General features: G+C 64.1%; 47 protein-coding genes. 28 read left to right on the forward strand and 19 right to left on the reverse strand.

All coding sequences use genetic code 11. The features are described from left to right. Window positions 1-260: 260 nt before the first annotated feature. From FJ979_RS27240 to FJ979_RS27255, 4 genes are all read left to right on the forward strand, one after another. Window positions 261-1007: a cytochrome c biogenesis CcdA family protein gene (locus FJ979_RS27240; protein ID WP_140498969.1), complete on the forward strand. Its 747-nt coding sequence runs from the start codon at window positions 261-263 to the stop codon at window positions 1005-1007. A gap of 157 nt (window positions 1008-1164) precedes the next feature. Then, a complete protein-coding gene (glmU, locus tag FJ979_RS27245; protein WP_140584332.1) occupies window positions 1165-2523 on the forward strand; it encodes a bifunctional UDP-N-acetylglucosamine diphosphorylase/glucosamine-1-phosphate N-acetyltransferase GlmU in 1359 nt (452 codons plus the stop codon). Window positions 2524-2697: 174 nt separating this feature from the next. Next, the gene (glmS, locus tag FJ979_RS27250) at window positions 2698-4521 is read left to right on the forward strand and encodes a glutamine--fructose-6-phosphate transaminase (isomerizing) (protein WP_140560900.1); all 1824 of its coding nucleotides are present in this window, start codon (window positions 2698-2700) and stop codon (window positions 4519-4521) included. A 93-nt stretch (window positions 4522-4614) separates the two neighbouring features. Further along, window positions 4615-5367: a DUF502 domain-containing protein gene (locus FJ979_RS27255; protein WP_140498963.1), complete on the forward strand. Its 753-nt coding sequence runs from the start codon at window positions 4615-4617 to the stop codon at window positions 5365-5367. Here the strand turns inward: FJ979_RS27255 and recG are convergent. After that, a complete protein-coding gene (gene recG, locus FJ979_RS27260; protein WP_140498961.1) occupies window positions 5319-7427 on the reverse strand; it encodes an ATP-dependent DNA helicase RecG in 2109 nt (702 codons plus the stop codon). The genes FJ979_RS27255 and recG overlap by 49 nt on opposite strands. A 92-nt stretch (window positions 7428-7519) precedes the next feature. Here recG and FJ979_RS27265 point away from each other — a divergent pair, with 92 nt between their 5' ends. From FJ979_RS27265 to FJ979_RS27275, 3 genes are all read left to right on the forward strand, one after another. Beyond that, window positions 7520-7807, forward strand: coding sequence for a succinate dehydrogenase assembly factor 2 (locus FJ979_RS27265; protein ID WP_140560962.1), 288 nt, complete (start codon window positions 7520-7522; stop codon window positions 7805-7807). An 11-nt stretch (window positions 7808-7818) separates the two neighbouring features. Beyond that, window positions 7819-11316, forward strand: a complete 3498-nt coding sequence (mfd, locus tag FJ979_RS27270) for a transcription-repair coupling factor (RefSeq protein ID WP_140560902.1) — start codon at window positions 7819-7821, stop codon at window positions 11314-11316. Between the two features lie 137 nt (window positions 11317-11453). Then, window positions 11454-12827 (forward strand): 3-deoxy-7-phosphoheptulonate synthase class II, encoded by a 1374-nt coding sequence (locus tag FJ979_RS27275; RefSeq protein ID WP_140515265.1) that lies wholly within the window; start codon window positions 11454-11456, stop codon window positions 12825-12827. Between the two features lie 44 nt (window positions 12828-12871). Here the strand turns inward: FJ979_RS27275 and FJ979_RS27280 are convergent, their stop codons facing one another. After that, window positions 12872-13942 carry a diguanylate cyclase gene (locus tag FJ979_RS27280; RefSeq protein ID WP_140584333.1) on the reverse strand — a complete coding sequence of 357 codons (1071 nt, stop codon included), beginning with the start codon at window positions 13940-13942 and terminating at the stop codon, window positions 12872-12874. Between the two features lie 323 nt (window positions 13943-14265). On the opposite strand from FJ979_RS27280, the gene FJ979_RS27285 reads away from it, so the two are divergent. Both FJ979_RS27285 and FJ979_RS27290 read left to right on the forward strand, forming a co-directional pair. Continuing rightward, window positions 14266-14685 (forward strand): GFA family protein, encoded by a 420-nt coding sequence (locus FJ979_RS27285; protein ID WP_140548150.1) that lies wholly within the window; start codon window positions 14266-14268, stop codon window positions 14683-14685. A gap of 77 nt (window positions 14686-14762) precedes the next feature. Then, a complete protein-coding gene (locus FJ979_RS27290) occupies window positions 14763-15122 on the forward strand; it encodes a diacylglycerol kinase (RefSeq protein ID WP_140557810.1) in 360 nt (119 codons plus the stop codon). Between the two features lie 22 nt (window positions 15123-15144). On the opposite strand, the gene FJ979_RS27295 is transcribed toward FJ979_RS27290, so the two are convergent. After that, complete coding sequence (locus FJ979_RS27295) at window positions 15145-15732, reverse strand: DedA family protein (RefSeq protein WP_140584334.1); 588 nt, start codon at window positions 15730-15732, stop codon at window positions 15145-15147. After that, window positions 15729-16289, reverse strand: a complete 561-nt coding sequence (locus FJ979_RS27300) for a DUF1003 domain-containing protein (RefSeq protein WP_140498947.1) — start codon at window positions 16287-16289, stop codon at window positions 15729-15731. The genes FJ979_RS27295 and FJ979_RS27300 overlap by 4 nt, the downstream gene beginning before the upstream one ends. Before the next feature lie 89 nt (window positions 16290-16378). On the opposite strand from FJ979_RS27300, the gene FJ979_RS27305 reads away from it, so the two are divergent. The 5 genes from FJ979_RS27305 (at window position 16379) to gltX (ending at window position 23050) form a co-directional block, all read left to right on the forward strand. Further along, the gene (locus tag FJ979_RS27305) at window positions 16379-17095 is read left to right on the forward strand and encodes a DNA-3-methyladenine glycosylase I (protein WP_140584335.1); all 717 of its coding nucleotides are present in this window, start codon (window positions 16379-16381) and stop codon (window positions 17093-17095) included. 62 nt (window positions 17096-17157) lie between these two features. Next, window positions 17158-18834, forward strand: a complete 1677-nt coding sequence (locus FJ979_RS27310) for an NAD+ synthase (protein ID WP_140584336.1) — start codon at window positions 17158-17160, stop codon at window positions 18832-18834. Between the two features lie 48 nt (window positions 18835-18882). Continuing rightward, on the forward strand, window positions 18883-19296 hold the full coding sequence (locus FJ979_RS27315; protein WP_140498941.1) for a GNAT family N-acetyltransferase: 414 nt from the start codon (window positions 18883-18885) through the stop codon (window positions 19294-19296). 375 nt (window positions 19297-19671) lie between these two features. After that, a complete protein-coding gene (locus FJ979_RS27320) occupies window positions 19672-21477 on the forward strand; it encodes an ABC transporter ATP-binding protein (RefSeq protein WP_140584337.1) in 1806 nt (601 codons plus the stop codon). A 199-nt stretch (window positions 21478-21676) separates the two neighbouring features. After that, on the forward strand, window positions 21677-23050 hold the full coding sequence (gene gltX / locus FJ979_RS27325; RefSeq protein ID WP_140584338.1) for a glutamate--tRNA ligase: 1374 nt from the start codon (window positions 21677-21679) through the stop codon (window positions 23048-23050). Here gltX and FJ979_RS27330 read toward each other — a convergent pair. The 3 genes from FJ979_RS27330 to FJ979_RS27340 all read right to left on the reverse strand — a co-directional run bounded on the left by FJ979_RS27330 (window position 22968) and on the right by FJ979_RS27340 (window position 27507). Then, window positions 22968-24164, reverse strand: coding sequence for a DUF2865 domain-containing protein (locus FJ979_RS27330; RefSeq protein ID WP_140560906.1), 1197 nt, complete (start codon window positions 24162-24164; stop codon window positions 22968-22970). The genes gltX and FJ979_RS27330 overlap by 83 nt on opposite strands. 77 nt (window positions 24165-24241) lie before the next feature. Next, window positions 24242-26566, reverse strand: a complete 2325-nt coding sequence (locus tag FJ979_RS27335; RefSeq protein ID WP_140498933.1) for an NADP-dependent malic enzyme — start codon at window positions 26564-26566, stop codon at window positions 24242-24244. 161 nt (window positions 26567-26727) lie between these two features. Beyond that, entirely contained in the window at window positions 26728-27507 is a 780-nt protein-coding gene (locus FJ979_RS27340; RefSeq protein ID WP_140584339.1) for an SDR family oxidoreductase, read from the reverse strand. A gap of 117 nt (window positions 27508-27624) precedes the next feature. On the opposite strand from FJ979_RS27340, the gene FJ979_RS27345 reads away from it, so the two are divergent. After that, window positions 27625-28440, forward strand: a complete 816-nt coding sequence (locus tag FJ979_RS27345; RefSeq protein WP_140584340.1) for a UDP-2,3-diacylglucosamine diphosphatase — start codon at window positions 27625-27627, stop codon at window positions 28438-28440. Window positions 28441-28569: 129 nt separating this feature from the next. Beyond that, window positions 28570-29784 carry an MFS transporter gene (locus FJ979_RS27350; protein WP_140498927.1) on the forward strand — a complete coding sequence of 405 codons (1215 nt, stop codon included), beginning with the start codon at window positions 28570-28572 and terminating at the stop codon, window positions 29782-29784. Here FJ979_RS27350 and dgcA read toward each other — a convergent pair. Next, the gene (dgcA, locus tag FJ979_RS27355) at window positions 29755-30738 is read right to left on the reverse strand and encodes an N-acetyl-D-Glu racemase DgcA (RefSeq protein WP_140498926.1); all 984 of its coding nucleotides are present in this window, start codon (window positions 30736-30738) and stop codon (window positions 29755-29757) included. The genes FJ979_RS27350 and dgcA overlap by 30 nt on opposite strands. A gap of 77 nt (window positions 30739-30815) precedes the next feature. On the opposite strand from dgcA, the gene FJ979_RS27360 reads away from it, so the two are divergent. From FJ979_RS27360 to FJ979_RS27375, 4 genes are all read left to right on the forward strand, one after another. Then, the gene (locus FJ979_RS27360) at window positions 30816-32003 is read left to right on the forward strand and encodes an ABC transporter permease (protein WP_140498924.1); all 1188 of its coding nucleotides are present in this window, start codon (window positions 30816-30818) and stop codon (window positions 32001-32003) included. 1 nt (window position 32004) lies between these two features. Then, the gene (locus FJ979_RS27365; RefSeq protein WP_140498922.1) at window positions 32005-32823 is read left to right on the forward strand and encodes an ABC transporter ATP-binding protein; all 819 of its coding nucleotides are present in this window, start codon (window positions 32005-32007) and stop codon (window positions 32821-32823) included. A gap of 14 nt (window positions 32824-32837) precedes the next feature. Then, a complete protein-coding gene (locus FJ979_RS27370) occupies window positions 32838-34211 on the forward strand; it encodes an MlaD family protein (RefSeq protein ID WP_140564477.1) in 1374 nt (457 codons plus the stop codon). 94 nt (window positions 34212-34305) lie between these two features. Further along, window positions 34306-34905 carry an ABC-type transport auxiliary lipoprotein family protein gene (locus FJ979_RS27375; RefSeq protein WP_224618578.1) on the forward strand — a complete coding sequence of 200 codons (600 nt, stop codon included), beginning with the start codon at window positions 34306-34308 and terminating at the stop codon, window positions 34903-34905. 32 nt (window positions 34906-34937) lie between these two features. On the opposite strand, the gene FJ979_RS27380 is transcribed toward FJ979_RS27375, so the two are convergent. Together FJ979_RS27380 and FJ979_RS27385 are read right to left on the reverse strand one after the other, a co-directional pair. Further along, window positions 34938-35552: a 3'-5' exonuclease gene (locus tag FJ979_RS27380; protein WP_140515280.1), complete on the reverse strand. Its 615-nt coding sequence runs from the start codon at window positions 35550-35552 to the stop codon at window positions 34938-34940. A gap of 97 nt (window positions 35553-35649) precedes the next feature. Then, window positions 35650-41802 carry a kinesin gene (locus tag FJ979_RS27385; protein WP_140584341.1) on the reverse strand — a complete coding sequence of 2051 codons (6153 nt, stop codon included), beginning with the start codon at window positions 41800-41802 and terminating at the stop codon, window positions 35650-35652. A 272-nt stretch (window positions 41803-42074) separates the two neighbouring features. On the opposite strand from FJ979_RS27385, the gene FJ979_RS27390 reads away from it, so the two are divergent. From FJ979_RS27390 to FJ979_RS27400, 3 genes are all read left to right on the forward strand, one after another. Next, on the forward strand, window positions 42075-42443 hold the full coding sequence (locus FJ979_RS27390) for an Hpt domain-containing protein (protein ID WP_140525377.1): 369 nt from the start codon (window positions 42075-42077) through the stop codon (window positions 42441-42443). 98 nt (window positions 42444-42541) lie between these two features. Next, a complete protein-coding gene (locus FJ979_RS27395; RefSeq protein ID WP_137931040.1) occupies window positions 42542-42862 on the forward strand; it encodes a 2Fe-2S iron-sulfur cluster-binding protein in 321 nt (106 codons plus the stop codon). A 331-nt stretch (window positions 42863-43193) separates the two neighbouring features. Continuing rightward, on the forward strand, window positions 43194-44228 hold the full coding sequence (locus FJ979_RS27400) for an NAD(P)/FAD-dependent oxidoreductase (protein ID WP_140584342.1): 1035 nt from the start codon (window positions 43194-43196) through the stop codon (window positions 44226-44228). Between the two features lie 11 nt (window positions 44229-44239). Here the strand turns inward: FJ979_RS27400 and FJ979_RS27405 are convergent, their stop codons facing one another. Both FJ979_RS27405 and FJ979_RS27410 read right to left on the reverse strand, forming a co-directional pair. After that, complete coding sequence (locus tag FJ979_RS27405) at window positions 44240-45715, reverse strand: MDR family MFS transporter (RefSeq protein WP_140584343.1); 1476 nt, start codon at window positions 45713-45715, stop codon at window positions 44240-44242. A gap of 240 nt (window positions 45716-45955) precedes the next feature. After that, entirely contained in the window at window positions 45956-46573 is a 618-nt protein-coding gene (locus tag FJ979_RS27410) for a DUF922 domain-containing protein (protein WP_181165355.1), read from the reverse strand. 135 nt (window positions 46574-46708) lie between these two features. Between FJ979_RS27410 and folP the strand changes: the two genes are divergently transcribed. The 3 genes from folP to folK are packed head-to-tail and all read left to right on the forward strand — an operon-like array spanning window position 46709 to window position 48434. Further along, window positions 46709-47560: a dihydropteroate synthase gene (folP, locus tag FJ979_RS27415; RefSeq protein WP_140560911.1), complete on the forward strand. Its 852-nt coding sequence runs from the start codon at window positions 46709-46711 to the stop codon at window positions 47558-47560. 3 nt (window positions 47561-47563) lie between these two features. Next, window positions 47564-47923 carry a dihydroneopterin aldolase gene (gene folB / locus FJ979_RS27420; RefSeq protein WP_140584345.1) on the forward strand — a complete coding sequence of 120 codons (360 nt, stop codon included), beginning with the start codon at window positions 47564-47566 and terminating at the stop codon, window positions 47921-47923. Continuing rightward, window positions 47907-48434, forward strand: coding sequence for a 2-amino-4-hydroxy-6-hydroxymethyldihydropteridine diphosphokinase (folK, locus tag FJ979_RS27425; RefSeq protein WP_140584346.1), 528 nt, complete (start codon window positions 47907-47909; stop codon window positions 48432-48434). The genes folB and folK overlap by 17 nt, the downstream gene beginning before the upstream one ends. Here the strand turns inward: folK and FJ979_RS27430 are convergent. Then, on the reverse strand, window positions 48426-48971 hold the full coding sequence (locus FJ979_RS27430) for a DUF924 family protein (RefSeq protein WP_140584347.1): 546 nt from the start codon (window positions 48969-48971) through the stop codon (window positions 48426-48428). The genes folK and FJ979_RS27430 overlap by 9 nt on opposite strands. 11 nt (window positions 48972-48982) lie before the next feature. Beyond that, window positions 48983-50818, reverse strand: coding sequence for a monovalent cation:proton antiporter-2 (CPA2) family protein (locus FJ979_RS27435; RefSeq protein WP_140584348.1), 1836 nt, complete (start codon window positions 50816-50818; stop codon window positions 48983-48985). A gap of 263 nt (window positions 50819-51081) precedes the next feature. Between FJ979_RS27435 and FJ979_RS27440 the strand changes: the two genes are divergently transcribed. Further along, window positions 51082-51348 (forward strand): hypothetical protein, encoded by a 267-nt coding sequence (locus FJ979_RS27440; RefSeq protein WP_140547541.1) that lies wholly within the window; start codon window positions 51082-51084, stop codon window positions 51346-51348. Between the two features lie 85 nt (window positions 51349-51433). Here the strand turns inward: FJ979_RS27440 and FJ979_RS27445 are convergent, their stop codons facing one another. The 4 genes from FJ979_RS27445 to FJ979_RS27460 form a co-directional block, all read right to left on the reverse strand. Further along, window positions 51434-51985, reverse strand: a complete 552-nt coding sequence (locus FJ979_RS27445) for a hypothetical protein (protein ID WP_140498896.1) — start codon at window positions 51983-51985, stop codon at window positions 51434-51436. A 90-nt stretch (window positions 51986-52075) separates the two neighbouring features. Beyond that, complete coding sequence (locus tag FJ979_RS27450; protein WP_140498894.1) at window positions 52076-53197, reverse strand: YcjF family protein; 1122 nt, start codon at window positions 53195-53197, stop codon at window positions 52076-52078. Continuing rightward, window positions 53194-54672, reverse strand: a complete 1479-nt coding sequence (locus FJ979_RS27455; RefSeq protein WP_140584349.1) for a YcjX family protein — start codon at window positions 54670-54672, stop codon at window positions 53194-53196. Before FJ979_RS27455 ends, FJ979_RS27450 begins: the two co-directional genes overlap by 4 nt. Before the next feature lie 62 nt (window positions 54673-54734). After that, the gene (locus FJ979_RS27460; RefSeq protein ID WP_140498890.1) at window positions 54735-55238 is read right to left on the reverse strand and encodes a histidine phosphatase family protein; all 504 of its coding nucleotides are present in this window, start codon (window positions 55236-55238) and stop codon (window positions 54735-54737) included. Between the two features lie 271 nt (window positions 55239-55509). Here FJ979_RS27460 and dksA point away from each other — a divergent pair, with 271 nt between their 5' ends. Beyond that, a complete protein-coding gene (gene dksA / locus FJ979_RS27465) occupies window positions 55510-55926 on the forward strand; it encodes an RNA polymerase-binding protein DksA (RefSeq protein ID WP_140498888.1) in 417 nt (138 codons plus the stop codon). Between the two features lie 133 nt (window positions 55927-56059). On the opposite strand, the gene FJ979_RS27470 is transcribed toward dksA, so the two are convergent. After that, window positions 56060-56794 (reverse strand): flagellar biosynthetic protein FliO, encoded by a 735-nt coding sequence (locus FJ979_RS27470; RefSeq protein ID WP_181168436.1) that lies wholly within the window; start codon window positions 56792-56794, stop codon window positions 56060-56062. Between the last annotated feature and the right edge of the window lie 154 nt (window positions 56795-56948).

Below are 56948 nucleotides of genomic sequence, written 5' to 3' on the forward strand. Positions count from 1 at the left end.
AGATCTTGGTGCCGCCGACCTCGGCCTCCTTCCAGGCCTCTGCTGCGAAAGACGCGGCGGTGCTGAGCAAAAGCGCGGCCAACCCTAGTGTCACGGTTTTCATCGAAATCTCCCTGCTGATCCGAGGATGCGCGGCAATCGCGGCCTCGCTCGATCAACGCGCAGGTACCGACGTTTATTCCCGGGCATGCCAACACAATGGTGATTGGCAGAGGGGCCCGGGCGTCGCTATATCGGCGCCGTAAAGTCGGAGTTCTGGAATGGCACTCGATATAGGCTATGTCAGCGCGGTCGGGGCAGGGGCGATCTCGTTCCTGTCGCCTTGCGTGCTGCCGCTGGTGCCGCCCTATCTCTGCTACATGGCCGGCGTGTCGGTCGACGATTTTCGCGGCAATGCCGGGGCAGCCGCCAAAGCCGGCGCCCGTACCGCGCTGCTTTATTCCTCGATTGCCTTCGTGCTCGGCTTCTCGACCGTGTTCGTCGCGCTGGGCGCCGGCGCCTCGAGCATCGGCCGCCTCCTGCGCGTCTGGCAGGAGCCGCTGGCAATGGGCGCCGGCGTGCTGATCATCCTGATGGGGCTGAATTTCCTCGGCATCCTGCGCATTCCGCTTTTGTCGCGCGAGGCGCGTTTCCAGTCGCAGGGCAAACCGGCAAGCGCGGTCGCGGCCTATGTCATGGGACTGGCCTTCGCCTTCGGCTGGACGCCGTGCATCGGCCCGGTGCTGGGGCCGATCCTGACGCTGGCCGGCGGCCGCGAGACAGTGGGCGAAGGCGCATTGCTGCTCGCCGCCTATTCGCTCGGCCTCGGTATCCCATTCCTGATCGCGGCACTGTTTTCCGGCGCCTTCATGCGTTTCCTCGGCAAATTCCGCGTCCATCTCGGCCGCGTCGAGAAGGCGATCGGCGCATTGCTGGTCGTCGCCGGCGTGTTTTTCCTCACCGGCGGGGTGCAGGCCGTGTCGTATTGGCTGCTGGAGAATTTTCCGCTGCTGGGCCGGCTGGGATAAGGCTGTCGGTATCGGGTGCGCACAAGATTGAACCTGTGACCCGCTGATTAAGAGTCGGCTGCTCACCATCTCACCGGAATTTAACCGCATTGGTGCAGCATGGCGCCCACTGCTAGCATGATTTGATCCCCAACGCTTTTCCTATGGTTGTCCTTCCATGAACCAGAGAACATGCCTATCCGTCATCCTCGCCGCCGGCGAAGGCACGCGCATGAAGAGCGCGCTGCCCAAGGTGCTGCACCAGATCGCCGGGCTGCCGATGGTCGCGCATGTGGTCAAGGCGGCCGAGGCAGCGGGCGCCGGCGACCTTGCGCTGGTGATCGGCCACGGCGCCGAGGAGATGCGCAAGGCGGCGCAGAAATTCGCGCCGGAGGTAGAGGCTTTCGTGCAGGAAAAACGCCTCGGCACTGCGCATGCGGTGCTTGCCGCGCGCGCTGCTATATCAAAAGGTTACGACGATGTGCTGGTGATGTTCGGCGACACGCCGCTGATCGATGCGGATGCTCTGACCGTGGCGCGGTTGAGATTGGCGGAAGGAGCCGCCGTCGTGGTGATCGGTTTTCGGCCGCCCAATCCGACCGGTTATGGCAGGCTGATCGAAAAGAGCGGCAAGCTGATTGCCATCCGCGAGGAAAAGGACTGCTCCGAGGAGGAGAAAAAGATCGGTTTCTGCAATGCCGGCATGATGGCGGTGGCCGGCGCTCAGGCCCTGAAACTGCTCGATGCGGTTGGCAACAGGAACGCCAAGGGCGAATACTATCTCACCGATATCGTCGAGCTTGCCAGCAACCAGGGCCTCGATGTCGTCGCCACCGAAGCCAGCTTCGAGAATGCGCTCGGCATCAACAACCGCGCCGAGCTGGCGCAGGCCGAAGGCATCTGGCAGGCACGCCGCCGGCAGGAAGCGATGCTTTCGGGCGTGACGCTGATCGCACCAGAAACGGTGTATTTCTCGCACGACACCGAGATCGGCGCCGATACTATTGTCGAGCCGAACGTCTGGTTCGGGCCCGGTGTGAAGATTGCAGGCGGCGCCAGGATTCACGCCTTCAGCCATATCGAAGGCGCCATCGTCGCCGCTCATTGCGATGTCGGCCCCTTCGCGCGGCTGCGGCCGGGCGCCGATCTCAAACAGAAAGCCAAGGTCGGCAATTTCTGCGAGGTCAAGCAGGCCGTCATCGAGGAGGGCGCCAAGGTCAACCATTTGACCTATATCGGCGACGCGCGGGTGGGCGCCGGGGCCAACATCGGCGCCGGCACGATCACCTGCAATTATGACGGCTATCTGAAGCACTTCACCGATATCGGCGAGGGCGCCTTTGTCGGATCGAATTCCTCGCTTGTCGCGCCGGTCACCATTGGCAAGGGCGGCTATATCGCCTCGGGCAGCGTCATCACCGAAAGCGTGCCCGACGATGCGCTGGCCTTCGGGCGTGCCCGCCAGAAGACGATCCCCGGCAAAGGCAAGGAATTGCGCGAGCGCTTCGCGTCGGCCGCGGTTGCCAAAAAGAGGTAAAACCGGTCTTCAAAAACTGAACGATTGCAGTAACTGGATTGCAAGTGCGCTGTGTCATGATGCATGCGTACGAGACTGTTCCCATTACACGGAACGAAACGCAAAGTAACTTTCGCGAGAGCCCGGCAATCCGTAGATAGCGCCGGGTTCTCCCGGGGATTGGGGACTGTCTGCATGTGCGGTATCGTTGGAATTGTCGGCCATTCGCAGGTTGCGCCGCTCATCGTCGATGCGCTGAAGCGGCTTGAATATCGAGGCTACGATTCGGCCGGCGTCGCCACCATAGAGAAGGGGGCGCTTGGCCGCCGCCGCGCCGAAGGCAAGCTGGTCAATCTCGAGCGCAGGCTGAAGGACGAGCCGCTCGACGGCACGATCGGCATCGGTCACACCCGCTGGGCCACGCATGGCGTGCCGAACGAGACCAACGCGCACCCGCATTTCTCCAATGGCGTCGCCATCGTCCACAACGGCATCATCGAGAATTTCGCCGAGCTGCGCGACGAACTGATCCGCGACGGCTATTCCTTCTCGTCGCAGACCGACACCGAGGTCGTCGCGCATCTGGTGGCGCGGGAAGTCGCCAAAGGCTTGAAGCCGGTCGATGCCGCGCACAAGGCGCTCAAGCGGCTGGAAGGCGCCTTTGCGCTGGCGATCATGTTCACGGGCGACGAGGACCTCATCGTCGGCGCCCGCAACGGCCCGCCGCTGGCGGTCGGCCATGGCGACGGCGAGATGTTCCTGGGCTCCGACGCCATCGCGCTTGCCCCGTTCACCAATTCGATCACCTATCTGGAAGACGGCGACTGGGCGGTGGTGCGCCGCAGCGGTGTCGCCATCTTCGACATCGACGGCGAAAAGGTCGACCGCAAGCGCCAGCAGTCGCTCTCGACCAGCTTCATGGTCGACAAGGGCAATCGCCGCCACTTCATGGAGAAGGAAATCCATGAGCAGCCGGAGGTGATCTCGCACACGCTGGCGCATTATGTCGATTTTGTTTCCGGCGTCTCCAAGCCGCTCGACCTGCCGTTCGACTTTGCTACGATTAACCGGCTGGCGATTTCGGCCTGCGGTACCGCCTATCTCGCCGGACTGATCAGCAAATACTGGTTCGAGCGCTACGCTCGGCTGCCGGTCGACATCGATGTCGCCTCCGAATTTCGCTACCGCGAAATGCCGCTGTCGAAGAACGACGCCGCCTTCTTCATCTCGCAATCGGGCGAGACCGCCGACACGCTGGCCTCGCTGCGCTATTGCCGCAAGGCCGGCATGAAGATCGGCGCCGTCGTCAACGTGCGGGAATCGACCATGGCGCGCGAATCCGACGTCATCTTGCCGACGCTGGCCGGGCCGGAGATCGGTGTCGCCTCGACCAAGGCCTTCACCTGCCAGTTGTCGGTGCTGGCCTCGCTCGCCGTCCGGGCGGGCGTGGCGCGCGGTACGATTTCGCGGGACGAGGAAAAGTCGCTGGTGCGGGCGCTTTCCGAGGCGCCGCGCTATGCCAACCAGGTGCTCAAACTCGAAGAGCAGATCGAACGGATCGCGCGGGACCTGTCGCGCTACAAGGACGTGCTCTATCTCGGACGCGACACCAATTTCCCGCTCGCCATGGAAGGCGCGCTGAAGCTCAAGGAGATCTCCTACATCCACGCCGAGGGCTATGCCGCGGGCGAGTTGAAGCACGGGCCGATCGCGCTTATCGACGAGAACATGCCGGTCATCGTCATCGCGCCGCATGACCGCATCTTCGAGAAGACTGTGTCCAACATGCAGGAGGTGGCGGCGCGCGGCGGCAAGATCATCCTGATCACCGACGCCAAGGGCGCCGCGCAGGCGAGCGTGAAGACGATGGAGACGATCATCCTTCCGGACGTGCCGGAAATCATCTCGCCGATCATCTACGCGCTGCCGATCCAGATGCTGGCCTATTTCGCCGCCGTTTTCATGGGCACCGACGTCGACCAGCCGCGCAATCTGGCGAAATCGGTGACGGTGGAGTAGGCGTTTTTTAAACAGGTGCTTTAAAAACTTCGCAGTTCCAAAGCGCCTTCCGGTTCACTAATGTTTGCGCTGCAACTCGCGCCCCGGTGAACCATGTCAGATGCTCTCAAGACCTCCGGCATGACCCGGCTGAGGAACTATTTCCTCACAGGCTTCGTCGTCTGCGCGCCGCTGGCGATCACCGCCTATATCGCGTGGTCCTTCATCGGTTGGGTGGATTCCTGGGTCAAACCCTATATTCCGGCACGCTACAGTCCCGATACCTATCTGCCGTTCCAGGTTCCGGGGTTCGGGCTGATCGTGGCGCTCGTCCTGATCACGCTGATCGGGTTCATGACCGCCAATATCGTCGGCCGTGCCATCGTCAATTTCGGCGAGCGCCTGCTTGGCCGCATGCCGCTGGTGCGGGGCATCTATCGCTCGCTGAAGCAGATTTTCGAAACCGTGCTGTCGAACAAAGGTGACATGTTCCGCCAGGTCGGCTTGGTCGAATATCCGCGCAAGGGGGTCTGGTCGCTGGTGTTCGTGGCCAGCGAAAAGGAAACCGAGATCAACCAGAAGCTTGACCAGGAAGGCGATCCGCTGACCGCTGTCTTCATGCCTTGCACGCCCAATCCGACGACGGGCTTCCTGATGTATGTGCCGAAATCGGACATCGTGCTGCTCGACATGACGATCGAGGATGGCGCCAAGCTGATCGTCTCGGCCGGGCTGGTGGCGCCGGAGGTGAAAACGAAGCTGGTGATGCTGAATGGCGAGCCGATCACGGGCACCCTGGCCAATCCGCCGCTCGGGCCTTATCCCGCCCGCAGGAGCCGCACCGCCTCGTCGCGGCCGAACAAGTAGAGCAGCAGGCGCAGCGCTTCGCCGCGCTCGGTCTGCAGGTCCGGATCCTGTGACAGGATCAGCCTTGCGTCATCGCGGGCCGCTTCGAGCAGGTCCGCATGCGCCTCGATGCGCGCGACCTGGAAGCCCGGCGTGCCGGACTGACGGGTGCCAAGCAATTCGCCTTCGCCGCGCAGCTTCAGGTCCTCCTCGGCGATCACGAAACCATCCTCGGTCTCGCGCATCACCGACAGGCGCCGCTTGGCCGTTTCGCCTAGCGGATCCTTGTAGAGCAACACGCAGGACGAAGGCTTGTCGCCGCGCCCGACGCGGCCGCGCAACTGGTGCAGCTGGGCGAGGCCGAAACGTTCGGCGTGTTCGATGACCATGATGGTCGCGTCCGGCACGTCGACGCCGACCTCGATGACGGTTGTGGCAATCAGGATACGTGTCTCGCCCTGCTTGAAGGCGCGCATCGCTTCGTCCTTCTCGGCGCCCTTCATGCGGCCGTGGACAAGGCCGATCCGGTCGCCGAACAGCGGCTTCAGGGAAGCAAAGCGGTCCTCGGCCGACATCAGCTTTATCTCTTCGGATTCTTCCACAAGCGGGCATATCCAGTAGATTTTCTGGCCGCCGGCCACCGCTTCCACCATGCGATCGACGAGTTCGTCCAGCCGCTCAAGCGGCAGCGTAACGGTGCGGATCGGCTGCCGGCCGGCCGGCTTTTCCGTCAGCTTGGAGACGTCCATGTCGCCGAAGGCGGTCAGCACCAGCGTGCGCGGAATGGGGGTTGCCGTCATCACCAGCATGTCTGGCGCGTCGCCCTTGGCGGTGATGGCAAGCCGCTGGTGAACGCCGAAGCGATGCTGCTCGTCAACGACGGCAAGGACCAGGTCGTGGAACGCCACCGTTTCCTGGAACAGCGCGTGCGTGCCGATGACGATGTCGATCTCGCCGCCGGCCAGCCCCGCCAGCGTTTCGGCGCGTTCGCGGCCCTTTTCGCGACCGGTGAGGATGGCCGTGCGCATGCCTGCCCGTTCCGCCAAGGGAGCGATCGTCGCCAGATGCTGGCGCGCCAGGATCTCTGTCGGCGCCATCAGGGCAGCCTGGCCGCCAGCCTCGACGGCACGCGCCATGGCCAGCAGCGCAACGACCGTCTTGCCGGAGCCGACGTCGCCTTGCAGGAGGCGCAGCATGCGCTCGGGGTCGGCGAGGTCGGCATTGATTTCGGCGAGCGCGAATTCCTGGGACGCGGTCAACGAATAGGGCAAGGCCGCGCGCAGCTTCTCGACGACCTGGCCGTCGCCGGTGAGTGGCCGGCCGGACAGCCTGCGAACCCTCGACCGGACCAGGGCCAGCGACACCTGGCCCGCCAGCAACTCGTCATAGGCAAGACGCCGCCATGCGGCGCCTTCGATGGCGACATCGATCGGGTCCGCGGGATGATGGATGCGGGCCAGCGCGTCACCGAAAGACGGGAAACTCTGGCGGCGCATGAAAGCACCATCCTGCCACTCAGGCAGTTCCGGCAGACGGCCGAGCGCCTGGCCGATGGCGCGGCGCAGCACCTTGCCGGACAGCCCCGCCGTGAGCGGATAGACCGGCTCGACCAGCGGCAGGTTTTCGGCGTCGCCGGCCAAGGCGATATGATCCGGGTGGACCATGGTCGGGCGCCCGTTGAACCATTCCATGCGTCCGGAGACCACGACATGCTCGCCCACAGGCATCGATTTTTCCAGATAGGCAGCATGGGCGTGGAAGAAGGTCAGCGCCACTTCGCCGGTATCGTCATGGGCGTAGACCCGGTAAGGCACCGACCTGTTGCCGCGCGGCGGCGGCTGGTGGCGGTCGATGCGCAGGTCGAGCGTGACGATGGCGCCTTCGGCCGAGCCGGCAATGCCCGGCCGGTTGCGGCGGTCGATGACGGTATGCGGCAGCACGAACAGAAGATCGCCGGCGCGCGCCGCTCGGTCGCCGAGATCGGCCGCGACGACTTTTTCGATCAGCGCGCCGACCTTCGGCCCGACACCGGCGAGCGACGTGATCGGGACGAAAAGCGGGTCAAGGATGGAAGGACGCATGATGTCAGCTTATGTCGCGACGGCTGCAGCGCAAGGCTGACAGCCCCTTCTATCCACGCTATATGCGCCGCAGCAAGCGAGGATGCGGCACAATGACGGGAACGAAACGATCAAGCGAGGGGCTCGACGCCCGCCGCCGCAAGCTCTTGTTCCGCTCCTGGCACCGCGGCATGCGCGAGATGGACCTTATCCTCGGCACCTTCGCCGATGCTGAGATCGGCGCCTTGACCGGCGATGAAATCGACCAATATGAAAAGCTCCTCGATATTCCCGACACCGAGTTCCTGCCCTTGATCACCGGCGAACGTCCTGTTTCCGCCGAAATTGATTGTGCGGTCCTGCAAAAAATCATGGCTTCACGCCGGACAATGACCTTTTGAAGAACGCTTCCATGAGCCTCATTCCCACCATCGGCTTGCCGAAAGGCCGTGCCGGCCAGTTCATCGTCGACGGCGTCGCCGACGGCTATGAAGCCTTCGCGCTGGTGCAGGCGGCGCACGAGATCGCGCCCGACAAGCCGGTGCTGTTCGTGGCGCGCGACGGGCAGCGCCTGCCGGCAATCACAGAGGCGCTGGCCTTTGCCGCTCCCGGCCTGCCCGTGCTGGAACTGCCCGCCTGGGACTGCCTGCCCTATGACCGCGTCTCGCCCGGCTCGGATGCGGCCGCCCGGCGGCTCGACGCGCTCGCCGCCATGATCGCGCTGGCGAGGAAGCCGCATCGCGCCGTCATTCTCACCACCGCCAATGCGCTGCTCCAGCGCATTCCGCCCGCGGATCTCATCGAGGCGCAGACCTTCCACGCCAAACCTGGCAACCAGGTCGATATGAACGCGCTGGTGTCGCGGCTGGAGACATCGGGCTTCGAGCGGGTGCCGACGGTGCGCGGCATCGGCGAGTTCGCCGTGCGCGGCGGCATCCTCGACCTTTTCGCACCCGGCTGGGCCGAGGCGCTGAGGCTGGATTTCTTCGGCGATACGCTGGAATCGATCCGCGTCTTCGACGTGGCCACGCAGCGCACCACCGGGCAGCGCAAGTCCATGGCGCTCCAGGCGATGAGCGAGGTGGCGCTGACGCCGGAGACGATCAGCCGCTTCCGCCGCGCCTATATCGAAGCGTTCGGCGCGCCGTCGCGTGACGATGGGCTTTACGCCGCGGTCAGCGAAGGTCGGCGCTTCGCGGGCATGGAACATTGGCTGCCGTTCTTCTACGAGCGGTTGGAGACCGTGTTCGACTATCTGCCGGACACGCCTGTCGTTTTCGACCATCTGGCGCATGAAGCGCTTGCCGAACGCCACACGCTGATCCTCGATCACTACGAGGCGCGCAAAAAGCAGGCCGAAGGTGCGCTGAAGGACGCGGTGCCCTACAAGCCGGTGGCGCCGGACCTGCTTTACCTCTCGCCGGAAAATCTCGTCGCTTCTCTCGGACCGCGCGAAGCGATCGACTTCACCGCCTTCGACGCACCGGATGCGGGAGCGAGAAAGGTCTTCCACGCCGGCTCGCGCCATGGCCGCAGCTTCGCGGAAGAGCGCGCCGACCCCAACGTCAATGTCTTCGACGTGGCGGTGAAGCACATCGCCGACGAACGCGCGGCACGCCGCCGCGTCATTGTCGCCGGCTGGACCGAGGGCTCGCTCGACCGGCTCGGCCAAATTCTCGCCGAACATCGTCTGGGCAATCTTGCGCCGGTGGCGACCTTGGCGGAGGCGGAGAAACTCGAGCCGGGGCAGGCGGCGTTGGCCGTGCTGCCGCTGGAATCCGGTTTCGAGACCGAAAGACTGGTCGTCGTCGCCGAACAGGACATTTTGGGCGACCGGCTGATCCGGCGCTCCAAGCGCAAGAAGCGCGCGTCCGACTTCATTGCCGAAGCCTCGGCCCTGTCGGCTGGCGACATCGTCGTCCATGCCGACCACGGCATTGGCCGCTTCATCGGCCTGCGCACAATCGAAGCCGTCGGGGCGCCGCATGATTGCCTGGAAATCCACTATGCCGGCGACGACCGGCTGTTCCTGCCGGTGGAAAACATCGAGCTCCTGTCGCGCTACGGCTCCGATACAGCCGAGGCGACACTCGACAAACTCGGCGGCGGCGCCTGGCAATCGCGCAAGGCGCGGCTGAAGAAACGCCTGCTCGACATGGCCGGGCAGTTGATCCGCATCGCCGCCGAACGGCAGATGCGCGCTGCACCCCCGCTGGTGCCGGCGGAAGGCCTCTATGGCGAGTTCGCCGCGCGCTTCCCCTATGAGGAGACCGATGACCAGCAGACGGCGATCGATTCCGTCAGGGACGATCTGGCGGCCGGCAAGCCGATGGACCGGCTGATCTGCGGCGATGTCGGTTTCGGCAAGACCGAGGTGGCGCTGCGCGCCGCCTTCATCGCGGCGATGGAAGGGTTCCAGGTGGCGGTCGTCGTGCCGACAACCCTGTTGTCCCGCCAGCATTTCAAGACCTTCTCGCAGCGCTTTTCCGGCCTGCCGATCCGCGTCGCCCAGGCATCGCGGCTGGTCGGCGCAAAGGATCTGGCAGAGACCAAGAAGGGCATTGCCGAAGGGACGGTGGATATCGTGGTCGGCACCCACGCGCTGCTCGGCAGCGCGATCTCGTTCAAGAATCTCGGCCTCCTGATCATCGATGAAGAGCAGCATTTTGGCGTCAAGCACAAGGAACGGCTGAAGGACCTGAAGACCGACGTCCACGTGCTGACGCTGTCGGCGACGCCTATCCCGCGCACGCTGCAACTGGCATTGACCGGCGTGCGCGAACTGTCGCTGATCGCCACGCCGCCGGTCGACCGCATGGCGGTGCGCACCTTCATCTCGCCCTTCGATCCGCTGGTCATTCGCGAGACGTTGTTGCGCGAGCGTTATCGCGGCGGCCATTCCTTCTATGTCGTGCCGCGCATCAGCGATCTGGCGGAAATCCATGATTTCCTGAACCAATCCGTGCCGGAACTGAAGGTGGCGGTGGCCCATGGCCAGATGCCGCCGGGCGAACTCGACGACATCATGAACGCCTTCTACGACGGCCAGTACGACGTTCTCTTGTCGACCACCATCGTCGAATCCGGCCTCGACATCCCGACCGCCAACACGCTGATCGTTCATCGCGCCGACATGTTCGGCCTGTCGCAGCTCTATCAGTTGCGCGGCCGTGTCGGGCGCTCGAAGGTGCGCGCCTACGCACTGTTCACACTGCCGGCCAACCGCAAGCTGACCGACACCGCCGAACGTCGACTGAAAGTGCTGCAGTCGCTCGACACGCTGGGCGCCGGCTTCCAGCTCGCCAGCCACGATCTCGATATTAGAGGCGCAGGCAATCTGCTCGGCGAAGAGCAGTCCGGCCACATCAAGGAAGTCGGCTTCGAGCTCTACCAGCAGATGCTGGAGGAGGCGGTCGCGGAGGTGAAGGATTCCGGCGAGGTGCTGGATGGCGGCTGGTCGCCGCAGATCGCCGTCGGCACGGCGGTGATGATCCCGGAGAGCTATGTGCCGGACCTGCAGCTCAGGCTGGCGCTCTATCGGCGTCTCGGCGACCTCGAGAGCACCGAGGAAATCGATGCTTTCGGCGCCGAGCTGATCGACCGTTTCGGCCCGATGCCGGAGGAGGTGAAGCATCTCCTCAAGATCGTCTTCATCAAGGCGCTCTGCCGCAAGGCCAATGTCGAGAAGCTCGACGCCGGGCCGAAGGGCGTCGTCATCCATTTCCGCAAGCGCGAATTCCCCAACCCGGTCGGATTGGTCAAGTTCATCGGCGAGCAGGGCTCGCTGGCCAAGATCCGACCCGACCAAAGCGTCGTCTTCACCCGCGACTGGCCAACGGCGGAAAAGCGTTTGGCCGGATCGGCTGTCGTCATGACGCAACTGGCGCGGCTGGTGGAGAAGGCGGCGTAGCCGGTCCGCACCATTCGCCAGCGCTGAAATTCCGGTCTAGAATAGGAAATCGGCTTCGTGTATGGAGCCGCCACCCCACATAGGGGGCTGGAAATGGCGGGCGAGGGTGCTCGCCGGAAAGAGCGTTGGGTGCAGCGATGACGAAATGGTCGCCGAATTCGTGGAGGGCAAAGCCGATCAAGCAGGTCCCTGCTTATCCGGACCTTGCCGCGCTGAAGAACACGGAGGCCCAGCTCGCCACCTTTCCGCCGCTGGTTTTTGCCGGCGAGGCGCGCAAGCTGAAGAAGCAACTGGCCAGCGTTGCCGCCGGCGAGGCGTTCCTGCTCCAGGGCGGCGACTGCGCCGAGAGCTTTGCCGAACATGGCGCGGACAACATCCGCGACTTCTTCCGCGTCTTCCTGCAAATGTCGGTGGTGCTGACCTTCGCCGGTGCGCAGCCGGTGGTGAAGATCGGCCGCGTTGCGGGCCAGTTCGCCAAGCCACGCTCGTCCGACAACGAGACCAAGGGCGAGGTGACGCTGCCGAGCTATCGCGGCGACATCATCAATGGCATCGAATTCGACCTCAAGTCGCGCATTCCCGATCCTGCCCGCCAGGAAATGGCGTACCGTCAGTCGGCGGCAACGCTCAATCTTTTGCGCGCCTTCGCGCAGGGCGGCTACGCCAGCCTGGAGAATGTGCATCGCTGGATGCTCGGCTTCGTCTCCGACAGCCCGCAGGCCGAAAAATACGAGTCGCTTGCCAACCGCATCACCGAGACGATGGATTTCATGCGCGCGGTCGGCATCACCTCCGAAACCAATTTCGCGCTGCGCGAGACTGATTTCTATACCAGCCACGAGGCGCTGCTGCTCGGCTATGAGGAAGCGCTGACGCGTGTCGATTCGACCTCCGGCGACTGGTACGCGACGTCTGGCCACATGATCTGGATCGGTGACCGCACCCGCCAGCCCGACCATGCGCATGTCGAATATTGCCGCGGCATCAAGAACCCGCTCGGCCTGAAATGCGGCCCGTCGCTGACGCCGGACGGCTTGCTGGAACTGATCGACCTGCTCAACCCCGAGAACGAGCCAGGCAGGCTGACGCTGATCGCGCGCTTCGGTTCCGACAAGGTCGCCGAGCATCTGCCGAAGCTGGTGCGGGCGGTGCAGAAGGAAGGCCGCAGCGTCGTCTGGTCGTCAGACCCGATGCATGGCAATACGATCGAAGCGGCCGGCTACAAGACGCGGCCGTTCGACCGCATCCTGAAGGAGGTGCAGACGTTCTTCGAGGTGCACCGCGCCGAAGGCACGCATCCGGGCGGCATCCATGTCGAGATGACCGGCAAGAACGTGACTGAATGCACCGGCGGCGCCCGCGCCATCACCGCCGAGGAATTGCAGGACCGCTATCACACCCATTGCGACCCGCGCCTCAATGCCGACCAGGCCATCGAACTGGCGTTCCTGGTGTCGGACCTGCTCAAGAAAAGCCACCCGGTGCAACACAAGCAGGTCGCCAACGGCTGACCCGTCCAAAGCAGTTCACAGGAAAAGCGCTTCCTGCCGAAAAATCAGTCTTGCTTGTAGAGCAGCCAGCTCTTGCCGGCGCGGCCCGCCATTGCCGAATGCCTGGTCACGCGGTTACGGCCGCTGACCTTTGAGCGGTAAAGCGCCCGGTCTGCCTTGCTGTAGAGGTCTTCAGGGCCCTCGGCTTCGGATGCCATGCAGATTCCCATCGAGACGGTGACGGTGCCGTAATTCATGCCGGTCTGGCTGCTAGTGAAAGGCGACTGCTCGATCAGCGCGCGAATGCGTTCGGCGATTTCGTAGGTGGCGTCCTCGCTTGCGCCCTCGACGATCAGCGCGAATTCCTCGCCGCCGGTGCGGGCGACGAACATGTCGGCGCGAATGCTGGTCTGGAATATATCGGCGATGATCTGGAGGATCTTGTCGCCGACGGGATGGCCGTACCTGTCGTTGATGTCCTTGAACCGATCGATGTCGGCGAGGATCAATGCATTGAACAGGATGCCTTTGTTGCTGTTGTAGATCCTGGTGATTTCCTTGTCGAAGGCGCGACGGTTCCAGATTTGCGTGAGGGGGTCGGTGTCGGCCAGGCGCTTGTATTCCTCGAGCTTCGACTTGACGCTTTCCAGTTCCGCGGTCTTGTCGCTGAGCGTCGAGGCAACTTGCCGGCCATGATCGATCGTCGAATTGGTGGCGACCGCCATGGCGTTGACGATCTTCTGCAGAACATCCGGCGACAGCAGGCTGTTTCTGCCGAGTCCGCTCGACGTTTCGTTGAGGATCCTGCCGTATTTCTCGATGTGGCTGCGCTCGCTCCTCAGCAGCGAAGCGATGTCCTCAAGTTCATTGGCGATGACTTCCCTGGCATGCTCGACGATGCCGGAGCCATGGTTCTGGGCAAAGAAGGCGCGTCCGATCCGGTCGAGGTCGTCCTGTGTCGGTCGGCCGCTCAGCGACACGACGGCAAGGCTGAGCTCGCGATTGGATCCGCTCAAGGCCTCGTAGAAGATCTCGTAATTGCGTGGCAGGCCGAGCACGCCGAGCTGGCGCATTGTGGCGAGGACGGTGCTCGCAATATCGGTGCTTCGTTCGCTCTGGGCGGCTGCCGGCTGCATGTTCTGTTCACTCTTCCCCGGGAACACGCTGCATTCGCAGGCATCCAATGTCGCCGACCTGGGGAACGCTGGCCATTCCAGTCCATCTTGCGAAGAAGGCGCGTCCCCACTCACGACTTTCGCTTGCGAGGATCATAGATGCAGCAGCGCTAAAGTTTCCTTAATCCGCTGAATCCGGCCTGTTTTTCGCTGATTCCGGCTGGACAGGCCTTCATCCGTGAACAAACAATTCCCGAGCGTGCCAAATGCATGTCGCATTTTCTTGCGCGCAGCCATCGAAAAGCTGGGATCCTGTCAGCAGCGATTTCTTTTGGGATGGTGCGATGAGTGAAAATCATACGGGATCGTGTCTCTGCGGAGCGGTTCGCTTCAGGACGCGAGGGCCGTTGCGCGGCGTCATCTATTGCCATTGCTCGCAATGTCGCAAGCAGAGTGGACATTTCTATGCCGCAACCAATGTCCCGGACGCCAATATTGATATCGACGGCGCCGACAACATCACCTGGTATGAGGCGTCCGCCTTCGCCGGGCGCGGTTTTTGCAAGACATGCGGATCGCTGCTTTTCTGGAAACCGCGGGACGACGCCTATGTTTCGGTTCTGGCGGGATCGTTCGATGAACCGACAGGCCTCGAGGGCCAATGCCACATATTCGTGGGTGACAAGGGCGATTATTATTCGATCGACGACGCGCTGCCTCAATTCGAGAAGTCGACCCCATCGGTGAAGGTCGCCGACGAATGAATTTTGGGCGAGCCAGCTTATTCCATTGATCGGGCCATTGCTTTATCCCGTGCCGGTGATTCGCAAAGGGGTTTGGCATGCAGCGGCTGATCGACGCTTATTTCAACTCGCTGCGGGCGTTCCGCAAGCTGGCCGCAACTGAAAAAGCTTTCCAGCAGGAGCTGGCGCTGCTCGCCCTTGCCCTTCCGATCGGCTGGTTCGTTTCGGTGTCGTGGCGCGGCTACGCGCTGCTGATCGGCGCGGTGCTGCTCCTGATCATGGTCGAGGTGCTGAACACCGGCATCGAAGCGGCCTGCGATGCCTTTAGCCGCGAATTCAATGTCGACATCCAGCTGGCCAAGGACTGCGGTTCGCTGGCGGTACTGATCTCCGTGGCGATCGTCGCCGGCGTCTGGGGCATCGCGATCATCGAGCGTATCGTCGGGCTGCCGATCTGAGCTTTCGACCGCCGGCCGGCGGTCAGTTTTCCCTGGCGCATTCCTTTCGGGCGAAATGGCGGGCGATGAGCCAGGCGAGTACGGCCACGGCCAGGCCGATAGCCAGGCCCACCAATATCCGCTCATGGCGAAGCAGCGCCTGGCCGATGAAATGCTCGGCGCCCAACCCGAAGACATAGCCGATGGTGCTGAACAGCACCGCCCAGACCGCCGAGGAAATGGCGTTCAAGACGATGAAGCGGGGTGCTGCGATGTTCGACAGGCCGGCCGCGATGCCACCGACCAGGCGCATGCCATAGACGTAGCGGTTCGACAGCACGAAGATGTTGGGATGGGTGTTGAGCAGACGATAGGCGCGGCGGAAGCCGGGCCGCTTGCGCAACCCGACGACATAGCGATGGTCCGCGAAACTTCTCCCCAGGATGAAGAAGCAGGTGTCGCCGGCGAAGGCCCCAAGCGCTGCCACGACGACAGTCTGCCAGAGGACGAAGATATGCTGATGGGCGAAGAAGCCGCCGAGTATGGCGGCACTCTCGCCCTCGGCGACACAGCCCAGAAAAACGGCGATCAGCCCGTATTGTTCGATGAAATGATGGATCGCGTCGCTCATGACGGCGATTGCTGCGACAGCCTCTCGTCGATCCGCTTGACCAGTTCGGTCAGCCGCACGATCTCGTCGCGCATGCCGATGATCTGGCCGTGGCGCATTTCGTCCAGCTTTTCATGCAGCGCCATGATCTCGATCTCGGCCTTCAGATTGACCTCGTAGTCGTGGGCGGCATCGATGCGGTCGCGCTCGGTCTGGCGGTTCTGCGCCATCATGATCACCGGCGCCTGCAGCGCCGCGACCATGGACAGGACGAGATTGAGGAAGATGAACGGGTAGGGATCGAAGGCGTCGCGCGCCAGAAGCCAGGCATTGGCTGATGTCCAGACGATCAGGAAGGCAATGAAGCCAAGGATGAACGACCAGGAACCGCCGATGCGGGCAATGCTATCGGCAAGGCGGTCGCCAAAGGTCTGGTGGAAGGCGACGGCCTTGTTGGTGTCCCTGGAGATCGTTGTGCGCTCGAGCGTCGACTGCAGCACCCGGTTCTCCAGGGCACTGAGACCGTCCGGCTTTCGTCTCAGCCAGCGGTTCGCCAGATCGTCGATCGTCTTGTTCATGGCCGTCTCCAAGGGCTTGGCTGGCGATAGAGGTAGAGGCTGCCGGGCCGCGCGGGAAGTGCTAGATTTGATGGGAACCGGAGGGACTTATGGTCGACTTCAAGAAAATTCGCGCTTGCGCCGCAAAGCGCAAGGGCGGCGAGGAGGAACTGGTCTCGCTGCTCGGGCCGATTCCCGACAACGCCGCCGTGGCCGATATAGGGGACGACCGTATTCTGTCGACGATGGCCGAGCGCGTCTTCGCCGCCGGTTTCGTCTGGCGCGTCATCGAGCAGAAATGGCCCGGATTCGAAGAGGCGTTCCTGCGCTTCGAGCCGAAGCGGTTGCTGTTCCAGCCAGACGATTTCTGGCACGAATTGGCGTCCGACCAGCGCATCGTGCGCAATCCACAGAAGATCAAATCCGTTCGCGACAACGCCGCCTTCGTCGAGCGCGTGTCAAAAGAGCATGGCGGCTTCGGCACATTCCTCGCCGAGTGGCCCGCCGACGACCAGGTCGGGCTGATGGCCTATCTCGGCAAGCATGGGAGCCGGCTCGGCGGCAATACCGGCCAGTATTTCCTGCGCTGGCTGGGCTGGGATGCCTTCGTCATTTCGGCCGACATGGCGGCCGCCCTTCGCGATGCCGGGCTCGATATCGCCGAAAGACCGACGTCGAAGAAGGATCTCGACAAGATCCAGGCCCAGGTCAACCGTTGGGTTGCGGATACCGGCCTGCCGCGCCGGCACATTTCGCGCATCCTGGCGATGTCGATCGGGGAGAACCATTCGCCGCAGGCGCTGCGCGACTATATGGGCAACGACTGATGTCGAAATTGGCCCAAGCAAACGCCATTGCGGGGCGAATTTTGCCGCGCTAAGTCAGCAGCATGACCAAGAAGCCCGACATACTGCGCATCGCCGTTGCCCAGCTCAATCCGACAGTCGGCGACGTCGCCGGCAATCTCGCCAAGGCCCGCGAGGCGAGGGCGGATGCCGCGCGTCAAGGCGCCGATCTCGTGCTCTATACCGAGCTTTTCCTCGCCGGCTATCCGCCTGAGGATCTGGTGCTGAAGCCCGCCTTCCTGAAGGCCTGCGAGCGGGCCGCGCAGGAGATCGCCGCCGACACCGCCGATGGCGGTCCCGGCGTCATCATCGGCACGCCGCTGAAGCGCAAGACCGGAACCCACAACTCGATCGTCTTCGCCGATGGGGGCAAGATCATCGCCGAGCGCTATAAGCTCGATCTGCCGAATTATGGCGAGTTCGACGAGAAGCGCGTCTTCCAGGCCGGACCGGAGATCCAGGGGCCTGTCAATTTCCGCGGCGTGCGTCTGGGAATCCCGATCTGCGAGGACATCTGGGGCGACATCGGCGTCTGCGAGACGCTGGCCGAGAGCGGCGCGGAAATCCTGCTGGTGCCGAACGGTTCGCCCTATTACCGCGCCAAGATCGATGTGCGCCACCAGGTCGTCATCCGCCAAGTCATCGAATGCGGGCTGCCGATGATCTATGCAAACCAGCTCGGCGGCCAGGACGAGCTGATCTTCGACGGCGCGTCGTTTGCCATAGGTGCCGACAAGCGGCTTGCTTTCCAGATGAGCCAGTTCGAGGAGGCGGTCGACATCACCACCTGGAGGAGACAGGGCGAAAACTGGGTCTGTTCGGAAGGACCGATGTCGAAGATCCCCGAACGGGAGGAGGCCGACTATCGCGCCTGCATGCTGGGCTTGCGCGACTACGTCAACAAGAACGGTTTCAAGAACGTCGTGCTCGGCCTGTCGGGCGGCATCGATTCGGCCATCTGCGCGGCCCTTGCCGTCGATGCGCTGGGCGAGGAGCGGCTGCGCGCGGTGATGATGCCTTACCGCTATACGTCGAAGGATTCGCTTAGGGATGCCGAGGACTGTGCCCGCGCACTCGGCTGCCGCTATGACATCGTGCCGATCTTCGAGCCGGTCGAAGGTTTCCTTCATGCGCTGACGCAGCTTTTCGAAGGCACCAAGGAAGGCATCACCGAGGAGAACTTGCAGAGCCGCGCGCGCGGCACCATCCTGATGGCGATTTCCAACAAATTCGGCTCGATGGTGGTTACGACAGGCAACAAGAGCGAGATGTCGGTCGGCTATGCAACGCTCTATGGCGACATGAATGGGGGCTTCAATCCGATCAAGGACCTGTACAAGATGCAGGTCTATGCACTGTCGCGCTGGCGCAACAGCCACGTGCCGCCGGGCGCGCTCGGACCGTCGGGCGAGGTGATCCCGAAGAACATCATCGACAAGGCGCCGTCGGCGGAACTGCGCGAGAACCAGACCGATCAGGATTCGCTGCCGCCCTATCCGGTGCTGGACGACATCCTCGAATGCCTGGTCGAGAACGAGATGGGCGTCGACGACATCGTCGCGCGCGGCCATGACCGGGCGACGGTGATGCGCATCGAGCACCTGCTCTACGTCGCCGAATACAAACGCCGGCAGGCGGCGCCCGGCGTGAAGATCACCAGGAAGAATTTCGGCCGCGACCGCCGTTATCCCATCACCAACCGGTTTAGGGACCGCGGCTAGACACCGTTCCGGCCGAAAATTCGCGTCATGCCGCAGGCGAGGGTAGCGATGCCTGAGTGTGAAATCAGCTTCGACCTGTCACGGATCGACTTCAGGGCGACATCCGACCTGTTGATGGCAAGCTATTGGGGCGGCGGGCGCAGTGACGAGACCCACCGCCGCGCCTTCGCGAATTCGCTCTGCGTCGGCGCTTATGTCGAAGGTAAACAGGTCGGCTTCGGCCGGGCGATCACCGACCGCACAGTGTTTGCCTATCTGGCCGATATCATCGTCTGGCCGCAGCATCGCGGGCAGGGCATCGGCTCGCGGCTGGTGCAGGCGCTGATCGATCACCCCGAGCTCGGTAGCGTTTCGCACTGGAGCCTGTCGACCAGCGACGCGCATGGGGTTTATGAAAGACTGGGATTCAAGGCATCGACCGATGGCCGGTACATGCGCCTCGATCGTAAGCCGATCCGCTGACCAAGCGCCATTGCCGTTGTTGCAAATTTATCCCAGTGCTTGGACCAGATGCCGTTTTGGCGACTGCCAGCCTTGGCGATGCGATGAGGCATCTCTATAAGGACCTCTCCGCGATTCCCTTTAGGGAGGACCGAATGCCAGGATTTGACATCGTTATGCGAGGCCGCGAAGCCTAGGTCCCGACCGGCGCGCCGCAGGGTTTTCACCCTCGGAACGAAGCCGGATCGAGAGCAGGCCTTTGCCGATGCCGGTCGCCGCCTTCGGGCAAGCGGCCATTCATAACCGAACCTCCGCATTCCCGGGCATTGAGCCCCTTGCGCGGTTTTTTCATTTTTGACCTTACCGGGATCGGGCTTTTTGCGCCCGAATGACATCATGGCTCGTTTTCGAATCGATTTGCGCGCGAGCGCCTTTCGCAGCGTTCTTGGCTTTACTTTCACCCATTGGCGGCGCCAGCCCTGGCGGCTTTCGCTGATCATGGCTGGTTTCCTGCTGTCGACGCTGGCCGATGTGCTGACGCCGCTCTATTCCGGCCGGCTGGTCGATGCCGTCGCCAGCAGCGCCGGCGCCGACGAGATCGCCTGGAATGCCGCGATGACCGCGTTTTCCATGCTGATGGCGTTGGCGCTGGCAGGTGTCGTCCTGCGCAATCTGGCCTTCATGGGTATCGTCGAACTGACGCTGAAGATGATGGCCGACATCGCCGCCGACGCCTTCCATCGTGTCCAGCGCTTTTCCACCGACTGGCACGCCAACAGCTTCGCCGGATCGACCGTGCGCAAGGTCACGCGCGGCATGTGGGCGTTGGACCTGCTCAACGACACGATCCTGATCGCGCTGCTGCCGTCGGTCGTCATGCTGGTCGGCTCGACGCTGCTGCTGGGCTGGTTCTGGCCGCTGATGGGAGCGGTTGTCGCCGCCGGCTCGGTGCTGTTCATCGCCGTCACGGCGATGCTGTCGCTGGGCTATGTCGCGCCGGCGGCCAGGCTCGCCAACACCTGGGACACACGCCTTGGCGGCTCGCTGGCCGACGCGGTGAGCTGCAACGCCGTGGTCAAGGGGTTTGGCGCCGAGGAGCGCGAGGAGAACCGGCTTGCCAAGGTCGTCGCCAAATGGCGTGCCCGCACGCGGCGCACCTGGGTGCGCGGCACCATCAACGGAACCACGCAAGGGGCGCTGCTGCTGGTGATTAGAGCGGCGGTCATCGGCCTGGCGCTGATGCTGTGGTCGTGGGGACAGGCAACGGCCGGCGACGTCGCCTTCGTGCTGACTTCTTTCTTCGTCCTGCAAGGCTATCTCAGGGATATCGGAACGCATATCCGCAACCTGCAACGCTCGATCAACGACATGGAAGAACTGGTCGATTTCCAGTCCGAATCGCTTGGCATCGAGGACCGGCCCGGCGCCGGGCCGATCCGTATCACGCAAGGGGGCATCGCCTTCGACGACGTCACCTTCCATTATGGCAGTCACCGTTCGCCGCTCTATCGCGATTTCTCGGTCGATATCGCGCCGGGCGAGCGGGTCGGGCTGGTCGGCCATTCCGGGTCGGGCAAGACGACTTTCGTCAAGCTGATCCAGAGGCTCTATGACGTGAACGCCGGCCGGATCCTGATCGACGACCAGGACATTTCGGAGGTGGCGCAGGCGTCGCTGCGCGCGCAGATCGCCATCGTGCAGCAGGAGCCGATCCTGTTCCACCGCTCTCTGGCCGAAAACATCGCCTATGCCCGACCCGGCGCCACGCAGGCCGAGATCGAGCACGCGGCAAAGCTGGCGAGCGCGCACGACTTCATCGTCAACCTGCCGAAGGGCTACGGCACGCTCGTCGGCGAGCGCGGCGTGAAGCTGTCGGGCGGCGAGCGCCAGCGCGTGGCGATCGCACGCGCGTTCCTCGCCGATGCGCGCATCCTGATCCTGGACGAGGCGACGTCGAGCCTCGATTCAGAATCGGAGGTGCTGATCCAGCAGGCGATGGAGCGGCTGATGGTCGGCCGCACCACGCTGGTCATCGCGCACCGGCTTTCGACGGTGCGGGCGCTCGACAGGCTGTTGGTCTTCGATCGCGGCAAGATCGCCGAGGAAGGCTCGCATGACGCGCTGATCCGGCTGCCGGGCGGCATCTACCGCCGCCTGTTCGAGCGCCAGGCGCTCGAATTGACCAAGGGACTTGTCACCTGATCGGGGATGGCCTCTGGCTCTGGCCCGGAGGCCATCCCATCAGGCGCCGGCGGCCTGACGGGCGGGCGGCGCGGGACATGCGATTGCTGGCGGAGCCGCGTCCGCCAAGTCTTTTCATTGCTTGCGCCATGTTCTATGTCTGCGGCACGGCACGGGGGCGCGTCTTGTCAATCACAAAAGCATCCGGTACGCCCCGCTCATGACAGTTACCGTTCGTTTCGCCCCTTCGCCGACAGGCCGCATCCATATCGGCAATGCGCGCACCGCCCTGTTCAACTGGCTGTTCGCCATGAACCATAAGGGGCGCTTCATCCAGCGCTTCGACGACACCGATGTCGCGCGCTCGAAGCAGGAATTTTCCGACGCCATCCTTTACGACCTGCATTGGCTTGGCATCTTTCCCGACACCACCGAATACCAGTCGCGTCGCTTCGAGATCTATGACGCGGCGGTCGAGCGGCTGAAGGCGGCGGGTGTTCTCTATGCCTGCTATGAAACGCCGGAGGAGCTCGACCTCAGGCGCAAGGTGCGCCGTACGCGCGGCTTGCCGCCGGTCTATGGCCGCGAGGCGCTGACGCTGACGTCGGAACAGATCGCCGAATATCAGGCCGATGGCCGCCGGCCGCACTGGCGCTTCCTGCTGCCCAATTTCACCGGCGATCCGCAGCAGCCGGAGCGCACCGAAATCCATTGGAACGACCTAGTGCGCGGGCAGGAAACCGTCGATCTCGCCTCGCTGTCGGACCCGGTGCTGGTGCGCGAGGACGGCACCTATCTCTATACGCTGCCATCCGTCGTCGACGATATCGAGATGGGCGTCAGCCATGTCATCCGCGGCGACGACCACGTCACCAACACCGGCGTGCAGATCGCGCTGTTCCGGGCGCTGGGTGCCGAGCCGCCGGAATTCGGCCACCACAATCTGCTGACCACCGTTTCGGGCGAGGGGCTGTCGAAGCGCACCGGCGCACTCTCCATCGAAAGCCTGCGCGAGGACGGCATCGAGCCGATGGCGGTCGCATCGCTGGCCGTGCTCGTCGGCACGTCGGAGAATGTCGCCGCCGCGCACGACCTGACCGAACTCGCCAGCCGTTTCGACCCGGCGGCGACCTCGAAGTCGGCGGCAAAGTTCGACCCGGACGAGCTTTTCGTGCTCAACCGGACGCTGCTGCACCAAATGCCGTTCTCCGAAGCGCAGAATCGGCTGGTGGTGCTCGGCATATCGGGCGAGCAGGCGGAACCGTTCTGGCTGGCTGTGCGCGGCAATCTCGACAGGCTGGCCGATGCTGTCGGCTGGTGGCGCATCCTGCGCGAAGGGCCGCAGGAGAAGCCGGAATTTTCCGACGCCGATCGAGATTTTCTTCACCAGGCCATCGATCTGCTGCCCGAGGAGCCTTGGAACGGGACCGTCTGGAAGGACTGGACGGCCAAGATCAGGGAAGCGACCGGCCGCAAGGGCAAGGCGCTGTTCATGCCGCTGAGGCTCGCCCTTACCGGACTGACTTCGGGACCGGAGCTTGCAGATCTATTGCCGCTGATGGGTCGGGAAGGAACGTTGGCCCGACGACCCTGACCTTCCGCTGTTCCGGCGGCAGCGTCGAGACCGGCGATGTGACCGGTTTGACCGCAAGCCGCTTGATGGCGTCGCGGTCCAGCCCGCCTGCGGCGTTTGCCAGCGTCTCGGGATCGGCACCTGGATCGGGTTTGGAGGCAGGCACCGGAATGAACGGGGCGCCCTCCGTTTGCGGCCGCGACTGTTGCTGGCTTGGCGGATTGCCGCCGATGATCTGGAAGTTCTGCGCGGCGTTGCAGCCGCAGGCCGGCGGCCGCGACAGGTTGGGCTGCTTGTAAAGATAGGCCGTCGGCAGTTCGCTGTAGGGTCGGCCGGTGACCGACGATGTCATGTCGGCTGAATCGTCGCCCATGCCGCGCGAATAGAAGACCTGGATCTCGGTGCCGGGACAGCTCGATTCGCAGTTCTTCTGGTCGCGCTCGAAATCGCCGACCGAGGCGGCATTCGACATCGGAAAGAAGTAGCCGTCGCAGGTGCGCACGCAGGTGGTACGGAACTCGCCGCCGACGCCCGGAAAATCCGGTATGCCGGACCGGCCCGGCACGCGGCGGATATTGCGCTCCTCGTCGGGATCGTCAGACTGGTCGAGCGTATCGAGCCGGCGTGTGTCGCCGCCGAACAGCTGGTCGAACAGATTGCCGTTGCCTTGTTCCCGTTTCGCTTCGCGCAAGAGTTCGCGGCGGGGCGCCACCGCGTCCTCGCGGCAGCCATTGGTGTCGAGCGCGGCCAGGATGCGTGCGCGATCGCGCCGCGAACCGCCGCCGGCGAGGCGGGCGCGCTTGGCCTGCAAGCTATCGAGATTGGCGTTCATGCGCTCGATGGTGGCGTTGAACCCAGCGCATTGGCTGACATTGCGGCTGAATAGAGAGAAGCCGCAGCCGGCGCTGCTGGACTGGCCGCGCGCCTTTGAAATCTGCTCGCGTTGCCGGTCGATCGCGGCGTCATATTTCCGGATCAGGGCCGGACCGCCACTGCCGCGCGAGGTCGCGGCAAGATCGGTCTCGAGCTGGCGGCAGACACGCGAGGCGGCCTGCGGCTCGGAGACGGCGGCGCCCGAAAGCAGCAGGCCAAGCAGCACGGCGAGATGCGCCTGCTTCCACCCTTTGCCCATCATCCGCCGAAACCCTGCTTGGTTGTTCGCCGCACGCTACGTGCTCGTGGTTAAACCGCAGTTTACCCCCGAATTGGTGTTCAGCCCAGATCGACGACAGCTTGCGCCTTGTGGGCGGCCTCGACCACCGCCAGCGCTGTCATGTTGACGACGCCGCGCGAAGTCACCGAGGGCGTCAGGATATGCGCCGGCTTGTCGGTGCCGAGCAGGATCGGGCCGACATGCAGGGCATCCATCATGGTCCTGAGCGCTGTCAGCGTGATGTTGGCGGAATCGAGGTTGGGGAACACCAGGAGATTGGCTTCGCCCTTCAGACGCGAATGCGGATAGACGCGCTGGCGCAGATGTTCCGACAGCGCGGAATCGGCATGCATCTCGCCGTCGCATTGCAGCTCGGGCGCGATGCGCGCCAGGATCGCCGCCGCCTGCCGCATCTTGAGCGCACTCGGCGAATCGCGCGAGCCGAAATCCGAATGCGACAGCAGCGCCGCCTTGGGCTCGATGCCGAAGCGCTGGATCTCCTCGGCCGCCAGCACGGTCATTTCGGCGATCTCGTCGGCGGTGGGGTCGACAGAAACATGGGTGTCGGTCAGGAAGATGATGCCGCGTTGCGAGATCAGCATGGACAGCGTCGACAGATCCCGGTCCTTGATGCCGGTTCGTGGCCCGATGATCAGCGTGACGTTGCGCAGGTGCCGCTCGAAACGCCCTTCGAGGCCGCAGACCATGGCGTCGGCGTCGCCGCGCTTCAATGCGAGGGCCGCGATCACCGTGTTGTCGGTGCGCACCATGGTGCGCGCGGCCTCCGTCGTCACGCCGCGCCGGCCGGCCAGCTCGATCAGGAGGTCGACGTAATGGCGGTAGCGCGGATCGTCCTCCGGGTTGATCAGGCCGAAGTCGACGCCGGGCTTGATGCGCAGTCCGTAGCGCTTCAATCGCACCTCGATGACGTGCGGACGGCCGATCAGGATCGGCTCGGCGATGCCTTCCTCCAAAACCACCTGCGCGGCGCGCAGCACGCGCTCGTCCTCGCCGTCGGCATAGATGACGCGCTTGGCGCTCGACGCCTTGGCCGACGAGAACACCGGCTTCATCACCAGGCCGGAGCGGAAGACGAAGCGGTTGAGCTTGTCGATATAGGCGGAGAAGTCGCTGATCGGCCTTGTCGCGACACCGGTGTCGCAGGCCGCCTTGGCGACGGCCGGGGCGATGCGCAGGATGAGCCGCGGATCGAAGGGCGAGGGGATCAGGAATTCGGGTCCGAACACCGGCGTCTCGCCGGAATAGGCGCGCGCGGCGACATCCGAAGGTTCTTCGCGGGCAAGGGCGGCGATGGCCCGCACCGCGGCCATCTTCATCTCCTCATTGATGGCGCTGGCGCCACAGTCCAGCGCGCCGCGGAAGATGTAAGGAAAACACAGTACGTTGTTGACCTGATTTGGAAAATCGGACCGGCCCGTGCAGATCATCGCGTCGGGGCGCGCCGCCCGCGCCACTTCCGGCATGATTTCCGGATTGGGATTGGCCAGCGCCAGGATCAATGGCTTCGGCGCCATGTGCTGGAGCAATTCCGGCTTCAGCACGCCGGCGGCCGAAAGCCCGAGGAACACGTCTGCGCCCGATATGACGTCGGCCAGCGTGCGCGCCTCCGTGTCCTTCACATAAGGGTCTTTCCAGCGGTCCATCTCATCCGTGCGCCCCTTATAGGCGACGCCGAAACGGTCGGTGACCCAGATGTTCTCGACCTTGGCGCCGAGCGAGACCAGCAGGTTGAGGCAGGCCAATGCCGCCGCACCCGCGCCCGAAGTGACGATCTTGATGTCGGCAATGGTTTTGCCGGCGAATTCCAGGCCGTTGAGCACTGCGGCGGCGACGATGATGGCGGTGCCGTGCTGGTCGTCATGGAAAACCGGTATGCCCATCCGGGCCTTCAGTCGCTCTTCGACCTCGAAGCATTCCGGCGCCTTGATGTCCTCGAGGTTGATGCCGCCGAATGTCGGTTCCAGCGCCGCCACCGTTTCGACCATGCGCTCGATCTCGGGCGCGTCGATCTCGATGTCGAAGACGTCGATGCCGGCGAATTTCTTGAACAGGACCGCCTTGCCTTCCATGACCGGCTTGGAAGCGAGCGGGCCGATATTGCCCAGGCCGAGCACGGCCGAGCCGTTGGAAACGACGCCGACCAGATTGGCGCGCGCCGTGTAGTCGGCCGCGGTCGCCGGATCGTCGCGGATTTCGAGGCAAGGGGCCGCCACGCCGGGCGAATAGGCGAGCGCCAGGTCGCGCTGGTTGCCAAGCGGCTTGGTGGCCTGGATTTCGAGCTTGCCCGGCGTCGGGTGCTTGTGGAAGTAGAGCGCGGCTTCGTCGAGGTCCGAACGTGCCGTTTTCTTGCTCTCGCCGTTCATTCCGGGCCTCCCTGCGATCCTGCGTGCCGCCTTCTTAGCATGCGGCCGAGATTTTTCGCGACGCCAAATGACGCAATCGCCATTCACATCGACGAAGCCGGGATAAGCGAACTATTTCAATGGCTTGATCGGAATTTCTTCGGCGCCGGCGCTACCGGGTCTCAGAAGGCGCTGACATAGAGGCCGCCGTCTATCGGTATGTTCTGGCCGGTCAGGTAGCCGGCATGAACCGAGCACAGGAAGGCACAGATCTGGCCGAATTCTTCCGGCGTGCCGAGCCGCTTGGCCGGCACGTCGGCACTGATGCGCGCCTTGCGGGCGGCTGCCGCGGCCGGGTCTTCAACGCTGCCGGCCTCGTGCGGACCGCGCAGTCGGTCGGTATCGAGCTTGCCGGGCAGCAGGCTGTTGATGGTCACGTTGCGGTCGACCACCGTGCGCGCCACGCCGGCAAGAAAGGAGGTCAGGCCGGCGCGCGCGCCGGACGACAGATCAAGGCCGGGGATGGGGACATAGACCGATAACGAAGTGATGTTGACGATGCGGCCAAAACCGCGCACGGCCATGCCGTCGATCACCGCCTGCACCAGCTCGATCGGCGTCACCATGTTCTGGGTCACGCCTTCGAGCATCTTGGCACGATCGAGCTCGCGGAAATCGCGCAGCGGCGGGCCGCCATTGTTGTTGACGAGGATGTCGGGTTGGGGACAGGCGGCGAGAAGCGCCTTCTGCACCTCGGGCTTCGATACGTCGCCGACGACTTCCGTGACGGTCACGCCGTAACGCTCGCGCAGCTCCGCAGCGGTTTTGGCCACCAGCTCGGCGTTGCGCCCGTTGACGACAATGTCACAGCCGGCCTCGGCCAGAGCCATGGCGCAGCCTTTTCCGAGCCCTTTGCTCGAAGCGCAGACGATGGCCTTCTTTCCGCGGATACCGAGATCCATGACGATTTCTCCTGTGATTCGCCGGCAGGCTAGCTCTTGGGCTGGACCAATCGCAACCGTCATACGGTTGTTGCATGAATCGGGGCATAGGCTCGCGAAAGCAACGGTGAATTCGCGATGTCCGGCCAAGAGCCCCGCACGTTCCGCAGCATGTTCATCTCCGACGTCCATCTCGGGTCGAAGGCGGCAAAGGCCGATTTCCTGATCGATTTCCTTAGACATCACGATGCCGACATCATTTATCTCGTCGGCGATATCGTCGATGGCTGGCGCCTGAGGCGCAGTTGGCACTGGCCGCAGAGCCACAATGACGTCGTGCAGAAATTGCTGCGCAAGGCGCGAAAGGGCGCCACCATCACCTACATCGCCGGCAACCACGACGAATTCGCCCGCCAGTTCCAGGGCGTGCATTTCGGCGGCATCGTCGTCGCCGACCGCGCCATTCACGAAACCGCCGACGGCAGGCGGCTGCTCGTCATCCATGGCGACCAGTTCGACACGGTCGTGCACAATCAGCGCTGGCTCGCCTATCTCGGCGACCATGCCTACGACGCCGCCATGCAGGTCAACCGTGTGATCACGCGGCTGCGCCAGCTGCTCGGCCTGCCTTACTGGTCGTTTTCGTCCTGGGCCAAGGTCAAGGTCAAGAAGGCCGTTAACTTCATCGGCTCGTTCCAGACGGTGCTCAGCGAAGAGGCGCGGCGCTCGCATGTCGACGGCGTCATCTGCGGCCATATCCATCATGCCGCGATCGAATGCTATGGCGACGTCCAGTACATCAACACCGGCGACTGGGTGGAAAGCTGCACGGCGGTGGTCGAACATTTCGACGGCCGGATGGAAATCCTGACCTGGGCGCATGTCTTGCCCGAGGCGCCGGACGAACCTTTCATCCCGATGCTGATCGAGGACCGGGTGGTGCAGGCCGCCTGACTGCCGGTGCCAGGCACAGATTCCGGTGTTAATCGATTAGGCCAATCGGTTTCGTCCGGTTTTTCCTCATGTTAAGGGTCAATCCACACTGCTCGCCGTTCGTGGGCGGCAGCGTTATTGGATCGATTCATGCCGCTGCCGCCGCTTTCACCCGAACAGCTCGTCAAACCACGCCATTTCGAACTGCGCATGAGCCTGATCTTCGCGACATTGTTCGTGTCGCAGGGCACGCATCTGCCCTACTTCCCGCTGTGGCTGCAGGCGAAAGGTTTTCACGCCGAGCAGATCGCCGTCATCCTGGCGGCTCCGATGTTCCTGCGCGTCGTGACGACGCCGCTGCTCACCGCGCTCGCGGACCGGGCGAGGGACCGCGCCGACGTCTATATCGCGCTCGTCGCGGCATCGATGATCATTTCCGCCGGCTATTTTCTGCCGGCCTCCTACGCCGTCGTGCTTGCGGTGTCGCTGGCGCTGACGATCGTATGGACACCGCATTCGCCGATGGCCGATTCGCTCGCGCTTTCGGGCGTGCGCCGCTTCGGCTCCAACTACACCAGCATGCGCAAGTGGGGTTCGATCTCGTATCTCTGCGCCAACGTGGCCGGTGGTTTCATCCTGACCGCGGCAGGGGCGCAAGCCGTCCCGGCGATCATTTTCGCGGCACTGGGTGCCGCGCTCTTTGCCGCGCTGCTTGCGCCGCGTCTTGGCCGGCCGCGCCTTGCCTCACCGCTTTCGGCCGCGGAGATCCAGCACTCGGCACCAAGTCTCTTCAATGCCTATTTCGTCTATTTCACCCTGGGTGTCGGCATCCTCACCGCCAGCCACGCCTTCCTTTACGGCTTCGTGTCGATCTACTGGAAGTCGATCGGCATCGGCGACACCGTCGTCGGGCTTCTGTGGGCGTGGGGCGTGGTGGCCGAAGTCTGCATGTTCGTGTTTTTCAACCGCATATTCGCCTCCGTGTCGGTCGTCAGGGTGATGGTGATTGCCGGCATCGGCGCGGTCGTGCGCTGGATCGCCTTTCCGCTGATCTGGCCGCTTGGCCTCGGCGTCGCCGGGTTTTTCGGCGTCCAGACCCTGCATTCGGTGTCGGTGGCCATGGTGCTGATCGGCCTGCAGAAAATGATCGGCGAAACGGTCTCGGAAGAGCGCACCGGTGCCGCACAGGGCGTCGCCTATTTCTTCAACGGCTTCTTCATGGCCGCCGTGACGCTCGCCTCCGGCCCGCTCTACGACCGTTTCGGGGTCGACGGCTTCCTGGCCATGATCCCGATCGCGATCATCGGCCTGGTGCTGGTCGGACTCGCGGCGCGCTCAGCCCCAAAGCGCCGGATCGGGCGGTGAAACCAAGGATCCCTCATAGGCGAGGCCGGGCACACGATCCCGCGCAAGCAGCAGCGGTCCGTCGAGGTCGACGAAATCGGCGTCCTGGGCGAGCAGCACCGCCGGCGCCATCGCCAGCGACGTGCCGACCATGCAGCCGACCATGACGCCGAAACCCAGTTCGCGGGCGCGGTCGCGCAGCACGAGCGCCGCCGTCAGCCCGCCCGACTTGTCGAGCTTGATGTTGACGGCATCGTAGAGACCGGCGAGCGCGGCCAGATCCCCCGCCTCATGCACGCTCTCGTCCGCGCAGATCGGCACCGGATGCGCGATGTGGCGCAGGATGCCGTCATGGCCCGCCGGCAGCGGCTGTTCGATAAGCGCGATGCCTTGCTCGGCGGCAAAGGCGAGGTTCGCGGCGATGGTGTCGTCGTTCCAGCCCTCGTTGGCGTCGAGGATGATGCGGCTGCCGGGCGCGGCCTGCCGGACCGCGCGGATGCGCGCAATGTCGTTGTCGCCGCCGATCTTGACTTTGAGCAGCGGGCGCGCCGCGTTGGCACGGGCCTGCGCCGCCATCGCCTCGGGTTCGCCCAGCGACAGCGTGTAGGCCGTCTCGAGCTGATGCAAAGGAGCCGGCCAGACTACGTCCGCCACCGCCTTGCCGCTGATCTTGGCTTCCAGGTCCCACAAGGCGCAATCGATGGCGTTGCGCGCCGCGCCTGCCGGCATGGCGCCGAGCAGGGCTGTCCGGTCCATGCCAGCAGAGATTTGCCCGCGCATGGCCTCTATCGCGGCGCGAACCCCGTCCATGGTCTCGCCATAGCGTTTGTACGGCACGCATTCGCCACGGCCCGTGTAATCGCCTTCGCTGATCGTGCAGGTGATCACTTCGGCTTCGGTCTTCGAACCACGCGAAATGGTGAAGGTGCCGGCGATTGGAAAACGCTCGGCCTCGACCGAAATGACACGCGCCATAATTTTCTGCTCCGGCTGTGCGAGAAGGGTCGTCGGCAAATCGACAAGGCCGGACCCGTCAGGCTAAACAGGACGCCATGTTGACCATCGGCAAGCGCGACGCAAGCGGCAAGACCGCCTCGGAGGCTGACCACGAACCGCGCGTGTCGGTCGGTGAGGAAGCAGGCGTTCTCGGCTGCGCCTTCTCGGGAATCTGGACGACGCGCACCGTGGCCGCGATCGACGCAGAGATGCGCAAAATCGAGAAACGGAGCGGTTTCAATACCTTGGCGCTCGATCTTTCGCATATCGAGAAGATCGATACCGCCGGCGCCTGGCTGATCGACCGCCTGGTCAGCGCTTTCGAGAAGAAGGGCGTCGAGGTCAGGTTGCAGGGCCAGAGCGACGTTGCCTCGATCCTGCTCGGCGCGGTCGGCGATGCGGTGCGGCGCGAGCCCGAATCGGGGCCGGTCGGGCCGCCCAACATCGTCATTCGCACGCTGGAGGCGGTCGGCCGCCGCGTCTACGAAATGCGCGACGATTTTCTCGCCTCGATGAACATACTGGGCGCCACGATCCGTGGCGCGCAGATGAAGCTCGGCCGCGGCCATGCCGTCAATCCGGCGGCGATCTTCAACCAGATCGACCGCATGGGCGTCGGAGCCATTCCGGTGGTGGTGCTGATGTCGGCGATCGTCGGCGCCATCGTTGCCCAGCAGGGCGCCTACCAGCTCAGCTATTTCGGCGCCGACATCTTCGTCGTCGACCTCGTCGGCGTGTTGATCCTGCGCGAACTCGGCGTGCTGATGACGGCAATCATGATCGCCGGCCGCTCGGGCAGCGCCATCACCGCCGAAATCGGCTCGATGAAGATGCGCGAGGAAGTGGATGCGCTGAAGGTCATCGGGCTTAACCCCATCGGCGTGCTGGTCTTTCCGCGCCTGGTGGCGCTGGTGATCGCCCTGCCTTGCCTGACCATCATCGCCAATTTTGCCGCACTCGGCGGCGGTATCCTCGCGGCTTGGCTCTATTCCGACATCGCCCCCGCCGCCTTCATCGATCGGCTGCGCGTTGCCATCGACCTCAGCACCATTTTCGCCGGCCTGATCAAGGCGCCGTTCATGGCCATGATCATCGGCACCATCGCCTCGGTCGAGGGCATGAAGGTCGGCGGCAGCGCCGAATCGCTTGGTCAGCACGTGACCGCCTCGGTGGTGAAATCGATCTTCGTCGTCATCATCCTCGACGGGCTTTTCGCCATGTTCTATGCAGCGATCGAGTTCTGAAATGGCGATGGGAAACGGCATCGAGACCAGGGCCAAGGAGGGCGCGGATGACAGCGAGGTCGTGCTTTCGGCGCATGACATCACCGTTTCCTTCGGCGACAACCTGATCCTCGACAAACTGTCGCTCGATATCTGGCGCGGCGAGATCCTCGGTTTCGTCGGCGCTTCGGGCGCCGGCAAATCAGTTCTGCTGCGCACCATCCTTGGTTTGACGCGCAAGCAGTCCGGCACGATCAAGCTGTTCGGCGTGGATATCGAAAAGGCCGACGATGCCGAACGGCTGCGCATCGACATGCGCCTTGGGGTGCTGTTCCAGCACGGCGCGCTGTTCTCGGCGCTGACGGTGCTGGAAAACGTCCAGGTGCCGATGCGCGAATATCTCGACCTGCCGCGCAAGTTGATGGACGAACTGGCGATGCTCAAGGTCGAACTGGTCGGGCTGCCGCCGGACGCGGCGCAGAAATTCCCGTCCGAGCTGTCGGGCGGCATGATCAAGCGCGCGGCACTGGCTCGCGCGCTGGCGCTCGATCCCGACATCGTCTTCCTCGACGAGCCGACCTCGGGCCTCGATCCGATCAGCGCGGCGGAATTCGACGAGCTGGTGGTCAAGCTGCGCGATACGATGGACCTGACCGTCTACATGGTGACCCACGATCTCGACACGCTTTTCACCGCCTGCGACCGCGTCGCCGTGCTCGGCAAGAAGAAAGTGCTGGTCGAAGGCACCATAGACGACATGCTGAAGAGTGAAGAACCGTGGGTAAAATCGTATTTCCGCGGAAAACGAGCCCGGCAACTTGATCTTGCCGCGCGCGCATAGCCATAAGTGAAGCAATGGAAACCAGAGCCAACTACGTTATTGTCGGCATCTTCACGCTGGTGGCGATCCTGGCGGCGTTCGGCTTCGTCTATTGGACGGCGGCGATCGGCGACAAAGGCGAGACCACGTTGTTGCGCGTGCGCATCCCTGGCTCGGCTTCCGGACTTGGCCGCGGCAGCTTCGTGCTGTTCAACGGCGTCAAGGTCGGCGACGTCAGGCGCGTCTATATCGATGTCGACAATCCGACGGTCGCAATCGCCGACACCGAGATCGACCGCATGACGCCGATCACCAAATCGACGCAGGCCGATATCGGCCTGGCCGGCCTGACCGGACAGGCCAATATCGAACTCAAAGGGGCCGACCCCAAGGAAGTAAAACTTCTCGACCAGGCCGAAAAGGAAGGCAAGGTCGCCGAGATCGTGGCCAACCCGTCGGCGGTGACCAATCTTTTGCAGACGGCGCAGAACATCTTCACGCGCGCCGACACGGTGCTGACGCAGCTGGAGGGGTTCACCAAGGATGTGCGCGGGCCGCTGACGCAGACCGTGCAGAATGTGCAGACGTTCTCCGACGCGCTGGCCAGGAATTCCGATGGCGTCGACAAGTTCCTGTCCGCGGTCAGCGCGCTGTCCGATGAGCTGAAGGGCGTCTCGGGCAAGCTCGACGGCACGCTGAAGGCGGCCGAAGGGCTGCTCAATGCCGTCGACAAGGACAAGATCAAGAGCATCGTCGCCAATGTCGATACGGTGACCGGCAACCTCAAGGAAACGTCCAAACAGCTCGATGGCGTGATCAGGAATGTCGATACGGCCGTGGGATCGGTCAATGATTTCGCCAAGCAGACACAAGGTACGCTGGCCAAGGTCGACGGCGTGCTCGACGGCATCGATCCGGCGCAAGTGCGCACGGCGCTGGCGAACATCCAGAAGGCAAGCGAAAGCGCCGACAAGGCCGCCTCGGACATCGCCGAGGTGACCGGCAAATTCGCGAACCGGGCGGACGACATAGACGAGACGATCAAGGATGCAAGGCAGCTCGCGCAACGGCTCAACGACGCCTCGGTGCGCGTCGACGGCATCCTGGCCAAAGTCGACAAGCTGCTCGGTTCGGGGCAGGCGGACGGCGTGATGGCGGACGCCAGGGACACGCTGAGGTCGTTCAAGCAGGTTGCCGATACGCTGAATTCGCGGCTTGGCGTCATCACCGACAATATAGCCCGGTTCTCCGGCCAGGGCCTTTCGAATGTCGAGGCGCTGGTTCAGGACAGCCGCCGTTCAATCAGCCGCATCGAGGAGGCGGTTACCGACCTCAGCCGCAATCCGCAGCGCATCCTGTCGGGCGGCGAGGGCGAGGTTCGGCAGTACGATGGCAGGGCGCGGCGTTGACTTCGGTCTCGGCTCGCCGCAGAAACAGTGTCTGCATCCGCGGGTTGTTGTTACAATCCAGGGATAGTGAGGCCGGGGACAGCAGGGATCGCGCGTGAAGTCGACGATTGTGTTCAGATCGGGCGTGGCCTTGCTTGCCTTGACCCTTGCCGGTTGTGCCGCGCTGCCGGGCGGCGGGCCTGCGCCGCTTGACACGTTCGAACTGTCGGCGCCGTCGGTCGAGGCGCATGGCCACAGCCGCCGCCAGATCCTGATCGCCCAGCCATCCGCGCTCAAGGCGCTGGACAGCCAGAACATCGTCATAAAACCGTCCCCGCGCTCGATCCAGTACCTCAAGGGCGCGCAATGGGCGGACCGGCTGCCGCTGATCGTGCAGGCTCGGCTGGCCGAGACGTTCCAGCGCTCGGGCAGCTTCGCCGGCGTGGGCAAGCCGGGCGAGGGACTGGCGATCGACTACCAGGTCATCGTCGAGATTCGTTCGTTCGAAGTCCGTGTCGACGGCGGCGATCATGCCGAAGTCGACCTGTTCGTGCGCATCCTCAACGACCGCAACGGCGAGGTGCGTGCGTCCAAGAGCTTTACGGCGACCGCGCCCGTCTCGGGCAGCGGCAACCAAGGCTATGTCGGCGCGCTCGATGCTGCTTTCGGCGACGCGGCCAAACAGATCGTGCGCTGGACCGATTCGGCGGTCTGAGCGGCGATCCCGGGCGGGCGCCAGCCACCAGGCTACAAGCGGTCGAAGGCGTCCGGCCGCAGCTTTCCGGCCTTCATCAGGTGCTGCAGGGTGTAGGTTACGGACAGCGCGTCATCGAGCGCATCGTGTCCCTGCAATGGCGGGTGTTGAACGCCATAATAATCGGCAAGCTTGTTGCTCGGCGTCCTTGCCAGGTCCTCGATCGGCATCCCGGCCGAGATCAGCAGCTTTACGGTATTGTCAAAACGGGCGGCCGGGATGGAGGCGGGGATGCCTGCGATATAGCAGCTGATGGCTATCATGTTCAGTTCGTCCTTGCCCCAGGACCAAAATCGCGCCCCATTGGAGAAACGATCGACGTCAACAAGGGCTTCTCCTAGCGCGACCCCCTCGATCTCCAGCTTTTCTTCTGTGATGCCAGTCAGTTCGGTGAAGAAAGGGTCGAGCGCGTATCTCCTGCCAAACCGGTCGATCGGTCTGACATAGGCCTTGTGCGTGCCCAGGACGGGAAAGTCGTCTTCGAGCCCAAGCCTGACCGCGCCGATCTGCGCGATGACCGGGTCGGGATCGTGGGCCGCGCACCAGAATCTGCGTTGCGAGCCCTCAAGGCAAAGAAACTCGCAGTCGAATATGATCGCCGTCTTCACAAGTCAGAGATCCAGTCCCGGATGCGACGTCCACCCTTCCAAGCAAAAAGGCGGGAGACAAGTCTCCCGCCTTTTTTCATTGGCTGTCTGCCGCTGCCTAGTGCAGGCGGCCGCTGGCGTGGGCCAGCATGGTGTAGACCTTGCCTGTATCCGATGTCAGGTAGGTCTGTGCCATGATGTTGTCGCGGTCGTTGCGCGACACGTCCTTCAGCAGCTTCTCGAAATCATCGCAATAGCGGTCGACGGCGGCGCGGAACTCTGCCTCCGTCTGGTACTTGCGACGGATCTCGTCGAACGTCTGCTGGCCCTTCAGCGTATAGAGCCGCCGCGTGAACACGTCACGCTCGCCGCGCCGGTACCGGTTCCACAGTTCGATCGACGCATCGTGATCGATGGCCCGTGCGATGTCGACGGACAGCGAGTTCAGTGATTCCACGACATGAAGCGGCGAGCGCTGGGCAGGGGCGGCGCGCGGCGCGTCGGCGGGTGTTGCCGGCTTGGCTTCGTCCTCGCGTGACGCCCCGCTCAGGAGATCGCGCACCCAGCCGCCCTGTTGCGTGCGGGCGCCGGCGTCGGGACGCTGGCGCGGCGCCGTGTCGGCGGGGCGCTCCAGGTCAAGCGTGCCGCGTAGCGCCGTGCCGCCCGACGGCGCCTGCGGCGCGCGAAGTTCCGGCTGTGGCGCGGGAGCGCGGCGCGGCGGCTCTGCCGCGCGGGACGCTGCCGGGGCTTGCGGCGCCGGGCGCAGATTGCGCGATTCCAAGGGCTCTCCACCACTGCGGCCGGACTTCGCAACGATGTCCGAAAGCTCCTTCAGGGCGTTGATCTGCTCGGAAACCGCGCGGCGGATGGCCGATGTCGATTCCTTGGCCTCTTCCGGCATCTCGATGACGCCTTTCTTGAGCTCGGCGCGGGTGAGGTCGAGCTCGCTCTTGATGGCGCCGGCGGTGCGGCGCATCTCCTCGGTCGCGTCGGAGAAACGCTTGGTTGCCGAATCGACGACGTCGGTGATGGCGTTGCGGATCTTGTCGGCCGATTCCAGCGTCCTGCCTTCCGCATTTTGCAGCGTCTGGCCGACCAGATTCTCGAACGAGCGCATGACCCTTTCGAGATCCTCCGACTTCTTGACCAGGCCGACAGCGAGATCCTCGAGTGAAGACTGCCTTTCTAGCGTGTGTTCGAGGTTGCTCTGGGCCGAGCTCAGGAGGTCCGAAGCACCGGCGAGCAGGCGGCTGTGTTCATCGAACTTGGTGGCGATCGACGCGACCTCGCGCAAGGTCGACGACGACAGTTCCGTCAGCCTTGTCGTGTTCGAATCGACCAGCCTTGCCGAGCTGGCGAAGGTCTGCGCCGCTTTCTCGGTGGTTGCCGCGAAGCTTTGCGTGCTGCCGGTCAGGCGTTCGTCGACCTGGCCGAGATTGGCCGCGGCCTGTTCGATCAGCTGACCGAGCTGCGCGCTCGACGTGGTCATTCGGCCGATCAGGTCGGCGACACTGTCGGATAGCGACGAGCGGGCACCTTCGACCGCCGAAAGGGTCTCGGCGGTGCGGCTGGCGAGCGCGTTGACGAGGGCTGCGTTTTCGCTGCGCAGCTTCTCGGCGGCACGTTCGGTGACCTCTTCCATGCTCTTTTGCAGTTCCGAGCCGCCCTGGGCGAAACGCTCGACCAGCGGCCGCGCGGTCTCGTCGAGGATCTTCGACATCTCCGCCGACCGTGCCGCGAGCATGGTGTTGAGCTCGCGGGTGTTGGCGCCGATCGTCTTGGCGGCGTCGTTGGTGCTCTGGCCGATATGCTGGCCGACCGCGGTGAAGGTCTCCGCGATGACATTGGCGCGCGACACGAGTTGCGCTTCGGCGCTCGACACCTGCTCGTTGAGCTTCTGGCCCATCGTCTCGGCGGTATGGGCTAGCCGGTTCTCGACGCTGGCGATCTGCTCTTCGACGCGGGCAGCAGCCGTTGCCGCGGTCGATGCGAGCCGCTCGTCGGCGCCGGCGAGCGCCTGCTCGATTTCACGGGCATGCGCGGCCAGTTCCTGGCCGGTCTGGCGCGCACGGTCGGCGACCCTCTGCTCCGTGCTGGTGAAGGCGCCAACGATGCTCTGCGCATGTTCGCCGATGGTCGAGGTGCTGGCGGCGATGCGGGAAACCAGTCGGTTGTCCGCATCATCGAAGATGCGGGCGATTTCGGAGGCGCGGCCTGACAGCGCTTCCGAACCTTCGGCGATGCGCGAGACCAGGTGCTGGTCGGCGGCGTCGAAGATGCGGCCGAGATCCGCTGCACGCGCGGCAAGAGCTTCGGCCGATTCGCCGATGCGCATGCCGAGCCGCTGATCGGCGCCTTCGAAATTGCGCAGGATATCGCCGGCGCGCGCGGCCAGCGACTGTGCCGTTTCGACGGCCCGGGCAACCAGCTTCTGGTCGGCCGCGTCGAAGGTGCCGGCAATCTCGCTCACCCGAGCCGCCAACTGGTCGGCGGTCTCCTGGGCGCGGGCGGCCAGCTTCTGGTCGGCCGCGTCGAACGTGCCGGCGATTTCGCTTGCACGGGCGGCAAGCTGATCGGCGGTTTCATGGGCTCGCGCCAGCAAGGAACTGGACGCATCGTCCGCGCGGGCAAGCAAGGCGCTCGACGTGTCTTCCGCACGGGCGTGGAGACGGCGATCCGCCTCCTCGAAGCTGCGGGCGATGTCTTCGGCCCGGGCCAGCAGGGCGGCCGAGGTCTGCTCGGCGCGCTCGGCGATCTTGCGATCCGCATCGGAGAAGGCCTGGCCCGCCTGCTCATGCAGGACGCTGGTGACTTCCAGGACCTTCTCGCGCAAGGCGCCGGCCACGAAGACGGCGCTCTTCTCGAGCACGTTGCGCACATTGTCGACGCCTGTCGACAGCGCACGCTCCATGGTGCCCGCACGCTCCTCGATGATGCCGGTCTGGCGACTGAACGCCTGCTCGATCTTGTCCACGTCGGCGGCGATCGCAGCGGAGATGTCGGTGCTCCTGGCCGCGATCTGGTCGATGTGACCCGACAGTGAACGATCGATATCCTTGCGGGTCTCGGCGAGCCTGCCGAGATCGTCTTCCAGCGCGCGGCTCAGCACGTCGCGGCCTTCGGCCAGCTTGCCGACATGTCCGGCGATGATGCCGTCGAGATCGCCACGGCTCTCCGACAGCCTCTGCAAATCGGCCTCCAGCGCGCGCTTGAGGATGTCGCGGCCTTCGGCCAGCTTCTCGACCTGGCCGGCGACAAGGCCGTCGATGCTCGAGCGGCTTTCGGCCAGCTTGGCGAGATCGTCCTCGAGTGCCTTCGACAGCACCGAACGCTCCTGGACAAGCCGCTCGGAGTGGCTATTGACCAGTCCGTTGACGTTTTCCAGATCGTCTTCGAGTGCCTTCGACAGCGCCGAACGATCCTGGACAAGCCTTTCGGAGTGGCTGTTGACGAGAGTGTTGACGTTTTCGAGGTCGGCTTCGAGCGCCCGGGCGAATTGTCCCCGATCTTCGACCAGTTTCTGGGACTGGTCGGCGACGGTGTTCTTGATCGTATTGAGATCGGCTTCCAGCGCACGGCGCAGGATGTCGCGGCCTTCGGCCAGCTTCTCGACCTGGCCGGCCACCAGCCCGTCGATGCTCGAGCGGCTCTCGGCCAGCTTGGCGAGGTCCTCCTCAAGCGCTTTCGACAAGGTCGAACGGTCCTGGACCAGCTTGTTCATGTGGTCGGCAATGACGCTGTTCACGTTCTGCAAGTCCGCCTCGAGAACCCGCGACAGCTGCCCGCGGTCCTCGGCCAGCCTCTCGGACTGGCTCGATATGACGCCCTTGATCGCGTTGAGGTCGGACTCCAGCGCCCGCCTGAGAATATCGCGGCCTTCGGCCAGTTTCTCGACCTGACCGGCGACCAGGCCGTCGATGCTCGAGCGGCTCTCGGCGAGCTTGGCAAGGTCGGCTTCAAGGGTCTGCGACAGCAGGCTGCGATCCTCCGCCAGGCGGCCCGAATGGTCTTCGATCAGCCCGCGTATGCTGGACAGATCGTCCTCCAGCGAACGGCCGAGCTGCGAGCGGTCTTCCGCCAGTTTGGCCGAATGCGCCTCGATGAGGTCCTTGATGCCGGCGATGTCGTTCTCCAGCGCCTTGGCGAGTACCGCGCGGCCCTCGGCGATCTTCTCGACCTGACCGGCGACAAGGCCATCAATGTCGGCGCGCGTGTCCACGAGCTTGCCGAGGTCGGTTTCGAGCGCGCGCGAGAGAATGTTGCGGCCCTCGGCCAGCTTGCCAACATGTCCAGCAACCATTTCGTCAATGATTGTACGGGCTTGCACCAGCTTTCCGGAGTCTTCGTTGAGAGCCTGGGAGAGCCGGTTGCGGCCTTCTTCCAGCCTTTCGAGGTGGCTGCCGAGCGAAGCGTCGATGGCAGCGCGCGATTCGTTGACCTTGCGCAGATCTTCTTCGAGAGCGCGCGCGATCAGGCTGCGGCCTTCGGCCAGCTTCTGCACCTGGTCGGTTACCGCAGCATCGATGCCGGCACGGCTCTCGGCGAACTTGGCCAGATCGGCCTGCATCGCGGCCGCCATGCGCTCGCGGCTCTCGGAAAGGCTGCGGCTGTGATTTTCGACCGCTTCCTCTATGCCCACGCGGGCATCGGCAAGCCGCTGGATATCGGCATCGAACGAGCGCGAGACGACGTGGCGCGCCGCTTCCATGCGTCCGGCGAAATCGCTGGCGCGCGCTTCGAGCATGGACGAGGTCGACGTGACGATATCGGCCATGTCGGCGCCGATCTGGGTCTTGCCCTGGTCGATCATCGCCGTCAGCGTGTCCTTGCTCTCGGCGAAGGTGTGGGCGATTTCGCGCGCGCGTTCGACCAGCGTTTCGTTGATCTGCCGGGCACGGGCTTCGAGTGCTGCGTTGAGCTTCTGCGTGCCGGTGTCGAGAGCCTCGGCGCGGGTCTGGAACTCGCTGATCAGCGCCTGGCCGCGCTCGGCGAGCGTGCGCTCGATGCCGTTGAGGCTGGCCTCGAATTCCGAATTGAGTGTGCGCGCGGCGCCACCAAGCAGCGACACCATGCCGTTGGTGCGATCGTCGAGCAGGTCGGTCAACGACCGGGTCAGGCCGTCTGTCGTGTCCGTCAGCTTGGCGATGCGCGTGTCGAGCAGGCTGGCGAAAGCCTCGCCGGAAGTCGAAAGCTTGTCGGTTATGGTGTCGAGCCGTCCTTCCACCGAATCGAAGATCGACAGCGAACTTTCGTTGATGCGGTCGATAAGCGTGTCGCCGGAATTGGTGATGGTCATCGACAGTTTGGTCGATGCATTGAGAATGCTGTCGCGGATGAGGTCGCTGGCAGCGCCGATTTCGTCCTTGAGTGTGTCGTGCGCGCCGGCGATCGAAGCGCGAACCCGCTCCGCATGGCTGACGACCGCCTCGCGCTCGCTGCCGAGCCCGTCGACGAGCGAGCGGATGCGGGTTTCGTTTTCCGAATAGGAGCGCTCGATCTGGTTGACCTCGCTGTGGACCAGCGTTTCCAGTTCGACGGCGCGGGCCAGCGTGCGTTCGATGCCTTCGCCCATGGCGGCCACCTCGCGGCGGACGGCCTGGCCGATCATCATGACGCGATCCTGGGCCATGTTTTCCGGCTCGGTGAGGCGGAAGGCCACTTCCGTCATCGACTGGGCGGCGATGCGCATGTCCTGCGCGCGGCGAATCATGGCGGCGAAGGCCCAGAACAGGATGACCGGCACGATGGCCGCGACAGCAAGGCCGATCAGTTCGGGACGGGCGAAGAACTGGTCGAGCGTGCGGATCCTCCAGATGCTCGGCCCGAAGAGGAGGTTGGCCAATCCGCCCGCGCCGGCGATCCAGGCCAGCGAAACGAAGGCGATAACCCAGTAGATCGTGTTCGAGGCGCGCCGGTTGAGGCTGTGCAGAAGCGTCTTGTAATCCTTCTGACGATCGTCATTGGCCGGCGAGAAGCCGGCGGGCTGACCGCCATTGCGTGTTTCGACGGGGCGCAGTTCGGCGGGTCTGGTCTTTGGCGCGGGATTCGCGGCCTGGGCTTGGTTGACGACGGGTGCCTGCGTCTGATTGCGTCCCTCGCGCGCCAATTCGTCGGCGGCCTGGGATATCTGCGCTTCCAGATCTTCCATCGAGGCCGCGATATCGAGGTCGCCGCTGCCGGTGTCGCCGCTGAGGTCGAGATCGAGTGCCTTCTCGAGTTCCCTGGCCACATCGTTGTCCAGAGATCTGGTCGTCGTTGTTTTCTTCGCCATGCCTTCGCTACCCTGTACTAGCTGCCGCGGGCTTATGATTTTGGTTGTCGCACCCACGCGCAGGAGGCTGAAAATGGACCCCTCGTATCGTAATGACACAGGGGGGTAAAGAAAACATGCATTCCGCGGGATACGTAAAACTTTAAATATAAGGTTAACGGAAGCGTGATTCCGGCGCCGCTTTCGCAACATTTTTTCCGGCCATCCATTAACCCGTTGTCCATTGGATTCGCCTAGTTTTTCAGGCGGCCGAAGAAGCGGAGTTCGAGTTCATGCGTGGCGAAAGCGGCATTGCCTTCTCAATGCCCGGGGGCGATGTATCGGGAACGAGGCGGTCCCGACCGGTCGATTTGGCACACCTTGCGCGGCAGACGATGGGCGACCGCGGCCTCGAACAGGAGGTGCTGGCGCTCTTTGTACAACAGGCGCTGTCGGTGCGCGACAGGATAGTCGATGCGGACATCAAGGACCGGCTGCTCCTGGCGCACGGCCTGAAGGGTTCGGCGCGTGGTGTCGGGGCCTTTGCCATTGCCGATTGCGCCACCGAGATAGAACGGCAGCCGGAAGACAGCCAGACGCTTACGCGGCTCGGCAAACTGATCGACGAAGTGCGCGATTTCATCGCCGCCATCAACCGCTAGACCCGTTTGCGGAAAAACGTCACCGAGCGGCGCTTTCTCGCCGCAGTTGACTTGTGTGCCCGAGTGATTATCTCGGCGGAAACTCCCTCAGGTGACAAATGACCAAACTGACCTTCATTGCCCATGACGGCACACATTTCGACGTGGATGCCGAGAACGGCTCGACGGTCATGGAAAACGCCATCCGCAATGCCGTGCCGGGTATCGAAGCGGAGTGCGGCGGCGCCTGCGCCTGTGCAACCTGCCACGTCTATGTCGACGAGGCCTGGACGGCGGAAGTCGGCGAGCCGGAGGCAATGGAAGAGGATATGCTGGACTTCGCCTACGACGTCCAGCCGAATTCACGGCTATCGTGCCAGATCAAGGTGCGCGACGCGCTCGACGGACTGGTGGTTCGGGTGCCCGAGCGCCAAGGCTAAAAGCCGATTTTGCCCGAGGCAATGAATCCGGGCAGGGGGTTTCCTTAGGGCCGGCTGTTGATAGCGCCTTAATGGAAATCCGCCTGTGCGGCGGGCCTCTGGCGCAACTCAGCACCATAGCTAAATATCTACCATAGTTGCGGGCACCCAGTCAAGAAAAAATTCCTATCATGAGAAGCTGCCCTGCCATGAAAAGGTGGCGGGGCAGCCGGACTGGCAGTCGTCCATCCCTTGCACCCCCGAGTTCGCAGCTCTGATTTTTGCGGCTGCCGCTTGGCAGCAAGCCGGAGGTCATGCAGTCTCACGCCAATCCAGCAGCGAGGCGCGCACCATGACCGGCATCACCAGGACAGACGTACTCATTGTCGGGGCAGGGCCGGTCGGCCTGTTCGCCGTGTTCGAGCTCGGCCTGTTCGACATGAAGTGCCACCTGATCGACATCCTCGACCGGCCCGGCGGCCAATGCGCGGAACTCTATCCGGAAAAGCCGATCTATGACATTCCCGGCTGGCCGTCGATCTCGGCGCAAGGCCTGGTCGACAAGCTGCTCGAGCAGATCGCGCCGTTCAAGCCTGATTTCACCTACAATCGCATGGTCTCCAGCCTGGAGAGGTTGGAGGACGGCGGCTTTCGCGTCACCACCGACGAGAACGAGGTGTTCGAGGCCAAGGTGGTGGTGATCGCCGCCGGCGGCGGCTCCTTCCAGCCGAAACGCCCGCCCATCCCGGGCATCGAACCCTATGAGGGCAGGAGCGTCTTCTATTCGGTGCGCCGGATGGAAGACTTTCGCGGCCACGACCTCGTTATCGTTGGCGGCGGCGATTCGGCGCTGGACTGGACGCTCAATTTGCAGCCGGTGGCAAAAAGCGTGACCCTGGTCCACCGGCGCCCGGAGTTCCGCGCCGCGCCCGACAGCGTCAACAAGATGTACGCCATGCAGGAGATGAAGCAGCTGGATTTCCAGGTCGGGCAAGTGACCGGCTTGACCGGCGCCGCCGGCCAACTGTCGTCCGCCCTGATCAGGGGGCCGGAGGGCGACATCGAAATTCCTTGCACGCGGATGCTGCCCTTCTTCGGTCTGACCATGAAGCTCGGACCGATCGCGGAATGGGGGATCAACCTTCACGAGAACCTGATTCCGGTCGACACCGAGAAGTTCCAGACGTCGGTCCCGGGCATCTTCGCGGTCGGCGACATCAATTGGTATCCCGGCAAGCTGAAGCTCATCCTGTCGGGCTTTCACGAGGTCGCGCTGATGGCCCAGGCCGCCAAGCGCATCGTCAGCCCGGGCGAACGCATCGTCTTCCAATACACGACCTCGTCGACCAGCCTGCAGAAGAAGCTCGGTGTGGCGGAGGCTTCCTGACGCGTATCGCTTCAGTCCGCCAGCACGGGGGCCTCGGGATGGCCGCGCAGCGGTTTTTCGGGCATCAGGCTTAGCGTCAGCAGCGCCATGATCAACATCACCACGGCGGCGACGAAGATCAGCCCGAAGGCGGCAGCTTCGGCACCGGCGCCGGTCGCCTGCGCGCCTTCGCCCGCCAGCGGCAGCCCGTTGCCCAGGGCGACCGCACCGAGGATAGCAACGCCGAGCGCACTGCCCAGCGAGCGCAGGAACGTCAGAACGCCGGTGGCGACGCCAAGGTGCCTGGGGTCGACTGCGTTCTGGACAGACACCGTGGCCACCGGAAAGGTGGTTCCGCTGCCGAGCCCGACGCATGTCGTCAGGATCTCGACAACCAGCAGCGAGGCGTGCCCCGCCACCAGGCTGAGGGTGCCGAGGCATAGAACGGCGAAGGCCAATCCGAAGATGGCGATCCGCTTGTAATGGACGAAACGCGGAATGGTGCGCCCGCTGAATGTCGCGCCGGCCACCGTGCCAAGCATCAGCCCCAGGAGGGCGGTGCCGGATTCGCTTGCCGACAGGCCGATGACCGACTGGAGATAGACCGGCAAGTAGACAGACAGGCCGATATTGGCCGCCTGCAGAAGGAACATGGAGAGCGTGCCGGCAAGGACGATCGGGTTGCTCAGTACCTCGAGCGAAATCAGCGGCTCGGTTGCGCGCAGCAGCCGCAGCGCAAAGGCGCCCCACAGGACCAAGGAACTGGCGACGAGCCCGAGGATCTCCGTCGATAGCCAGGGGTATTCGCTGCCACCCCAGTTCAGCGCCAGAAGCAGCAGGGCCGTGGCGGTGACGAGAAGCAGCGCGCCGAGCCCGTCGATGCGATGCCGTCTTGCCGCGACCGGCAGCTTGCGCAGCGGCTTGTTGATGATGGCCATGGCCAGGATGCCGAGCGGAATGTTGATCCAGAAGATCAGCGACCAATGGAGATGTTCAGCGAACGTGCCGCCGAGCAACGGCCCGGCGATGCTGGCGACTGCCCATGTGCCCGAGATCCAGGCCGCATAGCGTGCCCGCTCGCGTGGCGGCACAAGGTCGCCGATGACGGTCTGCGCCAGGGCGAAAAGCCCGCCGCCGCCGGCGCCCTGGATCGCGCGGCCGATCACCAGCACGAACATGTTGGGCGCCATCGCACTGACCAGCGAGCCGGCGAGGAAGATGAGGATCGCGCCATAGACGGTCGGCCGGCGGCCGTAGACGTCGGAGATCTTGCCGTAGAGCGGCGCCATGGCGGTTGCGGTCAGGAGATATCCGGTCACGATCCAGGGCAGGTACTCGGCGTGGCCGAGCGCTCGCGCGATGGTCGGCATGGCCGGTGCCACAATGGTCTGGTCAAGTGCTGCCAGCAGCATCGACAGGAGAACGCCGCCGATAATGGCGTTCTTTTCGCTTTCCGTCAGCGGCGCGCTCGCGGCCGCCACGGCCTGATTGTCGACAGCCTGGTCCATAATCTTTCGTCCATATGCTTGCGCGCGCCGTCCGGTGCGTCGGCTGGGCTAGCCGGGTTGCATCCGCGGCGCGATCGGTCGTGATGCTCGTGTTTGAAAGGTCGTGCCCTTGCCAACCCCTGATATGTCGTCCCGTATAGGCCGATTTCGACCGTTGCCCGGAAATTTTTCGAAGCTGGCACTACGCTTCGGCCCGGTTGGCTCGCACCGCCGCCCCTTAGGCGACATACATCAGGACGTTCACGTCGGCGGCAACCGGCCGTTGCCGATGCGCTCGACGCGATAGCGCAGGAGCCGCAGGATGCGGCTTTCGAAATTGACGCTTTCGACGCGATCGAACTGCACCTGGGCACGGTCGTGTCTGGCGAGAATGGCGGCGGTGATCTGGGCGGCCTTGGCCTTCGCCGCATCGCAGTCCTTCTGCGGGTAAGCGGCTTTCAGCGCGTCTTCCAGTTCGCGGGCGTGATTCTTGGCGATCTCGACATGGCGTTCCTCATGGCGCTTGATGTCGGCCGACAGCGTGTCCCAGAACAGCCGCACATCCGCGTCGGCCTTGCGTGGGCGGCTCCATTCGGGAAGGATAACCTTGACCTTGACGGTCACGGCGGCGTCGGCGATCCGGCAGGAGCCGGACTGCCCGGCATAGCTGATGCGCGTGGTGAAGGCCATCTGTGTGGCGCCGGGATGCCGCGAGCCCGTGCTCTTCACCTGCGGACCACGTTTGGAAAGCTGTGCCTCGATGTCTTCTAGCGTCCTGCCGCCGACGGCGAAGTAGCTATATGTCTTGACGAGATTGGCCGCGCCCGCCGGAACGGCGGTGGCGGCAAGCAGCAATGCGCAAAGCAGGGTTCGTTTCATCAGGTTGCCTCTCGTCCTACCTTGCTTTACGGCCATTGCCGGCGCAACGGAATTGATCTGGTGCGGATCACACATGGTTGATGAGCCCCACGGTTGATGAGCCACACGGTTGATGAGCCCCATGGTTGATGAGCAATGACGGCGAGGCGATGGCAGTTGGCGCACGGGCGTCATCTCGACCTTGGCGACAAGGCCGTGGTGGTCGGCATTCTCAATGTCACGCCCGACAGTTTTTCCGACGGCGGTCTGTTCGATGCCGCCGAAACCGCGCTGGTCCAAGCGCGCCGCATGCTGGGCGAAGGCGCCCTGGTCGTCGATGTCGGCGGTGAATCGACCAGGCCGGGCGCGTCCGCGATCACGGCAGGCGAGGAGCAGGCGCGCATCCTGCCGGTGATCGAGGCGCTGGCGGGTTCCGGCGAGGTGCTGATTTCGGTCGACACCTATCGCGCCGAGACCGCGCGGCTTGCCGTCGCGGCCGGGGCGCATATCGTCAACGACGTCTGGGGCTTGCAGCGCGAGCCGGACATTGCGCGTATCGCAGCCGAAACCGGCGCGGGGCTCATCATCATGCATACCGGGCGGGATCGCCGGAAACTGCCCGACGTCATCGCCGACCAGTTCGCGTTCCTCGAAAAATCACTGGAAATCGCCCGCCGACACGGCATCGCCGACGATCATATCGTTCTCGATGCCGGCTTCGGCTTCGCCAAAGAGACGGCCGAGGATAACCTCGACCTGATGGCGCGGTTTTCCGAGCTCAACGCCCTCGGATTTCCGCTGATGGCCGGAACCTCGCGAAAACGCTTCATCGGCACCGTCACGGGCCGCGATGCCGCCGAAAGAGGGGCTGGGACTGCGGCGACGAGCGTCATACTGAGATTGAAGGGCGCCGACCTGTTTCGCGTCCACGATGTCGCAATCAACGTGGACGCGCTGGCCGTGGCGGATGCTATGCTGGCGCGCGAAACCGCAGTTTCGGAACGCTGAACCATGTATGTCATCCGCCTGAAGAATTGCGCCTTCTTTGCCCGGCACGGGGTGCTGGACGAGGAGGAGGCGCTCGGCCAGCGCTTCTATGTCGACGCCTCGCTCACCGTGGAGCCCGGGCGCGCGCTGGTCGACGATGCCATCGGGGAAACCGTCAACTACGGCGTTGCCTTCACGGTGATCGAGGAGATCATCACCGGACACAGGCGCTTCCTGATCGAGGCGCTGGCCCTGGAAGTCGCAAAAGCCCTGACGGAACGCTTCCCGCAGATCAGGAAAGCCGAAATCACGGTCCGCAAGCCGAATGCGCCGGTGCCCGGCGTGCTCGATTACGTCGAGGTGACCGTTGTCTCGCCGCAGTAACACCGTCTATCTCAGCCTTGGCGGCAATCTCGGCGATCCGGCGAGTTCGATGGCGGCGGCGCTGCGCCTGCTCGACGCCGATGCCGCCACTCGCGTAGCCGCGGTGTCCTCGCTCTACCGCACGCCGCCCTGGGGCAAGCTCGACCAGCCCGACTTCCTGAATGCCGCCGCCGAACTCTCGACCCGGCTCTCGCCGCGGGCATTGCTCGACCTGTGCCTCGATGCCGAGCGCAAGCTGAAACGCGTGCGCGAGGAGCGCTGGGGGCCGCGCCTGATCGATATCGACATCCTGGTTTTCGGCGACCGCGTCATCCACGAAACCGGCCTGGAAGTGCCGCATCCGCGCATGCTTGAACGTGCCTTCGTGCTGGCGCCTCTGGCCGAGATCGCGCCCGATCTTGCCGTAAGCGGACGAAGCGTCTCGGAGCGGCTGGTCGCCGTCGATGCGGCCGGTATCGAACGCCTGCCGTCGGGCCGCGACTGGTGGCTGGATAGACCAGCGTCAGCCTGAGAACCCGCCATCGTCCAGAAAGGTTTTTTCCTCCGGCGTGGTTTCCCGGCCGAGCATCTTGTTGCGGTGCGGAAAACGGCCGAAGCGCCGGATGATGTCGAGGTGTTCTTCGGCGTATTTGAGGTAGTCCGGCGCGTTGGCCGCGGTGAGCTCGACCGACCGTTCCTGGTCGGCGAGCAATTCCGAATGTTCGAACGGCAGATACAGGAACACCCGCAATTCCGGTTCGAGCACCAGGTCCTGGCCGGCCGTTACAGCTTTTTGGGCGAAATGCTTCGCCAGCGGGTCCGTGGCGTACATGTGGCCGGTGCCGCGAAAGCAGTTGCGCGGAAACTGATCGAGCAGGATCATCAACGCCAGCGAGCCTTCGGCATGCTCCGACCAGCCGTCGCATTCGCGCCGTGCGGCCGCGTAATGCAGCTCAAGAAAGCGGTTGCGGAAATCGCCGTCGAAAACATCGCTTTTCTCGAACCATGCGTCCGCTCCGGCATCACGCCAGAATCTGGTGACCGACAGGGCTCCGCTGTCCAAATCCATGCTTTCTCCTATCAATCCGCCGGCTCGGACTTGTGCAGAACGCCGGCCGTTTCCTCGTTGAGCGCCTGGCCGGGGCGGCGCGGCGTGGAGAGCGGCGTCGGGATCGGCGTGCCGATATTGCCCTTCAGGAAGCGCTGTCCGGAGCGGATGCCTTCGGCGAGTTGCGTCTCGAAGCGGGCGGTGTCGCGGCGGCGGACGTCTTCGACCACCTCGGCGACGTCTTCCGGGTCGACGCCCAGGGCCTCCAGCGTCGAACCGCCAAAAACCAGCGCCGATTCGAATGTTTCACGCAGCTGATAGTCGACGCCTGTGCGGATGAGCTGTAGCGCGGTGCCTCGGTCGAAGGCGCGCGCCAGCACGGTGAGCAAGGGAAACTCGGCTTTGACGAGCTCGGCGATGCGTACGGCGGCATCGGGTTTGTCGACGCAGATGAGCACGGCGCGTGCGCGCCCGGCGCCGGCGGCGTGCAGGATGTCCAGCCGCGTGCCGTCGCCGTAATAGACCTTGAAGCCGAAATCGGCCGCTGCCTGGATCATCTCGACATCGTTGTCGATGATCGACACGTCGATGCCGCGCAGCAGCAATGGCTGGCTGGCGATCTGGCCGAAGCGACCGAATCCGATGATCAGCACGCTGCCGGTCAGCCCTTCGGCGACGTCGACGCCATCCAGCGACAGCTCGTCGCGCGGCGTCAGATACCGCAACGCGACGATCGCCAGCGGCGTCAGCACCATGGAGATGATGACGATGGCCGTCAGCGTCGCGTTGGCCTGGCCGTCGATGATGCCGACGGAAGCGGCAGCCGAATAGAGGACGAAGGCGAATTCGCCGCCTTGCGCCATGAAAACGGCGCGTTCCAGCGCCTCGCGATGGCCCGACTTCAGGATGCGGGCGACGATGTAGATGCCGAGCGCCTTCATGACCATGTAGGCAACGACATAGACGGCGATCAGCCGCCAGTTCTGAACCACCACATGCAGGTCGAGCGACATACCCACGGCGAGAAAGAACAGGCCGAGCAGGATGCCGCGAAACGGTTCGATGTCGGCTTCGAGCTGGTGGCGAAAGGTCGATTCGGATAGCAGCACGCCGGCCAGGAACGCGCCCATCGCCATCGACAGGCCGCTGAGCTGCATGGCAAGGGCGGATCCGAGAACGACCAGAAGGGCAGCCGCCGTCATCACCTCGCGGGCGCGGGCATCCGCCAGGATACGGAAGAAAGGGTTGAGCAGAAAACGTCCGGCCAGCACTAGGCCGATGATCGCGGCAAGGCCGATACCGACCTCGGCCAGCCGCTCCGACAGGCTGGTGTCGGTGCCGCCTGGCGCCAGGAACGCGATCAGGGCCAGCAGCGGCACGATCGCCAGATCCTCCAGCAGCAGGATGGAGACGATGCGCTGGCCCTTGGGCGAGGCGATTTCGCCGCGCTCTTCCAGAAGCTGCATGACGATCGCCGTCGAGGTCAGCACGAAGCCGGCTCCGGCGACGAAGGATTGCGCGATGGAAAAGCCTCCGGCTATTCCCACACTGGTCAGCAAGACCGCGCAGACCCCGACCTGAAGCGCGCCCAGGCCGAAGATCTCGCGGCGCAAGCCCCAGAGCCGCGACGGCTGCATCTCCAGCCCGATAATGAACAGGAACATCACGACGCCGAGCTCGGCGACGTGGAGGATGGCTCCCGATTCGGAAAACACACCGATGCCGAACGGGCCGATCACCACGCCCGCGGCCAGATAGCCGAGAATCGAACCCAGGCCCATACGTTTGAAGATCGGAACGGCGACAACACCCGCGGCGAGCAGCGCCACCACCTGAACAAGCTCGCTGCCCGCTGCCTCTGCCGCCATTCCCGCCATTCCGCTCGTTTGAGGACCGCAGCCTGTGCGGTCGGGTCAAGACGCCTCGGATCAGGCGCCAGCGCCCCAAGGATAGGGGCTTCGGCGGGCATGTAACAGCCCGAATCCTGCGGCGGGCAATGTTGCAGGCACGTTACACAAGTTGAGCGCGAGGCCGCGTTGCGTCTGGCTGCAATCGGAGGTTAAGCACGCCCGGCTTCGGCCAGTGGAGGGTGTGGCGATCAAGCCGCGCCCTTTTTGAGGAGATGACTGACATGAAGAAGTTTTTGCTCGTTGCCGTCGGCCTGGCGGTGCTCGCCGGCTCGGCTTGCTCCAAGGCGCCTGAGTGCACGGCCGAGGTCGCCACCAAGAAGGCGCAGGACATGGCCGCCGCGCTGCAGGAGGCGGTTACCAAGGATCCGTCCAAGGCGGCCGATCTGACGGCCAAGGTGCAAGAGGTGACGACCAAATATCAGGGCACCACGACCCTGGCCGACGCCTGCAAGGCCTATGATGAGGTGACGGCGGCGATCAAGGGCTGATCGTTCCTATCGACGTCTTCAAAAGGAGGCGTGGCGATGGGCCGCCGTCTCTTTTTGTGTTTGGTTACAGGCGGTTGATACGCGCTCAGTTCGGCGCGATGGAGCCGACTTCGATCGCGTCGACCCGCTTCAGGCTCATGCCGATCACCGGCACCAGCTGGTCCGCGACGCGCACTGCAACCGTCACCGTCATCGAATTGTCGTCGGGGATGCGTGCCTGCATGACGCCGCGCAGCTGGTTGCGGTTGATGGTGAACACCACCTTGCGGGCATCGACCACATTGCCGCCGATGATATCGAGGCCGGCACCGGCCGCGCCGCCCATGAAGGAGCCCTTGTAATCGCGCCCCTTGCGCTCGATCTTGGCCGACATCGGCTGGGTGAACATGCCCACACGGCAGCCGCCGTCGAGCGTCATGCCCATCTTGCCGTCGGGCGTCGAGCCGGTGAAGCTGCAATTGAACTTCGTGCCCTTGTATTTGCCGGCGACGATCTCGCCCGGGCCCACCCACTTGCCTTCGGCGGACCGGAAGAACTGCTTGTCCGGCTCCGCCGCGGACGCCTGTGCGGCAATGCCGGCGACAGTGGTGATCGCAACCGCCAGGGGCAACAGGCTGGACAGAATTACGCTTTTCATCGACGACACCCGGCAACAAAGAGGCTGTTTTGGAACCAGTGCGACCATGAACAAGATTGGTTAATGCTTCGTCACTGCCAAGGTCGTCGTTCACTTGCCAGGCGGGGTGTTCTCGCTTTCCTTCCTGCTTGCGAACGATGTCAGCGCGGAGAGGAAATCACCCAGTCCCGGCCGTTTTGCCGCACTGAAGGGCAGGGGGCGCGCCGTCTCCATCGCGGCGATGCCGATGCGCGCCGTCATCATGCCGTTGACGACGCCTTCGCCGAGCTTGGCGGAGAGGCGCGCAGCCAGGCCGTGGCCGACGATCTGCTGGACGAAACTGTCGCCGACGGCGATCGAACCGGTGACCGCCAGATGCGCCAGCACGCTGCGCGCCAGGCGAAAGAAACCCAGTGTTCCCGGCCGCCCGCCATAGAGTTCCGAAAGGCGCCGGATGAGGCGCCCGGCCTCGAACACGACATAGGCTACGTCGACGAGCGCACGCGGACTGACGGCCGTCACCAGCGACACGCGTTTGGCGGCTTCCAGGATCATGATCTTGGCCCTGGCGTCGAGAGGGCCAAGGATCTCCGCCTCAGCGAGACGCACCAGATTGGCGCCATCGATGATCTCGTCGCGCAGATCGGCCAGCGCGCGCCTGCCCGCAGCCGTTTCGGGTTTGGCCGCGACGAAGGCCGACAGCTCGTCGACCACCAATCGCGCCGCCTTGGGATCGTCGCGTGCAATCGCATCGAGCGCACGTTTCTGCAGCTTTTCGACCTCGGCAAGCCGGGCGATCGCCAGGAACTCGCGAATCAGGATCACCACCAGCGCCAGCACGGCGACGGCAGCCATGCCGGCGGCCAGCCAACCCAGCCACTCGGCGCGCGCGAACAGATCGCGAATGAGCTGATCGGTCCACAGGCCGATGGCCAGCGAAACCAGCACCCCGAACGCGCCGAAGAAGATGGAGCCAAGCAATGAACGTTTCCTGCGAGCGACCGCCGGCGGCGGTTCGGCAGCGACGATGTCCGGCTCGTCGAACACGTCGATCTCCGACGGGATGACCAGCGCGACATCGCTCTTCACCGCGCGGGGCTTGCGCTGTGTGTCGGTCTGGACACGGCGCGCCTCCGGCGCCCCGGCCTGGGCACGGCGCGCCTGCGCCGCGTCCTGCTGCGATGTGGCCTCCGGTTCGATGCGGAATGCCGCCGGCTTGCGGGGCGCGGTCATGCCAGATGGTCTCCGATCAGGAACTGCAAGGCACGGTCGAGCCGGATATGCGGCAGTGACAGCATGACGCCCTCGGCCGTGCGCTCGAGTTTTGGCGGGCGAAAACGCACGAAGCGGATCGCCGGGTCGGTATTGTCCTGCCTGCGCGCTCCCCCGGGAGCTTCGAAGACAGCATCAATTTTCTCCGGTAAATCACCGGGAAATATGGCCGTTTCAGCTTTCCCGTCAAAGGTGTCGCCATTGATTGTCTCGCCCGCGAGCGGTGTGCCGATGATGACCGGCAATGTCTCGCGGCCCTGTTTGACGGTGCCTTCCCGTGTTGCGCGCACCGCCGCCATGGCGACGACGTCGACGCCGGCGCCGGTGAAATTCGCCCGCGCCACGGCGCGGTCTGCCAGCCGCCGCACGATCGCCTGCAAGCGGTCATGGCTGTCGTGATGCAGGTGGTCGGCCTTGGTGGCGGCGATCAGGATACGATCGATGCGCCGCGAGAAAAGATCGGTGAGGAAGCTGCCGCGTCCAGGACGGAAACAGGCGAGGATCTCGGTCACCGCGCGCTCCAGGTCGGCCATGGCTCCGGGGCCGGCGTTCAGCGCCTGCATGGCGTCGATCAGCACGATCTGGCGGTCGAGCCGGGTGATGTGTTCGCGGAAGAAGGGTTTGACGACATGGGTCTTGTAGGCCTCGTAGCGCCTTTCCATCATCGCGTGCAGCGAGCCGCTGCGCGGGCGCTTGTCGCCCAGGCTGGCCAGAGGAGCGAAGGTCAATGCGGGCGAGCCTTCGAGATCGCCAGGCATCAGGAAACGGCCCGGCGGCAAAGTCGAAAGCGCCCGCTCGTCGAGCTTGCAGGCTTTGAGATAGGCGGCGAAATCCTCGGCCAGGCGGCGCGCCGTCATCTCCTCGGCATCGGCGTTCGGGTCGATCTCGGCCGATAGCGCCCGCCAGGCCCGCGACAGGTCCTCGCGCACCGGCAACGCAGCCATTTCAAGGGCTTCGCGCGAAAAATCGGCGAAGGATTTTCCGAGCAGCGGCAGGTCGAGCAGCCATTCGCCGGGATAGTCGACGATGTCGACCGACAGTTTTCCGGAGGAAAACATCCTGTTCCAGCCGGAGGCCGATTCATATTCGATGGTCAGCCGCAATTCGGAGATGGCGCGTGTCGAATCGGGCCAGACGCGGTCGTTCACCAAGGCGGCGATATGGTCCTCGTACTGGAATCGGGGCACCGCGTCGTCGGGCTGCTCTTCGAGGAAAGCGCGCGCGATGCGCCCGGATTTCTGCGCCTCGAACAGCGGCAGGCGCCCGCCGTGAATAAGGTTGTGGACCAGCGCCGAGATGAAAACCGTCTTGCCCGCCCTGGAAAGACCCGTGACGCCCAGCCGCAGCGACGGCGAAAATAGCCCGCTGGCGCGGCCCGAAAGCGTGTCGAGCGCAATTCTCGCCTCGTCGGTGAAAGTGGTCAGCGATGACGCCAAAATTGTCTCTCGATGCTGCGACAGGTCCGATATAGGCGTTGCCGTGCTGGTTTGAAATGGCGTCAGAGGTCAGCCGGCGTCAGGAATGCCTCGAGATAGCCGGCACCCTGGGCGGCCCCGGCAAGATCGCCGCTGAAGCGCACGACCGCCAGGCCCGAGGTCGGGAAACCATGATTGAGCATGGCGCGGGCGCTTTCCTCGCCATCGCCGGACACCGCCATGGCGAGATCCTCCGTCATCGGATTGTGGCCGACGAGCAGCATCGAACCCACCCCACCATTGTCCCGGATGAGGCTGAGGTACGCGGCCGCGTCCTCGCTGTAGAGCGCGTCGACGAACAGAACCCGGCCGGTGTCGGCCCGACCGGCCACGCCTTCCAGCGTCTCCTTCGCGCGCCGGGCTGTGGAGCAAAGCGTCAGATCGGGCACATAGGAGCGCGACCGCATGGCGATGCCCATCGCCTCCGCATCAGCGCGGCCGGACGCATCGAGCGGGCGATCGAAATCACGCATGCCGGGCAGCGCCCATCCGGCTTTGGCGTGCCTCAACAGATAAAGCCTGCTCACCCAACCTCCACCGTGCCAACAGCCCGAACCTTGCTGTGATTAGCCATAAGAACGGCGTGGCGCACAATGGCAGTCGTTTTTCGGACATGACGAATCATCAGCCGGCGGCTGCCAGTTCGAAGGATCCGGTACCTAAGACCAGCCCGAATCACCTCAATCGCGCTCATCGAGGCAGATTAACAATTGCGTGAATCGGTAATCGATTGCGCTTGTGCAGGCGTTTGACCGCGAATATATAGGCGCCAAATTTGGGGCTGTTTGGGTGAGTCGAATGAACGATGCCGTTACCGCCGATTACGTACCCTCCGAAGACGAGCCGTTCATGAACGAGCGGCAGAAATCCTACTTCCGCTCAAAGCTCGTCACCTGGAAGAACGACATATTGCGCGAAGCGCGCGAAACCCTCGAAATCCTACAGCAGGAAAACGCCAATCATCCCGATCTAGCCGACCGCGCCTCTTCGGAAACCGACCGCGCCATCGAACTCAGGGCGCGCGACCGCCAGCGGAAACTCATCGCAAAGATCGATTCGGCCTTGCAGCGCATCGAGGAAGGCACTTACGGCTATTGCGAGGAGACCGGCGAACCGATCGCGCTGAAGCGGCTGGATGCCCGCCCGATCGCAACCTTGTCGATCGAAGCGCAAGAGCGCCACGAGCGCCGCGAGAAGGTCTATCGCGACGATTAGCCTGCGGTCTGCATTCAAGAAGATTTCAGCGATATCGCTCTCGAAATGGCCGGTTTTCCGGCCGTTTCTTTTTTCAGAACCCGGGCGATGCGCATAACCCCGGTCGGTTTTTCGGACCGGGCGCAAGCGCTGCTCACCTTTTCTGGCTGGAGAGTTCGCCCAGAAGCCTGGTCATCTCATCGTCGAGCGACGGCGGTGTTTTTGCCACCGGCTTGGTCGCCGGACTGCTCGAGCGGGGCTGGTCGAGCGAAACCTCGAGTTCCTTCATCAGCGTTTCATCGATGCTTTCCTGCCCCGGCGGTGGTGAAGCCGGCGGCGGGGCATGCCGGACGGCATTGACGTTTGCGGAGCCGTAGGAAGGCAGCGGCGTGACATTGGTCGGCTGATAACCCTGCGCCGCCGGCTTCGGCACCGGCTCCGGAGCGCGCTGGCGGGCGGGCGCTGCGCTCACCGGCTGCGGAGCAGGTGCCTGTCTCGCCGGCGCCGGGGTGGGCTGAGGCGGACGCGGCTTTGCCACCGCGACAGGCTGCTGCGAACCGCCATCTCCGGTCAGCGCGGGACGGCGTGGCGCAGAAAGGCGGATGTCACGCTCGACGACGACATCGGTCGGGCCGCCGATCAAAAGCAGATGCTCGATGTCGTCGCGGCGCACCAGCACCAGGCGGCGATGGCTGTCGACGGCGGTGGCGTCCATGACCGCAAGCCGCGTCTTGCGGTTCCGGCCGCCCGCGACAAAGGTGCCGAAGGTCAGGTTGCGAACGAGTTTGACGATGATGAGGACGATGACCAGCAGGACCAGCGCCGCGAAGGTCCACAGCAGTGCCGCTACATAGCCGGGGCCCGCTACGCTATCCAGCCATTGCAGCATTGGTTCCCCCTGATCGGTTTGGAAGTGACGCGACACTAGACCGTTGCGGCGGGCTACCGCAAGTTGCCTTTCACGCTTCATGAACAGCTTGAAACACTGGAGGGCTGGCCGACGTCATTTTTATCTGACATTTGCCGCCCGGGCCTTTTCGGGA

The sequence above is a fragment of the Mesorhizobium sp. B1-1-6 genome (assembly GCF_006443035.1).
Taxonomy (GTDB): Bacteria; Pseudomonadota; Alphaproteobacteria; order Rhizobiales; family Rhizobiaceae; genus Mesorhizobium.

What these genes read in the sequence shown, in the direction of transcription:
- FJ979_RS27240 (WP_140498969.1), top strand. Translation starts at nt 261, where the DNA reads ATGGCACTCGATATAGGCTATGTCAGCGCGGTCGGGGCAGGGGCGATC.
- glmU (WP_140584332.1), top strand. Translation starts at nt 1,165, where the DNA reads ATGAACCAGAGAACATGCCTATCCGTCATCCTCGCCGCCGGCGAAGGC.
- glmS (WP_140560900.1), top strand. Translation starts at nt 2,698, where the DNA reads ATGTGCGGTATCGTTGGAATTGTCGGCCATTCGCAGGTTGCGCCGCTC.
- FJ979_RS27255 (WP_140498963.1), top strand. Translation starts at nt 4,615, where the DNA reads ATGTCAGATGCTCTCAAGACCTCCGGCATGACCCGGCTGAGGAACTAT.
- recG (WP_140498961.1), bottom strand. Translation starts at nt 7,427, where the DNA reads ATGCGTCCTTCCATCCTTGACCCGCTTTTCGTCCCGATCACGTCGCTC.
- FJ979_RS27265 (WP_140560962.1), top strand. Translation starts at nt 7,520, where the DNA reads ATGACGGGAACGAAACGATCAAGCGAGGGGCTCGACGCCCGCCGCCGC.
- mfd (WP_140560902.1), top strand. Translation starts at nt 7,819, where the DNA reads ATGAGCCTCATTCCCACCATCGGCTTGCCGAAAGGCCGTGCCGGCCAG.
- FJ979_RS27275 (WP_140515265.1), top strand. Translation starts at nt 11,454, where the DNA reads ATGACGAAATGGTCGCCGAATTCGTGGAGGGCAAAGCCGATCAAGCAG.
- FJ979_RS27280 (WP_140584333.1), bottom strand. Translation starts at nt 13,942, where the DNA reads ATGCAGCCGGCAGCCGCCCAGAGCGAACGAAGCACCGATATTGCGAGC.
- FJ979_RS27285 (WP_140548150.1), top strand. Translation starts at nt 14,266, where the DNA reads ATGAGTGAAAATCATACGGGATCGTGTCTCTGCGGAGCGGTTCGCTTC.
- FJ979_RS27290 (WP_140557810.1), top strand. Translation starts at nt 14,763, where the DNA reads ATGCAGCGGCTGATCGACGCTTATTTCAACTCGCTGCGGGCGTTCCGC.
- FJ979_RS27295 (WP_140584334.1), bottom strand. Translation starts at nt 15,732, where the DNA reads ATGAGCGACGCGATCCATCATTTCATCGAACAATACGGGCTGATCGCC.
- FJ979_RS27300 (WP_140498947.1), bottom strand. Translation starts at nt 16,289, where the DNA reads ATGAACAAGACGATCGACGATCTGGCGAACCGCTGGCTGAGACGAAAG.
- FJ979_RS27305 (WP_140584335.1), top strand. Translation starts at nt 16,379, where the DNA reads ATGGTCGACTTCAAGAAAATTCGCGCTTGCGCCGCAAAGCGCAAGGGC.
- FJ979_RS27310 (WP_140584336.1), top strand. Translation starts at nt 17,158, where the DNA reads ATGACCAAGAAGCCCGACATACTGCGCATCGCCGTTGCCCAGCTCAAT.
- FJ979_RS27315 (WP_140498941.1), top strand. Translation starts at nt 18,883, where the DNA reads ATGCCTGAGTGTGAAATCAGCTTCGACCTGTCACGGATCGACTTCAGG.
- FJ979_RS27320 (WP_140584337.1), top strand. Translation starts at nt 19,672, where the DNA reads ATGGCTCGTTTTCGAATCGATTTGCGCGCGAGCGCCTTTCGCAGCGTT.
- gltX (WP_140584338.1), top strand. Translation starts at nt 21,677, where the DNA reads ATGACAGTTACCGTTCGTTTCGCCCCTTCGCCGACAGGCCGCATCCAT.
- FJ979_RS27330 (WP_140560906.1), bottom strand. Translation starts at nt 24,164, where the DNA reads ATGATGGGCAAAGGGTGGAAGCAGGCGCATCTCGCCGTGCTGCTTGGC.
- FJ979_RS27335 (WP_140498933.1), bottom strand. Translation starts at nt 26,566, where the DNA reads ATGAACGGCGAGAGCAAGAAAACGGCACGTTCGGACCTCGACGAAGCC.
- FJ979_RS27340 (WP_140584339.1), bottom strand. Translation starts at nt 27,507, where the DNA reads ATGGATCTCGGTATCCGCGGAAAGAAGGCCATCGTCTGCGCTTCGAGC.
- FJ979_RS27345 (WP_140584340.1), top strand. Translation starts at nt 27,625, where the DNA reads ATGTCCGGCCAAGAGCCCCGCACGTTCCGCAGCATGTTCATCTCCGAC.
- FJ979_RS27350 (WP_140498927.1), top strand. Translation starts at nt 28,570, where the DNA reads ATGCCGCTGCCGCCGCTTTCACCCGAACAGCTCGTCAAACCACGCCAT.
- dgcA (WP_140498926.1), bottom strand. Translation starts at nt 30,738, where the DNA reads ATGGCGCGTGTCATTTCGGTCGAGGCCGAGCGTTTTCCAATCGCCGGC.
- FJ979_RS27360 (WP_140498924.1), top strand. Translation starts at nt 30,816, where the DNA reads ATGTTGACCATCGGCAAGCGCGACGCAAGCGGCAAGACCGCCTCGGAG.
- FJ979_RS27365 (WP_140498922.1), top strand. Translation starts at nt 32,005, where the DNA reads ATGGCGATGGGAAACGGCATCGAGACCAGGGCCAAGGAGGGCGCGGAT.
- FJ979_RS27370 (WP_140564477.1), top strand. Translation starts at nt 32,838, where the DNA reads ATGGAAACCAGAGCCAACTACGTTATTGTCGGCATCTTCACGCTGGTG.
- FJ979_RS27385 (WP_140584341.1), bottom strand. Translation starts at nt 41,802, where the DNA reads ATGGCGAAGAAAACAACGACGACCAGATCTCTGGACAACGATGTGGCC.
- FJ979_RS27390 (WP_140525377.1), top strand. Translation starts at nt 42,075, where the DNA reads ATGCGTGGCGAAAGCGGCATTGCCTTCTCAATGCCCGGGGGCGATGTA.
- FJ979_RS27395 (WP_137931040.1), top strand. Translation starts at nt 42,542, where the DNA reads ATGACCAAACTGACCTTCATTGCCCATGACGGCACACATTTCGACGTG.
- FJ979_RS27400 (WP_140584342.1), top strand. Translation starts at nt 43,194, where the DNA reads ATGACCGGCATCACCAGGACAGACGTACTCATTGTCGGGGCAGGGCCG.
- FJ979_RS27405 (WP_140584343.1), bottom strand. Translation starts at nt 45,715, where the DNA reads ATGGACCAGGCTGTCGACAATCAGGCCGTGGCGGCCGCGAGCGCGCCG.
- FJ979_RS27410 (WP_181165355.1), bottom strand. Translation starts at nt 46,573, where the DNA reads ATGAAACGAACCCTGCTTTGCGCATTGCTGCTTGCCGCCACCGCCGTT.
- folP (WP_140560911.1), top strand. Translation starts at nt 46,709, where the DNA reads ATGACGGCGAGGCGATGGCAGTTGGCGCACGGGCGTCATCTCGACCTT.
- folB (WP_140584345.1), top strand. Translation starts at nt 47,564, where the DNA reads ATGTATGTCATCCGCCTGAAGAATTGCGCCTTCTTTGCCCGGCACGGG.
- FJ979_RS27430 (WP_140584347.1), bottom strand. Translation starts at nt 48,971, where the DNA reads ATGGATTTGGACAGCGGAGCCCTGTCGGTCACCAGATTCTGGCGTGAT.
- FJ979_RS27435 (WP_140584348.1), bottom strand. Translation starts at nt 50,818, where the DNA reads ATGGCGGCAGAGGCAGCGGGCAGCGAGCTTGTTCAGGTGGTGGCGCTG.
- FJ979_RS27440 (WP_140547541.1), top strand. Translation starts at nt 51,082, where the DNA reads ATGAAGAAGTTTTTGCTCGTTGCCGTCGGCCTGGCGGTGCTCGCCGGC.
- FJ979_RS27445 (WP_140498896.1), bottom strand. Translation starts at nt 51,985, where the DNA reads ATGAAAAGCGTAATTCTGTCCAGCCTGTTGCCCCTGGCGGTTGCGATC.
- FJ979_RS27450 (WP_140498894.1), bottom strand. Translation starts at nt 53,197, where the DNA reads ATGACCGCGCCCCGCAAGCCGGCGGCATTCCGCATCGAACCGGAGGCC.
- dksA (WP_140498888.1), top strand. Translation starts at nt 55,510, where the DNA reads ATGAACGATGCCGTTACCGCCGATTACGTACCCTCCGAAGACGAGCCG.
- FJ979_RS27470 (WP_181168436.1), bottom strand. Translation starts at nt 56,794, where the DNA reads ATGCTGCAATGGCTGGATAGCGTAGCGGGCCCCGGCTATGTAGCGGCA.